General features: G+C 45.3%; 50 protein-coding genes and 1 rRNA gene (2 of these 51 cut by a window edge). 29 read left to right on the forward strand and 22 right to left on the reverse strand.

All coding sequences use genetic code 11. From position 1 onward, the window contains the following. Nucleotides 1-209 carry the 3' end of a glutamate synthase large subunit gene (gene gltB / locus HH682_RS09435; protein ID WP_214237318.1) on the forward strand. 4,258 nt of this gene lie to the left of the window's left edge, so only the last 209 of its 4,467 coding nucleotides appear in the window; its start codon lies beyond the left edge, outside the window; its stop codon occupies nucleotides 207-209. A gap of 9 nt (nucleotides 210-218) precedes the next feature. Next, entirely contained in the window at nucleotides 219-1,637 is a 1,419-nt protein-coding gene (locus tag HH682_RS09440; protein WP_214237319.1) for an FAD-dependent oxidoreductase, read from the forward strand. 120 nt (nucleotides 1,638-1,757) lie between these two features. On the opposite strand, the gene sspB is transcribed toward HH682_RS09440, so the two are convergent. The 5 genes from sspB to zapE form a co-directional block, all read right to left on the reverse strand. Further along, nucleotides 1,758-2,240, reverse strand: a complete 483-nt coding sequence (gene sspB / locus HH682_RS09445) for a ClpXP protease specificity-enhancing factor (RefSeq protein ID WP_214237320.1) — start codon at nucleotides 2,238-2,240, stop codon at nucleotides 1,758-1,760. Between the two features lie 15 nt (nucleotides 2,241-2,255). Then, nucleotides 2,256-2,885 (reverse strand): stringent starvation protein SspA, encoded by a 630-nt coding sequence (gene sspA, locus HH682_RS09450; RefSeq protein ID WP_214237321.1) that lies wholly within the window; start codon nucleotides 2,883-2,885, stop codon nucleotides 2,256-2,258. A gap of 287 nt (nucleotides 2,886-3,172) precedes the next feature. After that, entirely contained in the window at nucleotides 3,173-3,565 is a 393-nt protein-coding gene (gene rpsI / locus HH682_RS09455) for a 30S ribosomal protein S9 (RefSeq protein WP_048911352.1), read from the reverse strand. A gap of 15 nt (nucleotides 3,566-3,580) precedes the next feature. Next, nucleotides 3,581-4,009 carry a 50S ribosomal protein L13 gene (gene rplM, locus HH682_RS09460; protein WP_214237322.1) on the reverse strand — a complete coding sequence of 143 codons (429 nt, stop codon included), beginning with the start codon at nucleotides 4,007-4,009 and terminating at the stop codon, nucleotides 3,581-3,583. 238 nt (nucleotides 4,010-4,247) lie between these two features. Further along, the gene (gene zapE, locus HH682_RS09465) at nucleotides 4,248-5,384 is read right to left on the reverse strand and encodes a cell division protein ZapE (RefSeq protein ID WP_214237323.1); all 1,137 of its coding nucleotides are present in this window, start codon (nucleotides 5,382-5,384) and stop codon (nucleotides 4,248-4,250) included. Between the two features lie 199 nt (nucleotides 5,385-5,583). Between zapE and zapG the strand changes: the two genes are divergently transcribed. The 4 genes from zapG to argR all read left to right on the forward strand — a co-directional run bounded on the left by zapG (nucleotide 5,584) and on the right by argR (nucleotide 9,262). Then, on the forward strand, nucleotides 5,584-5,982 hold the full coding sequence (zapG, locus tag HH682_RS09470; protein WP_214237324.1) for a Z-ring associated protein ZapG: 399 nt from the start codon (nucleotides 5,584-5,586) through the stop codon (nucleotides 5,980-5,982). A 13-nt stretch (nucleotides 5,983-5,995) separates the two neighbouring features. Then, nucleotides 5,996-7,372, forward strand: a complete 1,377-nt coding sequence (locus tag HH682_RS09475; RefSeq protein ID WP_275957710.1) for a Do family serine endopeptidase — start codon at nucleotides 5,996-5,998, stop codon at nucleotides 7,370-7,372. Nucleotides 7,373-7,456: 84 nt separating this feature from the next. After that, the gene (gene degS / locus HH682_RS09480; protein WP_214237368.1) at nucleotides 7,457-8,518 is read left to right on the forward strand and encodes an outer membrane-stress sensor serine endopeptidase DegS; all 1,062 of its coding nucleotides are present in this window, start codon (nucleotides 7,457-7,459) and stop codon (nucleotides 8,516-8,518) included. Between the two features lie 273 nt (nucleotides 8,519-8,791). Continuing rightward, on the forward strand, nucleotides 8,792-9,262 hold the full coding sequence (gene argR, locus HH682_RS09485; protein ID WP_214237325.1) for a transcriptional regulator ArgR: 471 nt from the start codon (nucleotides 8,792-8,794) through the stop codon (nucleotides 9,260-9,262). 59 nt (nucleotides 9,263-9,321) lie between these two features. Here argR and aaeB read toward each other — a convergent pair whose 3' ends face one another. The 3 genes from aaeB to aaeX are packed head-to-tail and all read right to left on the reverse strand — an operon-like array spanning nucleotide 9,322 to nucleotide 12,433. Continuing rightward, complete coding sequence (aaeB, locus tag HH682_RS09490) at nucleotides 9,322-11,277, reverse strand: p-hydroxybenzoic acid efflux pump subunit AaeB (RefSeq protein WP_214237326.1); 1,956 nt, start codon at nucleotides 11,275-11,277, stop codon at nucleotides 9,322-9,324. 12 nt (nucleotides 11,278-11,289) lie between these two features. Next, on the reverse strand, nucleotides 11,290-12,222 hold the full coding sequence (gene aaeA, locus HH682_RS09495) for a p-hydroxybenzoic acid efflux pump subunit AaeA (RefSeq protein ID WP_214237327.1): 933 nt from the start codon (nucleotides 12,220-12,222) through the stop codon (nucleotides 11,290-11,292). Nucleotides 12,223-12,229: 7 nt separating this feature from the next. Beyond that, a complete protein-coding gene (aaeX, locus tag HH682_RS09500; RefSeq protein WP_214237328.1) occupies nucleotides 12,230-12,433 on the reverse strand; it encodes a p-hydroxybenzoic acid efflux pump operon protein AaeX in 204 nt (67 codons plus the stop codon). A 265-nt stretch (nucleotides 12,434-12,698) separates the two neighbouring features. Here aaeX and aaeR point away from each other — a divergent pair, with 265 nt between their 5' ends. Beyond that, nucleotides 12,699-13,619: an HTH-type transcriptional activator AaeR gene (aaeR, locus tag HH682_RS09505; protein WP_214237329.1), complete on the forward strand. Its 921-nt coding sequence runs from the start codon at nucleotides 12,699-12,701 to the stop codon at nucleotides 13,617-13,619. A 22-nt stretch (nucleotides 13,620-13,641) separates the two neighbouring features. Here the strand turns inward: aaeR and tldD are convergent, their stop codons facing one another. From tldD to mreB, 7 genes are all read right to left on the reverse strand, one after another. Next, nucleotides 13,642-15,087: a metalloprotease TldD gene (tldD, locus tag HH682_RS09510; protein WP_214237330.1), complete on the reverse strand. Its 1,446-nt coding sequence runs from the start codon at nucleotides 15,085-15,087 to the stop codon at nucleotides 13,642-13,644. A 60-nt stretch (nucleotides 15,088-15,147) separates the two neighbouring features. Then, the gene (yhdP, locus tag HH682_RS09515; RefSeq protein ID WP_214237331.1) at nucleotides 15,148-18,978 is read right to left on the reverse strand and encodes an AsmA2 domain-containing protein YhdP; all 3,831 of its coding nucleotides are present in this window, start codon (nucleotides 18,976-18,978) and stop codon (nucleotides 15,148-15,150) included. Nucleotides 18,979-19,003: 25 nt separating this feature from the next. After that, nucleotides 19,004-20,473, reverse strand: a complete 1,470-nt coding sequence (gene rng / locus HH682_RS09520; RefSeq protein ID WP_214237332.1) for a ribonuclease G — start codon at nucleotides 20,471-20,473, stop codon at nucleotides 19,004-19,006. A 15-nt stretch (nucleotides 20,474-20,488) separates the two neighbouring features. Beyond that, nucleotides 20,489-21,058: a Maf family protein gene (locus tag HH682_RS09525; protein ID WP_214237333.1), complete on the reverse strand. Its 570-nt coding sequence runs from the start codon at nucleotides 21,056-21,058 to the stop codon at nucleotides 20,489-20,491. A gap of 8 nt (nucleotides 21,059-21,066) precedes the next feature. Then, nucleotides 21,067-21,555, reverse strand: a complete 489-nt coding sequence (gene mreD / locus HH682_RS09530; protein ID WP_214237334.1) for a rod shape-determining protein MreD — start codon at nucleotides 21,553-21,555, stop codon at nucleotides 21,067-21,069. After that, nucleotides 21,552-22,568 carry a rod shape-determining protein MreC gene (gene mreC / locus HH682_RS09535; protein WP_214237335.1) on the reverse strand — a complete coding sequence of 339 codons (1,017 nt, stop codon included), beginning with the start codon at nucleotides 22,566-22,568 and terminating at the stop codon, nucleotides 21,552-21,554. The genes mreD and mreC overlap by 4 nt, the downstream gene beginning before the upstream one ends. 121 nt (nucleotides 22,569-22,689) lie before the next feature. Further along, nucleotides 22,690-23,733, reverse strand: a complete 1,044-nt coding sequence (mreB, locus tag HH682_RS09540) for a rod shape-determining protein MreB (protein WP_214237336.1) — start codon at nucleotides 23,731-23,733, stop codon at nucleotides 22,690-22,692. A 637-nt stretch (nucleotides 23,734-24,370) separates the two neighbouring features. Between mreB and aroQ the strand changes: the two genes are divergently transcribed. From aroQ to HH682_RS09595, 11 genes are all read left to right on the forward strand, one after another. After that, entirely contained in the window at nucleotides 24,371-24,823 is a 453-nt protein-coding gene (gene aroQ / locus HH682_RS09545; RefSeq protein WP_214237337.1) for a type II 3-dehydroquinate dehydratase, read from the forward strand. A gap of 20 nt (nucleotides 24,824-24,843) precedes the next feature. Then, nucleotides 24,844-25,320 (forward strand): acetyl-CoA carboxylase biotin carboxyl carrier protein, encoded by a 477-nt coding sequence (gene accB, locus HH682_RS09550; protein ID WP_214237338.1) that lies wholly within the window; start codon nucleotides 24,844-24,846, stop codon nucleotides 25,318-25,320. A gap of 10 nt (nucleotides 25,321-25,330) precedes the next feature. Continuing rightward, nucleotides 25,331-26,680 carry an acetyl-CoA carboxylase biotin carboxylase subunit gene (gene accC / locus HH682_RS09555; protein WP_214237339.1) on the forward strand — a complete coding sequence of 450 codons (1,350 nt, stop codon included), beginning with the start codon at nucleotides 25,331-25,333 and terminating at the stop codon, nucleotides 26,678-26,680. 68 nt (nucleotides 26,681-26,748) lie between these two features. After that, nucleotides 26,749-26,979, forward strand: coding sequence for a DUF997 family protein (locus HH682_RS09560; protein WP_214237340.1), 231 nt, complete (start codon nucleotides 26,749-26,751; stop codon nucleotides 26,977-26,979). 4 nt (nucleotides 26,980-26,983) lie between these two features. Then, nucleotides 26,984-28,432, forward strand: coding sequence for a sodium/pantothenate symporter (gene panF, locus HH682_RS09565; RefSeq protein ID WP_214237341.1), 1,449 nt, complete (start codon nucleotides 26,984-26,986; stop codon nucleotides 28,430-28,432). 10 nt (nucleotides 28,433-28,442) lie between these two features. Beyond that, nucleotides 28,443-29,333, forward strand: a complete 891-nt coding sequence (prmA, locus tag HH682_RS09570) for a 50S ribosomal protein L11 methyltransferase (protein ID WP_214237342.1) — start codon at nucleotides 28,443-28,445, stop codon at nucleotides 29,331-29,333. A 724-nt stretch (nucleotides 29,334-30,057) separates the two neighbouring features. Continuing rightward, complete coding sequence (gene dusB, locus HH682_RS09575; RefSeq protein WP_092671054.1) at nucleotides 30,058-31,023, forward strand: tRNA dihydrouridine synthase DusB; 966 nt, start codon at nucleotides 30,058-30,060, stop codon at nucleotides 31,021-31,023. 25 nt (nucleotides 31,024-31,048) lie between these two features. Then, a complete protein-coding gene (gene fis / locus HH682_RS09580; protein ID WP_048912826.1) occupies nucleotides 31,049-31,345 on the forward strand; it encodes a DNA-binding transcriptional regulator Fis in 297 nt (98 codons plus the stop codon). A gap of 457 nt (nucleotides 31,346-31,802) precedes the next feature. Beyond that, complete coding sequence (locus HH682_RS09585) at nucleotides 31,803-33,359, forward strand: type I restriction-modification system subunit M (protein ID WP_214237343.1); 1,557 nt, start codon at nucleotides 31,803-31,805, stop codon at nucleotides 33,357-33,359. Further along, a complete protein-coding gene (locus tag HH682_RS09590; RefSeq protein WP_214237344.1) occupies nucleotides 33,356-34,627 on the forward strand; it encodes a restriction endonuclease subunit S in 1,272 nt (423 codons plus the stop codon). Before HH682_RS09585 ends, HH682_RS09590 begins: the two co-directional genes overlap by 4 nt. A gap of 122 nt (nucleotides 34,628-34,749) precedes the next feature. Next, nucleotides 34,750-37,872, forward strand: a complete 3,123-nt coding sequence (locus HH682_RS09595; protein WP_214237345.1) for an HsdR family type I site-specific deoxyribonuclease — start codon at nucleotides 34,750-34,752, stop codon at nucleotides 37,870-37,872. A 65-nt stretch (nucleotides 37,873-37,937) separates the two neighbouring features. On the opposite strand, the gene HH682_RS09600 is transcribed toward HH682_RS09595, so the two are convergent. Both HH682_RS09600 and HH682_RS09605 read right to left on the reverse strand, forming a co-directional pair. Next, nucleotides 37,938-38,621 (reverse strand): hypothetical protein, encoded by a 684-nt coding sequence (locus HH682_RS09600; RefSeq protein WP_214237346.1) that lies wholly within the window; start codon nucleotides 38,619-38,621, stop codon nucleotides 37,938-37,940. A gap of 527 nt (nucleotides 38,622-39,148) precedes the next feature. After that, entirely contained in the window at nucleotides 39,149-39,388 is a 240-nt protein-coding gene (locus HH682_RS09605) for a DUF1471 domain-containing protein (RefSeq protein ID WP_092670971.1), read from the reverse strand. An 862-nt stretch (nucleotides 39,389-40,250) separates the two neighbouring features. Here HH682_RS09605 and HH682_RS09610 point away from each other — a divergent pair. From HH682_RS09610 to HH682_RS09635, 6 genes are all read left to right on the forward strand, one after another. After that, nucleotides 40,251-41,393 (forward strand): porin, encoded by a 1,143-nt coding sequence (locus tag HH682_RS09610; RefSeq protein WP_338049332.1) that lies wholly within the window; start codon nucleotides 40,251-40,253, stop codon nucleotides 41,391-41,393. A 439-nt stretch (nucleotides 41,394-41,832) separates the two neighbouring features. Further along, nucleotides 41,833-43,299 (forward strand): glycine betaine/L-proline transporter ProP, encoded by a 1,467-nt coding sequence (gene proP, locus HH682_RS09615; protein ID WP_214237348.1) that lies wholly within the window; start codon nucleotides 41,833-41,835, stop codon nucleotides 43,297-43,299. A gap of 357 nt (nucleotides 43,300-43,656) precedes the next feature. Beyond that, on the forward strand, nucleotides 43,657-44,184 hold the full coding sequence (locus HH682_RS09620; protein WP_214237349.1) for a fimbrial protein: 528 nt from the start codon (nucleotides 43,657-43,659) through the stop codon (nucleotides 44,182-44,184). A gap of 28 nt (nucleotides 44,185-44,212) precedes the next feature. Further along, on the forward strand, nucleotides 44,213-44,893 hold the full coding sequence (locus HH682_RS09625) for a fimbrial biogenesis chaperone (protein WP_250318645.1): 681 nt from the start codon (nucleotides 44,213-44,215) through the stop codon (nucleotides 44,891-44,893). Nucleotides 44,894-45,006: 113 nt separating this feature from the next. Next, a complete protein-coding gene (locus HH682_RS09630; RefSeq protein ID WP_250318646.1) occupies nucleotides 45,007-47,484 on the forward strand; it encodes a fimbria/pilus outer membrane usher protein in 2,478 nt (825 codons plus the stop codon). 7 nt (nucleotides 47,485-47,491) lie between these two features. After that, nucleotides 47,492-48,598 carry a fimbrial protein gene (locus HH682_RS09635; RefSeq protein ID WP_214237351.1) on the forward strand — a complete coding sequence of 369 codons (1,107 nt, stop codon included), beginning with the start codon at nucleotides 47,492-47,494 and terminating at the stop codon, nucleotides 48,596-48,598. Between the two features lie 32 nt (nucleotides 48,599-48,630). Here HH682_RS09635 and HH682_RS09640 read toward each other — a convergent pair whose 3' ends face one another. Continuing rightward, a complete protein-coding gene (locus HH682_RS09640; RefSeq protein WP_250318647.1) occupies nucleotides 48,631-50,016 on the reverse strand; it encodes a sugar porter family MFS transporter in 1,386 nt (461 codons plus the stop codon). 27 nt (nucleotides 50,017-50,043) lie between these two features. After that, nucleotides 50,044-50,664: a nucleoside/nucleotide kinase family protein gene (locus tag HH682_RS09645; protein ID WP_214237352.1), complete on the reverse strand. Its 621-nt coding sequence runs from the start codon at nucleotides 50,662-50,664 to the stop codon at nucleotides 50,044-50,046. 241 nt (nucleotides 50,665-50,905) lie between these two features. On the opposite strand from HH682_RS09645, the gene HH682_RS09650 reads away from it, so the two are divergent. From HH682_RS09650 to HH682_RS09665, 4 genes are all read left to right on the forward strand, one after another. Then, the gene (locus HH682_RS09650) at nucleotides 50,906-51,565 is read left to right on the forward strand and encodes an HAD family hydrolase (protein ID WP_420826199.1); all 660 of its coding nucleotides are present in this window, start codon (nucleotides 50,906-50,908) and stop codon (nucleotides 51,563-51,565) included. A gap of 81 nt (nucleotides 51,566-51,646) precedes the next feature. Further along, complete coding sequence (locus HH682_RS09655; RefSeq protein ID WP_214237354.1) at nucleotides 51,647-52,399, forward strand: gluconate 2-dehydrogenase subunit 3 family protein; 753 nt, start codon at nucleotides 51,647-51,649, stop codon at nucleotides 52,397-52,399. Continuing rightward, entirely contained in the window at nucleotides 52,396-54,156 is a 1,761-nt protein-coding gene (locus HH682_RS09660) for a GMC family oxidoreductase (protein WP_214237355.1), read from the forward strand. Before HH682_RS09655 ends, HH682_RS09660 begins: the two co-directional genes overlap by 4 nt. Beyond that, the gene (locus HH682_RS09665) at nucleotides 54,153-55,376 is read left to right on the forward strand and encodes a c-type cytochrome (protein WP_214237356.1); all 1,224 of its coding nucleotides are present in this window, start codon (nucleotides 54,153-54,155) and stop codon (nucleotides 55,374-55,376) included. The genes HH682_RS09660 and HH682_RS09665 overlap by 4 nt, the downstream gene beginning before the upstream one ends. A 32-nt stretch (nucleotides 55,377-55,408) precedes the next feature. Here HH682_RS09665 and HH682_RS09670 read toward each other — a convergent pair whose 3' ends face one another. Beyond that, nucleotides 55,409-56,296: a polysaccharide deacetylase family protein gene (locus tag HH682_RS09670; protein WP_250318648.1), complete on the reverse strand. Its 888-nt coding sequence runs from the start codon at nucleotides 56,294-56,296 to the stop codon at nucleotides 55,409-55,411. Between the two features lie 116 nt (nucleotides 56,297-56,412). Here HH682_RS09670 and HH682_RS09675 point away from each other — a divergent pair, with 116 nt between their 5' ends. Beyond that, nucleotides 56,413-56,565, forward strand: coding sequence for a hypothetical protein (locus tag HH682_RS09675; protein ID WP_214237357.1), 153 nt, complete (start codon nucleotides 56,413-56,415; stop codon nucleotides 56,563-56,565). Between the two features lie 64 nt (nucleotides 56,566-56,629). Here the strand turns inward: HH682_RS09675 and rrf are convergent. Both rrf and HH682_RS09690 read right to left on the reverse strand, forming a co-directional pair. Continuing rightward, nucleotides 56,630-56,745, reverse strand: a 5S ribosomal RNA gene (rrf, locus tag HH682_RS09680). A gap of 542 nt (nucleotides 56,746-57,287) precedes the next feature. Further along, a protein-coding gene (locus HH682_RS09690; protein WP_214237358.1) for a fimbrial protein crosses the window boundary here: on the reverse strand, nucleotides 57,288-57,671 show its 3' portion. 144 nt of this gene lie beyond the right edge of the window; the window shows 384 of its 528 coding nt (coding positions 145-528); its start codon lies beyond the right edge, outside the window; the stop codon is at nucleotides 57,288-57,290.

Raw genomic sequence — 57,671 nt, forward strand, 5'->3', positions numbered from 1 at the left:
CCTCACTGCCTATTCATGAGGAGCACCTGCGAGGCTTAATCACCGAGCACGTGCAATATACGCAGTCGAGCCGTGGCGAAGAGATCCTTGCGCATTGGTCGAACTGGGCAGAGAAATTTATGCTGATCAAACCTAAGTCAAGTGATGTGAAGGCACTGCTTGGACACCGCAGCCGGTCGGCGGCAGAATTACGAGTACAGGCGCAGTAAGGAGTGACAATGAGCCAGAATGTGTATCAATTTATTGACTTACAGCGCGTTGATCCTCCAAAGAAACCGCTGCAACTCCGTAAAATAGAATTTGTTGAAATCTACGAGCCCTTCTCTGAAGGGCAAGTTAAGGCGCAAGCCGATCGCTGCTTAGATTGCGGTAACCCCTATTGTGAATGGAAATGTCCCGTACATAACTACATTCCCAACTGGCTGAAGTTAGCCAATGAAGGCCGCATTATTGAAGCTGCAGAGCTCTCTCATCAGACGAATAGCCTGCCTGAGGTCTGTGGCCGCGTCTGCCCACAAGATCGCTTATGTGAAGGCTCCTGTACGCTTAATAATGATTTCGGTGCCGTCACTATTGGAAATATTGAACGTTATATCAATGATAAAGCGATGGAAATGGGCTGGCGTCCCGATATGTCGCATGTTAAGTCGGTCAATAAGCGTGTCGCCGTGATTGGTGCCGGTCCAGCCGGACTTGCCTGCGCCGACGTACTGACGCGAAATGGTGTGAGCGTGACCGTTTTTGATCGTCATCCCGAGATTGGAGGGCTATTAACCTTTGGTATCCCTTCTTTCAAACTTGAAAAAGACGTTATGATTAAACGTCGTGAACTATTTGAAGGGATGGGGATTGAGTTCCGACTAAACGTTGAGGTTGGCCAAGATATCACTATGCAAAGCCTTATCGATGAGTACGACTCAGTATTCCTAGGGGTCGGAACCTACCAATCGATGCGAGGCGGCCTGAGTAATGAAGAGGCTGAAGGCGTTTACGATGCATTACCCTTCCTTATCGCCAACACCCGTAAAACCATGGGCTTTGAAGCCCTAGCTGAACAACCTTATCTCGATATGCAGGGTAAGCGTGTCGTGGTACTTGGCGGGGGCGATACGGCGATGGACTGTGTGAGAACGTCGATTCGTCAAGGTGCGACGAATGTTATCTGTGCGTATCGTCGTGATGAAGCCAATATGCCAGGCTCACGCCGCGAAGTGAAGAATGCGCGGGAAGAAGGGGTCGATTTCCAGTTTAACTTACAACCGCTAGGCGTAGAGATTGATGGCAGTGGAAAAGTGATTGGGGTCAAAATGGTCCGGACCGAAATGGGCCCAGCGGATGCCGCTGGTCGTCAGCAAGCTCAATCTGTAGCAGGGTCAGAGCATGTTATTGCCGCCGATGCAGTGATTCTCGCTTTCGGTTTCCGTCCACACAGTATGCCTTGGCTTGCTGAGTTCAACGTCGAACTTGATGCAACCGGACGAATTGTGGCACCCGAAGCCGCTAATAATGCTTTCCAAACGAGCCACCCAAAAATCTTTGCAGGCGGAGATGCGGTAAGAGGATCTGATCTGGTCGTTACGGCGATTGCCGAAGGCAGAAAAGCCGCTGAAGGTATCCTCGATTACCTTGAGGTATAGAGAGAAAAAATAACGCATGGTTGCGTAATACCGATCAGATAAGGATCGGTTAAACGAAAAAATGCCAGTCAGTGTTAACTGACTGGCATTTTGTATGATTGCGCTCTTTTTTTGCCGATATTATTTAACGACACGTAATGCTGGACGACCGCCTTTAGGTGGAGGAGTATCGTCATCATCGCCATCGGTATGCTCAGTCTCACCATCACCATCAATAACTGACATCTTAGGCTCATGAGCGACCTCAAGGTCTACGTTGGCCTCTACATCATCATATTGCGGTTCAGGTTCAAACATGGTCCCTGCGCCGTTTTCACGGGCATAGAGCGCCATGACGGCAGCCAGAGGGACAAATACTTGACGTGGAACGCCCCCAAAGCGCGCATTGAAACTGACATATTCATTGCCAAGTTCCAAGTTCCCCACTGCACGAGGTGCAATGTTAAGAACGATTTGCCCATCGCGAGCAAATTCCAGAGGCACTTCGACACCGGGAAGATTAATGTCGACCACTAGATGCGGCGTTAGCTCGTTATCTAGCAACCAATCATAGAATGCCCGCAGTAAATACGGACGGCGCGCCGTTAAATTTGTCATATCCATAAGTATAAGCCTCGGTTAGAGACGCATTTCACGCTCAGCTTCTGTAAGAGAAGCGAGGAATGAATCGCGTTCAAAGACACGATTCATATAGCCTTTAAGATCTTTAGAGCCGGCTCCTGATAAGTCGACACCTAATGAAGGTAAACGCCATAGCAGTGGTGCAAGATAGCAATCAACTAAGCTAAACTCTTCGCTTAAGAAATAAGGAGTGCGTGCAAACAGCGGTGCGATCGCCAGTAGCTGTTCACGTAATTGTTTACGTGCTGCATCCGCTTCGTCACTCGAGCCTTGTTCAATTTTGAACAGTAGGCTGTACCAGTCTTGTTCAATACGGTGCATCATCAAGCGACTTTCACCGCGTGCAACAGGGTAGACAGGCATCAATGGTGGGTGCGGGAAACGCTCATCCAAATATTCCATAATAATTTGAGACTGATACAACGTCAGCTCACGATCTACTAAAGTTGGAACGGTGCAATACGGATTAAGATCGATCAGATCTTGTGGAAGATTTGACTTATCCACCTGTTCAATTTCTACACTCACACCTTTCTCAGCCAGCACAATACGTACTTGGTGGCTATAGATATCAGTGGGTCCAGAAAACAGTGTCATTACCGAACGTTTGTTGGCAGCGACAGCCATGAAAACCTCCACATATACTTATAAGAGCTGCGATTAACCATCTAAATTACGGATGGCAGACAATAGACCATAAACTGCGCGATAGTTTACCAGAAATTGAAGCCTTTGTGGGCAACCTTTCGATCTTGCTGCTAACTTCGATAATTTGATGAGGTTTTGTAAGGAAAAAGTGATAATTAACAGTTAACGGGCAATCACTGTTTAGTGTTTTTTCTCGGTTTAACGATAATAAAAAACCCGCCGAAGCGGGTTTTTTCGAAAAGACATCGCTGCAGAGCAGCCATGAATTAACGCTTAGAGAACTGTGGACGACGACGTGCTTTACGCAGACCGACTTTCTTACGTTCAACTTCACGCGCATCACGAGTAACAAAGCCCGCTTTACGTAGTTCAGAACGCAGAGATTCGTCATATTCCATCAGAGCGCGAGTGATACCGTGACGGATCGCTCCTGCCTGACCAGAAATACCACCACCTTTAACAGTGATGTACAGATCTAATTTACCAATCAAATCAACCAGTTCCAGAGGTTGACGCACGACCATGCGTGCAGTCTCACGACCGAAATATTGCTCTAAAGAGCGTTGGTTGATTACGATGTTTCCGCTACCCGGCTTGATAAAGACGCGTGCGGAAGAGCTTTTGCGGCGACCTGTGCCGTAGTTTTGAGTTTCAGCCATTGCCATTGATCCCGATTAAATGTCCAGAACTTGCGGTTGCTGTGCCGCATGGTTGTGCTCGTTGCCCGCGTAAACTTTCAGTTTACGGAACATTGCACGGCCCAGAGGGCCTTTCGGCAGCATGCCTTTTACCGCGGTTTCAATGACACGCTCAGGAGCACGAGCAATCATTTCTTCAAAGGTCGCTTGCTTGATACCACCGATGTGACCAGTGTGGCGATAGTAGATCTTGTCGCTACGTTTGTTACCTGTTACAGCAACTTTGTCAGCGTTAAGAACGATGATGTAATCACCAGTATCTACGTGCGGAGTGAATTCCGCTTTATGTTTACCACGCAGACGACGAGCCAGTTCAGTCGCTAAACGACCTAAGGTTTTGTCAGTTGCGTCAACAACATACCAGTCGCGTTTGACGGTTTCTGGTTTAGCTGTAAAAGTTTTCATCTAAAAGCTTACCCAAATATAAGTTACACGTTGGTGAAATCCCAAACGCTATTAACGGTTGAGGCTCACACGACCATTTTGCCAGTAAGCCTACCCCTTCGGATAGAACTACCGGAACACAAAGGTTTTTGGGAATAAAACCATTTGTTGTAACGTGGGGTCGCAAGATTATAAAGAAGTCGACATCAAAAATCGACTTCTTTTATCATTAATTCGCAACTCCACGCGGTTTTCTGCCTTACGGCAAATGAGGAAGGCGCAAATACTCTTCGCTTTGCATCTCCTGAAGACGAGATAAGCAACGTTGGTATTCAAATTTCAATTGATTACCTTGATAGATATCTTCCAACGCCACTTCCGCAGAAACGACAAGTTTAACATGTCTTTCGTAGAATTCATCTATCATTGCAAGAAATCGACGTGCGTGATCTTCGGTCTGGGGGGTTAATTGCCGTACGTCGAGTAATAAAACGGTATGAAACTGCTGAGAAAGCGCGATGTAGTCGTGTTGACTGCGGTTTTCACCACATAACACGCTAAATCGAATCGCTAGAACACCTTCCGCGACATGCTCGGTCTTCATGGCACGGTGATTAATCTCCAGTACCGGTGAAGGAGCTTGCGCAAACTCACTCCCTGAGAGATTTTTGAATAGCGACCCAATCGCTTCGTGGGTCTCGTCGTTAAGCGGTGATTTCCAGAGATGAGCCGCCGTAAGTGCGCGTAAGCGGTAGTCTACTCCTGCATCAACATTCATGACTTGGCAATGTTTCTTTATCTGCTCAATGGCAGGTAAAAAGCGCGCGCGCTGCAATCCATTTCGATAGAGCTGGTCGGGGGGGATATTCGAGGTAGCCACCAAGGTAATTCCCTGTTGAAACAACGCTTCCATTAAGGTACCAAGCAACATAGCATCAGTAATATCAGAGACAAAAAACTCATCAAAACATAATAGATCCGTCTGCTCGCGAAAGCGCTCGGCAATTATAAGCAAGGGATCACTATGGCCTTGTAGCTGGCTCAATTCCTCATGAACCCGCAGCATAAAGCGATGGAAATGCAACCGTAATTTACGGTCGCCCGGAACGGATTGGTAAAACATATCCATGATCCAGGTTTTACCTCGACCCACTCCTCCCCACATATATAAGCCTTGAACCGGTTGTTCGCTGCTCTCACTACGCTGGAAAAGTTTTGAAAAGCGGCCTAAAAGCCCTTTTTTATCCGTCGATATTGTACCCGTTTGCTGACGGGCGATTAACGCTTTTTGGATACTATCAAGTTCAGTTACCGCGGCTTTTTGTACATCATCGGGCTGGTAGTCGCCCTGCTCAAGTGCTTGTTGGTAACGAGCCAGTGGAGAAATGGTTTGCATAGTGGGTACCGTTAAGAGATTCAAAGACAACAATCACAACGTTGAAAACCGCTATACAGTACGCCAGGTTAACTCAGGATTCCACATCCTGAGCATTAACAGGTATAGTGAGGTAAACTATTTTCGACTAGCATCTTACCTAAAATAGGTAATTGCTTATCGTCGTCCCCTTAGAACAACGGATATTATGGGAGTCATTATGACCTGGGAATATGGGCTTATCGGATTAATTGTCGGCGTAATCGTTGGAGTTGTTATCACACGTTTTGGTAGCCGTAAACTGCGTGATCAGCACGCGTTACAGTACGAATTAGAAAAAACCAAAGATGAACTCAAAGAGTTGAAACAAGAACTAAATGGTCACTTTACTCGTAGTGCTGAACTGCTCGAAAATATGTCACAGAATTACCAAGAGCTTTATCAACATATGTCGAGCACCACTAAAGAATTATTACCAGAGCAAGCGGCACAAAGTAACCCGTTCATTTGGCAGCAGAGTGCAAAAAGCGCTGAATCTGATAATGGATTAGCGGAAATGCCGCGAGATTACTCTGAAAAATCGTCAGGCTTACTAAGAAGTTCTAACACTGATAAATAATCGTTGAGGGTCAATGATGAAAAAAAATCGTACCCCCTTAGCGCTAGCAATAGCGCTGAGTATTAGCTTGGGTATGGCTTACCTACCAGCTTCGTATGCGACTTTACCTGCACAAGTTGGTGATCAGCCCTTACCTTCCCTCGCGCCAATGCTTGCTAAAACGCTGCCTTCTGTCGTCAGTGTTCAAGTCAGTGGTACGACGACGGAAAGTCAAGATCAGCAACTTCCAGAGCCCTTAAAACGTTTTCTTGGCCAAACTCCCCAACCGCAACAGCCAACACCGTTTCAAGGTTTAGGATCAGGTGTCATCATTGACGCTAAAAATGGCTACATTCTTACTAATAATCATGTGATTAACGGCGCGGATAAAATAACCGTTCAGTTAGGTGATGGGAATGAGTACCCTGCGAAACTGGTCGGTCATGATAGCCAGACAGATATTGCCCTTATCCAAGTTAAGAATGCTAAAAATTTAGTGCCAATCAATGTGGCGGATTCCGATGCATTACAGGTCGGCGACTTTGCCGTTGCGATTGGTAACCCTTATGGTTTAGGGCAAACGGCGACCTCTGGGATCATTTCTGCACTGGGACGCAGCGGCTTAAATATTGAAGGCCTAGAGAATTTTATTCAGACCGATGCGGCCATTAACCGCGGGAACTCTGGCGGTGCTTTGGTAAACTTAAAAGGTGAGTTGGTGGGGATCAATACCGCCATTCTGGCAGCCAGTGGAGGGAATATCGGTATTGGCTTTGCCATCCCTTCCAATATGGCCATGAACCTTGCCCACCAACTGATTAAAAACGGTAAAATTACCCGCGGACAACTTGGTCTGAAAGGCACTGAGATGTCTTCTGATATGGCGAAAGCTTTCCATGTTGATGTGCAACGTGGTGCGTTCGTTGCTGAAGTCTTACCTCACTCAGCTGCAGCGAAAGCAGGCATCAAAGCCGGTGACATTATCACTGGCTTAAATGGTAAACCTATCACCAGTTTTGCCGAACTTCGCGTCAAGGTGGGAACCAGCGCTCCAGGCGATAAAGTGACGCTGACTTTACTGCGTGACGGTAAATCGATTAATACCGAAGTGACCTTGGAACAAACTACGTCAGAGGCGACGCCAACCACTATCGATATTCCAGCCTTGCAAGGTGCAGCATTCAGCGATGGGTTGACACAGAGTAAAGCAAAAGGCATCAAAGTCGACAGCGTTACCCCGTCTAGCCCAGCCCAGCAGATCGGTTTACATACTGGAGACGTCATTACGGCAATTAACCGCCAACGTGTTGATTCCCTTGATGCGATGAATAAGATTTTAGCGACCAAACCCCCGGTAATCGCCATGAGTGTCATGCGCGGTACAGATAATCTCTTTTTACTGCTTCGCTAACCCCCAATAAGGATAGGTACAGAGGTGCGTACCTATCCTTCTCATGGTATTCTGCAGCAACCTCTCCTTGGCAATCTAATTAGCATGTTATTTAAATTACTTCGTTCAGCGCTTATCGGCCTCGTTGTCGCCATAATTCTACTTTTCGGTATGCATTTTTTGCGTAACGGTGGCGCACTGTTTTCGAATAATGAGACACCTGCTAATACCCAAGAATCTGTATTTAGTTTCAGCCAGGGTGTACGTCGGGCAGCACCGGCGGTAGTGAATGTCTATAACCGTAATTCTCAGACACAAGGCCGGAGAGACTTCACCACCTTGGGTTCGGGTGTCATCATGAACCAGCGCGGTTATATTCTGACTAATCGTCACGTTATCAGTAATGCCGATCAGATTATCGTGGCATTACAAGATGGTCGCTTTTACGAAGCAACGCTGGTCGGTTCTGATGCCATGACCGATCTGGCCGTACTCAAAATATCTGCACCAAGCTTACCAATTATCCCTATCAACGATAAACGTAATCCCCATATTGGCGATGTCGTCATGGCTATAGGTAATCCTTATAATCTTGGGCAAACTGTTACCCAAGGCATTATTAGCGCCACAGGGCGCGTTGGTTTGAGTTCGTCTGGACGCCAGAATTTTCTACAAACTGATGCCTCAATCAACCAAGGTAACTCGGGAGGGGCGTTAATAAACTCATTGGGTGAGCTTATGGGTATCAATACACTCACCTTTGATAAGAGTAATGATGGCGAAACGCCTGAAGGTATTGGATTCGCGATCCCAACTCCGCTAGCGATTAAGATTATGAATAAACTTATTCGTGATGGCCGCGTTATCCGAGGCTTTATAGGTATCACCGGACGAGAAATTCCCCCGATGCATGAACAAGGAAATAGCTACGAAAATTTACAAGGGATTATTGTTACTAAAGTGACGGGGCCAGCCGAATTGGCGGGAATAAAAGCGAATGATCTTCTGCTTAGTGTGAATAAAAAACCCGCGGTTTCAGCACAAGAAACGATGGATCAAGTTGCAGAGATCCGCCCTGGTTCAGTTATCGATGTACAAATTCTTAGACAAGGGCAGAAAAAAGTACTGCCTGTCACCATTCAAGAATTTCCACAGGATAGTGACTAATCATTTCTCTTAGTAATCGATCAATCAGTTAATGAATAATAAATCGATTTACTCAGGGAGGTATCATAAATGCCTGCCGTATGTCTTGTGGTATCGTGATGTGTAAACGCAGTATTCAACCATTTTTTTATTTATAGATGGGATATAATCCCTTGGTATGATCACTTATTAAGATTAATTCTCTATAAGTTATTTTTCTATTCAGAGAGATTATTGAATAAAAATTCAGCAAGATGCATAATAATCTCACTTCCCCTATTTCAAAGGTTTTTTATGCGAACCCCTTCTAAACAAGATGATCTGGTACGAGCCTTTAAGGCACTTCTTAAAGAAGAAAAATTTAGCTCTCAAAGTGAAATTGTTCATGCACTGCAAGAAGATGGGTTTCAGAATATCAACCAATCAAAAGTGTCGCGAATGCTGACTAAATTTGGCGCGGTCAGAACACGCAATGCCAAAATGGAGATGGTCTATTGTTTACCCGCTGAATTAGGTGTTCCGACCACCAGCAGCCCGCTAAAAAACTTAGTGACGGATATTGACTACAATGACGCGTTAGTCGTTATACGTACCAGTCCTGGTGCAGCTCAACTGATCGCTCGCTTGTTGGATTCGTTAGGTAAGTCAGAGGGGATTCTGGGCACTATTGCGGGCGACGACACAATCTTTATTACGCCCTCTCGCGGGTTTACCGTAAAAAAACTCCATATCGCCGTACTCGCACTCTTTGAACAAGAACTTTAGCCCCGGCTATGGGCAAGTAAACTGGCAGGCAACCTAAAAGTCGACTGCCAGTCTTAAGGTTAGATATTGATCATCGTTGACTGGTAACGCGTTAAAATATCCGTTAACCGGTGTACCGACTCTTGCATTGGAATGGAAGCCTGATGCTCACCAAGTAACTGTTCGTAGACCGTTAACTCTTTAAGTAATCGCGTGTAGTAATACTCTTTCTTTTCTACGCTGTGAGCAGCAATCACCTTATCACCCGTTAAACGCAATTGCTGATGGAAATCAGATAACACGGGATTGGGTGGGATCGCAAAGCTCCGCAGTCGCTGCTGGCTAATAATCAGCGTTAGGGCTAAGCGGTATTTATTGAGATCGCCAGGAAACATATTTAGCAACATGAACAGCTGTTGGTAAAGTGCCGGTAAATGGTTTTCTCTACGACGAGAAGGGTTTGTGGTTAATGAGGCCACTGCCGCATACATTAAACGGTTAAGTATTTTACGTCCCGTCTTGGCTTTTGACTTATCCCTGATCAGTAGTATCACCATCAACGATAAGAAGCACCCAATCATTTGACCCAAAGCGTTATCTAAAAAGGACTCAATCGGAAAAGTAATGGGGTTACTCAACACAATAACGTTTAGCGTGCCGATAAATCCGCCCAACGCCCCGACTTGCCGACGTTGGATCAGTACGCCTGCTATAAAAGTTAAGACACCGATAATGAGACAGAGTAAAAAAATACTCTGTTGCGTATTTGGCATTAAATAGGCGTAATAAAGTAAACCGATAGGGAAAGCTGCGGTCATCCCATAGAGAAAATCTTTTGCCATCATCAGCGGGTTGGGAATTCGCATAGCCAACCCGGTAACCACTGCCAACATAATCATACAGCCACTTCCCGCATTCCAGCCGGAATAGAGCCAGAATAATACCCCAGAAAACGTCGCAACGAAGGTACGAATTCCGTTAATCATCGCATGATGGGTTTCTGCTGACCGTGGCGCAACGATCACTTCACGGCGAAGAATCACCTCTTCTGTGCCATTGATTCTAACGTTGCTACGTATTCCTTTTGATAATAAGAGATATTCTGAAGCCGCACTCACCCAGGTTGAGAGCGCCAAAGGAACGGATGCCGCCGGATATTCATTGAAAAGCTTACGCAATTCACGGACTTTATTACGCAGGTCACTAATAGTGTCGACTTTCTGCTCGATCACTTCAACAAACGCGCTAGAGAGGTATTCAGGATGAGCCTGTAGATTTAAGTAGGTTTCCGTTGAATGGGTAATCATCGTTAAAGAGAGCGTATTTAACATTTTCAAACGACGACTACTGTTTTGCCAATGCGAGGATTCCATTTTCAACTGACTGCGCATGCCGCCAAAGGCACTGCTGCGCGCGACTAAGCTACTCCAGGCTTTATCAATATCTTCTTTCTCACCTCGACCCACGCACAATTGTAGCAATTGATACTGTGCTAACAGGAGTTGGTCTACTTCTTGGTCAATTACGCGTTTGATCGAACGAGGAGATAAAAAGGTGTCCGATAATATCGCACAAATAATACCGATAAAAATCTCGCTGCAGCGTTCAACCGCTAACCGAGGCATCAACTCCATAGAACCCGATGCATTAGAAGAGATAATAATGATTAACGCTGTGTAGCCAGCCAAGCCGAAAGCGTAAGAGTTATCCACTTTGACCAGCGACGAGATCCACACACAAAATCCCGCCCAAAGACAGCTGAGAAACAACATAACCATCGGTGCTCTGATCGTCGTCATCACGATAGCTAACGCCGCGATACAACCAAGAAAGGTACCAATAATACGTAATAATCCACGGTAACGCAGTGCGCCGGAATAAGGATCCCCTCCTGCAGCAAAGGCTTGTCCACCCGCCACAATACCGGCGGTCATCACCGCCCAACGTGGGGTTTCTAAATTAAAATAGAACCCCAGTAACATCGCTAACAAAACAGCAAACGTTAATTTAACTGGGAAGCGTAAGAACTGAATCATACCGCCTCCAGATTATCCAAATTCGCGCAGTCGGTTAGTCAACTTCTCCAGAGGGGAAGGCTCACGATCAAGACGATCTTTTTCGCCTGTAATAATTACTGTCGCAGTCGTTCCCGCCGGGAAGCGATTACTCACTTGTTCATCGAGATGGATACGGACCGGCACACGCTGCGCTAAGCGCACCCATTCCAAGTTAGAATCAACACTGGCCATCCCTTTGCTATCGTTACTGCTACTACTGTTGGTGACCCCTGCTGCAACACTTTCAACCGTGCCACGCAGTGTTAAATTACTGCCCAAAGGCGTAATTTCTGCGCGCAAACCAGGGCGTACTGCGTGCAGCTTAGTCTCTTCAAGATAGGCTGTTACATAGAAGGTGTGCTCTTTCACTAAGGCAACGGCGACGGAACCTCGGCTAATAAATTCGCCACCATAAACATTTAAGTTAGTGATCCAGCCATCTGCCGGTGCTTTAACCGTTGCACGGACAAGATCAAGCTGAGCCAGATCCCTTACTGCAGCTGCTTTCGCGAGTTGATGTTCACTGGTTTGAAGGTCGTTGTTCGCTTGCTCAACCGCTTCGCGTGATAACGCTACGGTACTCAATTGATTGCGCCGTGCGGCTTCACGTCGTTTCTCGGCGACAACGGCTTGGTAATAATCAACGTCGGCTTGTGCTTCATCTAAGGCTTCTTTAAAGCGTGGGCGGTCGATCTCAAACAGTATCTCCCCTTGCTTAACATATTGGTTATCGTGAACATTCACTTGTGTGATCAAACCCGTTACGTCAGGCGCAATAGCGACCACGTCTGCAGAGAATTTTGCGTCACGCGTCCAAGGGGATTCGGTATAATACACCCATGTACGAAAAACAATCACAATGGCGACAATCACTAACACAACGGTAATCGCGTAGCGGGCCACTTTTTTTATTAACGTTTTCACTGAAACCTCAGACTATTAAACTCGAAACGAGATAAAACACACAGCAGTAAAGGGCGGTATTGACTAGGGAGGGGTGCCAAACCAAATCATAGATACCGGTTGGTGTGAGCACTTTTTTGACTAGCCAAAACACAATGAGAGATAAGATAAGCTCAATAAAAATAGGTGGAAATGAGAGCCCAAATATCACCAAAACTGGATGCACACTCATGTAAAATCCTTTAACACAATAGCCAGCGAGCCACTCGGCATGGGTTACTGGAAAGCTTTAAGATCCATAATGGCGACTTATTCGGTTCAAAGGTAATGAAAACCGTGCCATTACCCATCAGGAACCGAACCAAAAAATCACTACAGACAGAGACGACGATGCGAGAATAGAAAAATAAATTTCTATTAATAACGCTATAGTAACTTGTCTCTGCGATAATTTTCTATACTTTGTGAACTAAATCACTTTTAACTCAGAGTTAATAATGGAACGATTAAAACGAATGGCCGTGTTTGCCAAAGTTGTCGAACTGGGTTCATTTACCGCGGTTGCACAGCAGATGCAAGTCAGTGTTTCTTCAATCTCACAGACTATCTCCCGCTTAGAAGGTGAACTTAATATTAAGCTCCTCAATCGCAGTACACGCCGTATCGGCATGACGCAAGCGGGAAAGATCTATTATTTGGGTTGTCAGCGAATGCTCAACGAAGCCAGCCGCGTTCACGAGCAGTTATTTGAATTTAATAATACGCTAGTAGGTACATTGCGTATTGGCTGTAGCACCACGATGGCACAAAATGTTCTCGCACCTATCGCCATGAAATTATTGGCAGATTACCCCGGACTCGAAATCGACCTGATTACCGATAATCCCACCCCCGATTTGATCACACACGGCTTAGATCTAGTGCTGAGGACGGGTCACTTAGAGAATTCAACGCTCTTTTCACGTCAGATTGGCGCTATGCCAATGGTGATTTGCGCCAGCAAAGAGTATCTCAGTCAAATCTCTCTTCCTACTCATCATAGTGAGCTTGCGTCGCTCTCTTGGTTGGAATATACCTTGTCGCCCTATAATGAAATGGAACTCACTGCTCCAGATGGCGAGCTCATTCACCTTTCTCTTCGCGGCCGCTTCGCCACGAATGATCCGCAAACCTTAGTGCATTGGCTCAAATCGGGGGCAGGTATCGCTTATATGCCTATGATGTGGGTGATGGATGAAGTCAAACAGGGGAATATTAGTATTTTACTGCCCGAATATAGCTCGAAGCCGCGGCCAGTGCATGCCCTCTATACAGAAAAGGATAAGCTGCCGCTTAAAGTCCAAATCTGTTTATCTTTACTGACTGAGTATTTCAAAGAAATGGCCACGCGCTACGAACTCTTTTTAAGCAAAAGGTAGCTTTACGCTACCTTTAAATCGCTTAAGCCGTTCCGCCAACGGTCAAGCGGTCGAGTTTCAGCGTTGGTTGTCCCACGCCTACTGGGACACTTTGTCCCTCTTTGCCGCAAACCCCAACACCTTTATCAAGGGCGAGATCGTTGCCGACCATCGAGATTTGCTGCATCGCTTCAATACCAGAGCCAATCAGAGTTGCCCCTTTTACCGGCGAGGTGATCTTACCTTTTTCAATTAGGTACGCTTCCGACGTTGAGAAAACAAATTTTCCTGACGTGATGTCAACTTGACCGCCACCAAAATTGGGGGCGTAAATACCGTAATCAACACTTTCAATGATCTCTTGTGGCGTCGATTGACCCGCCAGCATATAAGTGTTTGTCATCCTAGGCATAGGAAGATGTGCATAAGATTCGCGGCGGCCATTACCCGTTGGAGGAAGCCCCATCAAGCGCGCGTTCAATTTATCTTGGATAAAACCTTTCAGGATACCCTTTTCAATCAATACATTGTATTGGCCAGGAACCCCTTCATCGTCGATAGCGATCGAGCCACGTAGCCCACTTAACGTTCCATCATCCACGACGGTACAAAGTTCCGACGCCACAGGCTGCCCCATTTGTCCACTGAACATCGACGTACCACGGCGGTTAAAGTCACCTTCTAATCCGTGGCCAACTGCTTCATGGAGTAATACGCCGGGCCACCCTGCGCCCAGCACAACCGGTAGCGTGCCAGCCGGGGCCGCGATAGCGGAAAGGTTGACCAACGCCATTCTTACCGCTTCCTTTGCCCAACCATCACAGCGGGTTTCGCCTTGATCATCAAGTAAGAAAAATTCATAGCCAGTGCGTCCACCACCGCCACAAGAACCATGCTCGCGTTTCCCTTTGTCCTCAACTTGTACGCTGATTGATAAGCGAACCAGTGGTCGAATATCTGCCGCAAACGTGCCATCGGTGGCCGCAATAAGAACTTCTTCGTAAACACCGGATAAGTGAGCACTTACCTCTTGAACCCGTGGGTCAGCATCACGCGCAACGCGATTCACGCGGTGCAGCAGCGCAATTTTATCTTCGCGAGTCAAACTATCTAACGGGTTAACCGCAGCGTATAATGCATTGTGCTCAACCGCCGCTAAGGTCCGCACTTTTCCATCACCTTGCTCTTGAACAATACTGCGTGCTGCACCAGCACTCTGTTCGAGGGCCTTTAAAGTCAATTGATCTGCGTAAGCAAAACCGGTTTTCTCGCCACTGATGGCGCGAATACCAACCCCTTGATCAATATGCCAAGACCCTTCTTTGATGATGTTATCCTCAAGTCCCCATGATTCATGCATGCTGGACTGAAAATAGAGATCACCGTAGTCCAATTGACGCTCTGAAAGCTGGCTGAGTACCCGTGAGAGATCATGGTGCGTAATAGTATTTTGAGTTAGTAAATGCTCGCTAACCAGGTTCAGTTTCATAAATTCTCGCTTTTAATTAGCGCCATCGAGATATTCACTCGTTTTGGCTTTTTTCATTCTTCACTTACGCAGGACTTCTTTGACTTCCGGTTTGCCCATCGGTCCAGTGATACTGTAGCGTAATAACGATATTTTACTCCAGATGGGGGACAATACCTTACTTGCCACAACCACTGAAGCGCCAACAATAGGGTTTATAGCAAAGGCCGCGGCAACACCCACTGGTACCGAGATTTCAGGAGCAACAGTTGCCAAGAGGTCAAACTGGCGATTAGTAAAATTCACATCACCATGCATACCAATATCTGCTTCTAAGCCATCGATATTAAGATTTTCAGTATGTAATATCCCTTTATCCATCCACGCTGTTCCAGTGATGCTATCGTAGTAGAAGCCGCTATCAAAGGTTCCTCTAAAATCGAAGCTAACTTTCCGCAGCAGCGCATCAATGCTTAACAAACGCAGGACTTGTCCAGCAGTCCCCGTCTCGACATGTCGGAAAGCCCCCTTTCCGGCATGTAACGTCAGTAACCCACTTAATGTCTGAGCTGAGGGCTGCCAAGGTACATCTTTCCAATGCAGGTCATAACCGAGCTGCAGCGGAGTATCACTAACCGGAACCTCTACACCAAACCAATGGGCTGCATCGGCAAGATTGTCGGTGTGTAAATGCCCTTTGAGTGCAGTGCGCTCTTGGCCAGGAACATTATTCCACTCTCCCATCACTGATAACCGACTGCGGCCAGTATCAATAGTGCCATCGCGCAAGGTTAACGTTTTCTGATTAACGCTAAATTTTCCTTTAATTTGACCAAAATTCTGTCCGGCAAACCAACAGGATGTACAGGTCGCATCAAGCTGTGGCCATTGGCTGAAATCAATCTGATTTGCCTGCATGGGCTGTGCGACCTGTTGTAGCGCACCGGTGGCCGGGAACTGTGGGTTATAGTAGAGGTAGTCGACGTTTAGCAACCAAGGCTGGCCCTGCCTAACCTGTAAGTTACCTCGGGCCTCATCACTGTTCACTGATATATGCGGCTTTGAAAGTAACTGTTGTACCTTAAGGCTTAGGTTACGCCATTGTTGTCCATAAAGGGCTAACGTTGGAGTCGTTGCCTGTAATGTTGCAGGCAGTCCAAAAGGAACATGCGTCTGCCAAGTTTGCGTCGTCGAACGGGGTTGCTCAGTTTTTCTCGATGAGCTGGATGCCATAGAGGGAAGCTTTTCTAATGCCGCAGTAAACTTATCGCCATCTAAGGCGGGTAGACGTATATCCATGACCGACTGCAAAGGTAATGACGGATGCTCATCGGCTTGGCTCGTCCATTGCCCTTTTTCTAGCGCCAATTTAGGCGACAGCTTCCACTGGGTCGTAAACCGTTGTTGATTATCTATCGCCCCCAATACCTGTAGTGTCGATAAATTGCCCGTGGCATCGATATTGATAGGGAAAGATTTTTTTCCTATACCTAATGCTTCCGGTAGTTTACCGCTTACCCTTGTCGCATCACTGACCACCTTAACACGGTAGGATGTCTCACCGTGGTGAGGAAGCGCTATCGTCACGTGGCTACGCCAAGGTAACCTTCCCGAAAACTGCTGATGCAACGTTTTAGGGAGAGCATTAATTTTTTCAAAAGCCCAATTACCGTTCGCCTGAACATCAATTGCAAACTGTTCGGCCTTTTCTTCTGTTGAGAAAGCAACATTAATTGGCTGCCCAAACCACTGTGCCGATATCGGGGTACTCTGCAATCTTCCATTATTGTAAGTAAATCGACCCGTGACACCTTTCATTTGCGTTTGTAACGGCACGATAGTTAATTGATTATTCTGTAAATTAACGTCTCCCTTCGCAACCACCTCTTTTCCATCCAGCGGGATGGTCAACCCTAAGTGTCCATAAACCTCGCCGTTAACCTTGAGTTGGTCTAATGCACGCCCAACACTATTGGTTAAAGGCGTCTGTTTCATATAACGATGAATATCTTCGCCTTGCCCCCGGATATCGCCATCGATCAGTAACTGTTCCCTATGATAATCGGGAATATTGGCCGTTACCTGTGTCACGGGGACATTACCTAAACGGATAGCAGCTGCCTTCATCCATAACCCGTTATTCACGAAGTTCAATTCTATATCGAGAGGGGATAACGCCGGCCATCCAGGCTGAAAAGCAAAAGTCGCCTGTTTTAACGGCACGGTAACCTGAAAAGTCCCCTCATTATGGATAAAGGGAAATTGATGAGGGTTCCCCGCAAAGACTAAGGTGGCATCTTTTGCCTTACCGCCTTGAATAGCGGTACTTAGGTAGTGCACTAAGCCTTTTGGCATGATTTTTATTGGGAAATAACGCCAAGCATCCGCACCATCCGTCGCATTAATCCCAGCTAAAATCTGTAAATTTGGCGGGTGCTTATCCGACTGTTGATACGAAAAGTCCCCACTGGCGGCGACAGATTTCGCGCTAACCTGAATATGTTGCCCAGAGAGGAACAGACTGTTGTCATCTCTTTTCCACAAGAAACCGCCGGAGAAATGTTTGAGTTCGAGCGGTGCCTGTAATTGTCCCTGAGAAGCCAACGTTTGTTGACCTAATTCCAGCTGTGTTTCGCCTTGCTCCATTCCCCCTGTCAACCAGCCAGAAAGCCCTGTTACCGCAGGGAGCTTCTGAAAAGCTTGCCATTTCAGCTCATGCCACTGCGCGGCAATGCGGGTTTGCTTAACATCTTGTAGTGGAATATCGGCTGCAAGGCGTGTAAAACGCCCTTGAGGATTTGCCTGCTGCCAAAGCTTGGCATAGGTAGACTGTAGGGGAGATATCAGTGGCACCAGCGGGGTAAGTCGTGCCAGATCAATATTAGCCGCACGGACTCTGACCACTGAGTTTTCTGCCGGTAGCCAAGGCTGTTCACTATCAGCTTGCCAATTCAATGCTAAGCTTCCTCGCGGCCACCGCGTCTTATCAATGGTGATCCCCGTATCGGGAAGTGATAAAACAAAGCCTTTGCCGACGCGAGATAACTTAGCCGAAAGCTGCGTGAGCTGTAACTGGTGGGCACTTTGATTAGCTTCCTGCCATTCGGCATCACCGTGATTGATGATGACGTCACCAGAGGATAACGTACCCTCTGCGAGGTTAAGCCAAACCATCAAACTAAGATGGGCTTTTTTTAAGTTGGTATTCTTATTGACCCAATTACCTAACCAAGGTTTGGCATCAATATCATCGACTTTAATCCAGATGGTGCCTTTATCGAGTAACTGTTGCTTATCGTGTAAGTTAACCCGTAATTGTGCGGTGCCATGCTGACCCGTAAAACTGCTCAGGTTCACTAATCCTTCTGCCCGATGTAACTTGCCTTCATTAAACCAGGTCAGTGTAGGAATATTCAGCGTTACACGCTGCCCAGAGGGAGAAGGGAAATCGAGAGTACTTTCACGAAGAATAAAGTGGTCGAAGCGCTGTAAAAATAGATTCTTAACTTTATTACTGTCGTAACCAGTATGCGGGGAGGACTCTTTTTGTGAGAATTGCTGCACAGAGAAATGTAACTGCCAAAAAGTCAGATCACGAAATTGTAAGTTTGCGTGGAACAGCGATTGCCATATATCAAGGGCTAAAGTCACTTTCTTTATATGTAGCTTGCCGCCATCGGCCAACTCGGCTGAGAAATTATCGACATCTAGCGTTGGACCAAAGCTTTTCCACTCACCTTGTAGTTTAGCTGCTGAGAAATGAATACCCGTTGCTGCAGAAGCGGCATTAAGAAGTTGCGTGCGATAATGGTCCATGTAAGGCATAGCCAAACGTAATGCCGTCACAAAAAGTGCCGCAATTACGATCAGCGCGGTAATTATCCGTAACATCCATTGCGATAGCCTGCTCACTGTCCCCTCACTCCATCGACTGCTATTACATTAGTACTACGTCAAACTGCTCTGGTGTATAGAGAGGTTCGACTTGTACTTTGACCTGTTTACCTAAAAAGATTTCGACTTCCGCCAATGCATGGGCTTCTTCATTTTTTAACGCCTCACAGACTCTGGGCGACGCATAGACCAAATAGCTGTCAGAGTCGTAGCTATGGTGCACGCGCACAATCTCACGCATGATCTCATAGCAGACGGTATCGGCTGTTTTGACACTGCCTCGCCCTTGGCAGGTCGGGCACTTTCCACATAAAATATGTTCTAAGCTTTCGCGCGTACGCTTACGCGTCATTTCAACCAGTCCTAACGATGAGAAACCGTTAATACTGCTTTTCACCCTGTCCTTACTCATCGCACTTTCTAGCGTATGCAACACTCGCCGACGATGTTCCTCGTTACTCATATCAATGAAATCGATAATGATGATACCGCCTAAATTACGCAACCGTAGTTGTCGCGCAATGACTTGCGTCGCTTCAATATTCGTATTAAAAATCGTTTCTTCAAGATTACGATGACCAACAAATGCCCCGGTATTAATATCAACAGTGGTCATCGCTTCCGTCTGATCAATAATGAGGTAGCCGCCAGACTTCAACGCCACTTTTCGATCCATCGCCCGTTGAATTTCATTCTCTACATCGAAGAGATCGAAGATCGGCTGCTTTTCGCTATAGTGCTCTAGTTTTTCGGTAAGTTCAGGAACATATTCGGCCGTGAATTCTAACAGCTTTTCATATGTCGCCTTCGAATCGACACGAATATGGTCAAGCGGTGCTTCAACGAAATCGCGCAATACGCGTGCCGCCAGGGCAATCTCTCCATAAAGTTTGATCCGCGTCTGATTTCGCTTTTTACGCTTACACACCTTAGCCCATAAGCGCTTTAAAAAGGCCGCATCACGTGCCAGTTCGTTATCACTAATCCCTTCCGCAGCGGTACGGATGATAAAGCCGCCCTGTTCGTCACAATATTGATTAACCGCCTGCTTAAGACGTGCACGTTCCGACTCACTTTCAATTCGCTGAGAAACTCCCACATGGGACGCCCCAGGCATAAAAACAAGATAGCGGGAGGGCAGTGTGATATCGGTGGTGAGCCTCGCCCCTTTGGTCCCAAGAGGATCTTTAACAACTTGCACCACCAAGTCTTGGCCAGGCCGAACTAATTCAGAAATATTTTTAACATGGAACTTTTTCTGCTCCTCCCCCGCTACACATTCAGTGTGCGGCATAATGTCGGAAGCATGGAGAAACGCAGATTTGTCTAAGCCAATATCCACAAAGGCCGCTTGCATACCAGGCAGTACACGGCTCACGCGACCTTTGTAGATATTCCCGACAATCCCTCTTTTCGCTTCTCGCTCGATATGAATTTCTTGCAGAATGCCATTATCGAGGTAAGCAACACGTGTTTCAGAAGGCGTAACATTGATGAGCAGTTCAGCAGCCATTAACACTCCTTATCGCTATCGGTAGGATTGAAAGTCAGTCAGTAGTTCGTAGGTTTCCACCAGCGGCAGGCCTACCACTGCAGAGTAACTGCCCTGAATCTCACGGACAAAATTTCCACCCATCCCTTGGATACCATAAGCACCCGCTTTATCCATTGGTTCTTGTGTCTCGATATACTGATTAATTCGCTCTGGCGTTAAGGAACAAAATGTCACCGTCGTTTGTACACTAAGCGTTTTTATTGTGTGCCGGTCCGCCAGCGTTACGGCTGTTATCACCCGATGAGAGCGGCCTGATAGTTGAGTCAATATGTCAAAGGCATGGCTTGGCGATAACGGTTTTTCTAAAACTTGATCGCCGATAACGACAATGGTATCTGCACCCAGCACCGGTTTATTATCCGGGGCTATCTTGACCCCAGCCAGCGCTTTATCTTGCGACAACCGTGTCACGTATTCGAGCGGTAACTCGTCGACCCTTCGTTGCTCAATGACCTCAGTGATCAAGCGAGTGAACGGCACTCCTAATTGTGTTAACAGTTCGGCACGACGAGGAGAAGCGGAGGCAAGATAAATGGGGGTCATAGACAGCCTTACTGAATCGAAAATTGATAACGTATCTTACGCATCAATAAAAATAGCCAAGGCCACAATAATCCATCGACTAATGCACCCATAAAAATTTCTGGGCGGAAGGTGATGTCTGTCACCATAAACTGTACCCAGAAAACCATGACATCACTGACTAACGAGAACAGCACGACAACGCCGGCTTGCTGCCACAGCGCTAAATTTCGAAATAGCTGAAAACGGTAAACAATCAGGTAGGCGATAATGCTAAAAGTTAAGGCTCGAATACCTAAGGCTGAGCCAGAAACTAAGTCCATCACCATGCCAATGAAAAAACCAGTACCGATATTAACGCGGTGTGGTAGTGCCAGGATCCAATATAAGAGTAGCAGTAACATCCATGACGGCCGGAACATATAATACTGTTCCGGCCATGGCATCACTTGCAATACTAATGCGATGACAAATGAAAGCCAGATAACCCAACCACCTTGTCTACGATAGCGACTCAAGGACGCCCTCCAGACGAAAGGGGTTGCTTGGTGGCCGATGGAGCCCGATCAGCAGGTGTTGTATTCGTAGATGGAGGTGTGATTGGCGCAGGTGTCGTCGCTGCTGGAGTCGGTATTTGCGGCATCATCTGCTGTAAACGCTCATTAGCCACTTGGTTCACCTCTTGAGGGGTTGCCGATACGCCCGATTTATTATCATTGTTCCACAATAATAATAGATAGCGTAAACGTTGCAAGTCCGCCGCAGGCCGTACTTCAATTACTGTCGTCGCTCGCTGTGTATCCGGTGTTACGGAGGCAACAACACCAACCGGATACCCCTCAGGGAAGCGTCCGCCCAAGCCTGACGTCACTAAGTCGTCCCCTACTTTCACATCTGCATTGCCCGTCAAATGTTCAAGCTGTAAATGCTCAGCACACCCATTTCCGGTTGCAATCGCACGTAAATCATTACGCAGAACTTGAACAGGTAAGGCATGCGAACCATCACAGATCAGCAACACACGACTGGAGAATTGGGCGACCGCAATCACCTGCCCAACGACGCCTTTATCGCTAATAACCGGCTGTCCTTCATACACGCCACTGCGGCTGCCTTTATCAATCACAACTTGATGACTATAGGGGTCAGTTGCTTCCGAAATAACTTGGGTCACCATTTTATGTTCATCTTGGCGAAGTGGAGAACCAAGCAGTTCCCTTAAGCGAACATTCTCTTGTCGATATTGCCCTAATAGCAGTAACTGGCTGTTCTTCAGCCGGAGCTCTCGTTGGAGAACCTGGTTTTCTTGCTCGAGGGTTTGACGGGAGGTGAGTGCGTCTGCAGTACTATCGAGAAAACGACGAGGGCCATCAGCCATAAAGTAAAACGGACTGACTGAGGTGTCGAGATAATCACGTATCCCTCGAAAGGAGCTAACATGACTGTCCGTAATGATAACTGCTATAGCCGCCAATACAGCTAACACTAAGCGTATCTGCAGAGAAGAGCCTCTGCTAAAAATCGGCTTCATAAAATCCTGCGCGTTTTTCACATAAAACAAGGGAGCGCGTTTCTATGCACTCCCCAAGGCCGGAAAGGTGATTCTGCTGAATAAAGCGTAGTGCAAGATCTCTTATTCAGCGAATAAACCGCTACTCTTCGCTAAAGAGATCGCCGCCGTGAATATCAATCATCTCAAGTGCTTTACCGCCACCCCGTGCTACACATGTCAGTGGGTCTTCAGCAATGACGACAGGGATACCCGTTTCTTCAATCAATAAACGATCCAGATTACGTAACAGCGCACCCCCACCAGTTAGGACCATACCACGCTCTGAAATATCTGATGCCAGTTCAGGTGGGCACTGCTCTAAAGCGACCATTACCGCACTCACAATACCGGTTAGGGGTTCTTGTAGTGCTTCGAGGATTTCATTAGAGTTCAGGGTAAAGCCACGCGGTACACCTTCAGCAAGGTTACGTCCACGGACTTCAATTTCTAACACTTCGTCACCCGGATAGGCCGATCCGATTTCATGCTTAATCCGCTCAGCAGTCGCTTCACCGATCAGCGCGCCATAGTTACGACGCACGTAGTTGATAATCGCTTCATCAAAACGGTCACCGCCCACACGCACCGATGCAGAATAAACCACACCATTTAGTGAGATAACGGCAACTTCTGTAGTGCCCCCACCAATATCAACCACCATAGAACCTGTTGCTTCCGAAACAGGTAGACCCGCACCAATTGCGGCTGCCATAGGTTCTTCGATGAGGAAGACTTCGCGTGCGCCCGCCCCTAATGCCGACTCACGAATGGCTTTACGTTCAACTTGGGTCGCCCCAACCGGCACACAAACCAGTACACGAGGGCTTGGACGCATAAAGCTGTTGCTGTGAACTTGCTTGATAAAATGCTGAAGCATTTTTTCAGTGACAAAAAAGTCTGCAATCACACCGTCTTTCATTGGACGAATCGCCGCAATGTTGCTGGGCGTACGGCCAAGCATCTGCTTAGCCCCTTGTCCTACCGCAGCGACGCTTTTTTGCGAACCGGCTCGGTCTTGGCGAATTGCCACCACGGAAGGTTCATTCAGAACGATGCCTTGCCCTTTTACATAGATAAGGGTATTGGCAGTACCCAGGTCAATGGACAGGTCATTTGAAAACATGCCACGAAATTTTTTAAACATACTAGGGGGTAATCCTGCAAGCTGGGGGCGGAAATAAAATCCACCTACTCTACCAACCACTCGAAGCAGCGACAAGGCGCAAAATCTGGCGCTTCGGTGAAAACTTTAAGTTAATTGACATTCAGTACTCGTTAATCATCAACGATTGAACAAATACTTTAAAAAACAATTCGTTAACCAAAAATACTGATTCCGCAAAAACGCGTCGAGAAATAAAATCTAACACTTATACTTTATTTCTTCTTCCGCCTACATAGCAGAGAAATTCAACAACGCTTTGCAATGGATAAACGCTGGGGGATTCTACCCTTATTTGGTGATATTTGCCCAACTTTTAGCGTAATTATTCAACATAAAATTACCTCTAAACACTAGACTTCATTTAATTGAAGTACTTTTAGGCATAATCTTTCGGAACATTCTTTACGGGAAAGCTCGCGTCGTAGACAATTAATGGGAAACCCGCCGCTAAAATAGCGTCAATACTTGGCTGTTTTAGAGGCTAAAATCGCCAAAATTGCGCGACTCAATCACTAAATGACGTTAAATTCGGCTTTTTTTTTGTGTAACGGGTGACAAATAGATTCGGGCAGAGTATTTTACGCGGTGCTTAACTATTGCAGGAGATACCCGCAAGATGGCTAATAAATTTCACATTTTGCTCCTTAACGGTCCAAACCTTAACTTATTGGGGACACGGGAGCCAGAAAAATATGGTCATGACACCTTAGAAGATATCGTGTCATCACTGCAGATTCAGGCTCAGGATTTGAATGTGCAATTAAGTCATTACCAATCAAATGCGGAATCTGCGTTGATCGATCAAATTCATCTTGCCCGTGGCAAAGTGGATTACATCATCATCAATCCTGCGGCCTTCACGCACACAAGCGTAGCGATTCGTGATGCGTTTTTAGCGGTCAGCGTTCCCTTCATTGAAGTGCATCTCTCTAATGTGCATGCGCGTGAACCTTTCCGCCACCATTCATATCTTTCAGATATATCATCCGGCGTGATCTGCGGCCTCGGTGCTGACGGATATCGTTGGGCTTTACATACAGCGGTAAAACGCTTGTTAAATTCAAATTAATATAGAGTACGGAACCCACCATGGATATTCGTAAGATTAAAAAACTAATCGAACTGGTTGAAGAATCAGGCATTGCTGAGCTAGAAATTTCAGAAGGTGAAGAGTCAGTACGTATTAGTCGCTCACCCGCACATACCGGTTACCCGATGATGCAACATGCTTATGCGGCTCCAATGCAACCTGCTCCAGCATTAGCTGCTGCAGTAGCCCCTGCCGCAACGGATGCCGCTGTTACGCCAGTCGCTGCTGCGTCTGAAGTAACAGGACACACGGTTCGCTCACCAATGGTCGGTACTTTCTATCGTACACCTAGCCCAGATGCTAAGCCTTACATCGAAGTTGGCCAAAAAGTTAACGTCGGTGATACCCTCTGCATCGTTGAAGCGATGAAGATGATGAACCAAATCGAAGCGGATAAAGCAGGTGTGGTGAAAGCGATCCTAATCGAGAGCGGCCAACCGGTGGAATTCGACGAGCCAATGGTCATCATCGAATAACGAGGTCCCTATGCTGGAAAAAATTGTTATCGCAAACCGCGGTGAAATTGCACTGCGTATTTTACGTGCATGTAAAGAACTCGGTATCAAGACTGTGGCGGTTCACTCCACCGCTGACCGCGAGCTGAAGCACGTACTGATGGCTGACGAGACAGTCTGTATTGGTCCAGCACCATCAGTAAAAAGCTATCTGAATATCCCTGCACTGATTTCTGCAGCTGAGATCACTGGCGCTGATGCTATTCACCCTGGCTATGGATTTTTATCTGAGAACGCCGACTTTGCTGAACAAGTAGAACGTTCAGGTTTTGTGTTTATTGGTCCTAAAGCTGAGACGATTCGCCTGATGGGTGACAAAGTATCAGCGATCAATGCCATGAAAAAAACCGGTGTTCCTTGTGTGCCAGGATCTGATGGCTCACTGGGCGACGATATGGATAAAAATCGCCAAATTGCTAACCGTATTGGCTACCCAATTATCGTTAAAGCCTCAGGCGGCGGCGGCGGACGTGGTATGCGCGTCGTACGTAGCGATAAAGACTTAGAAACGTCCATCAAAATGACCCGTGCGGAAGCCAAAGCGGCTTTTAATAACGACATGGTCTACATGGAAAAATATCTTGAGAACCCTCGTCATATCGAGATCCAAGTTCTTGCCGATGGACAAGGCCAAGCCATCTACCTCGCGGAACGTGACTGTTCAATGCAGCGCCGTCACCAAAAGGTTGTTGAAGAAGCCCCTGCACCAGGGATCACGCCAGAGTTACGTAAGTTTATCGGCGACCGCTGTGCAAAAGCGTGTATCGACATCAACTACCGCGGTGCGGGTACCTTTGAGTTTCTCTTTGAAAACGGCGAGTTCTATTTCATCGAAATGAACACCCGTATTCAGGTAGAGCATCCAGTGACCGAAATGATCACCGGTGTCGATCTGATCAAAGAGCAACTGCGTATTGCGGCAGGGTTGCCTTTGAGCATCAAGCAAGAAGATGTTGAAGTGGTGGGTCATGCCATAGAGTGTCGTATCAATGCCGAAGACGCTAATACCTTTTTACCAAGCCCTGGTAAAATTACCCGTTTCCACTCTCCGGGTGGTTTTGGCGTTCGTTGGGAATCGCATATCTACTCTGGCTATACCGTTCCACCGCACTACGACTCCATGATCGGTAAACTGATCACTTATGGAGAAACACGTGCGGTTGCGATTGCGCGGATGAAGAATGCCCTGGCAGAGTTGATCATCGACGGGATTAAAACCAACGTTGATCTGCAGCTTCGCATTATGAACGATGAGAACTTCGAAGACGGTGGTACCAATATCCACTATTTAGAGAAGAAACTCGGTCTGCAAGAGAAGTAATTGCCTAGCAACCTTTTATTAAGGCCGGTCTGACCGGCCTTTTTCTTTGGTCTACAGTGAGGGCAAAGATGGATCCTCGTTTTGTACAAGCACATAAAGAAGCACGCTGGTCTCTCTTTTTAAGTGTAGGTTGGGTCGTCGTGTGGATCACTACCGCCTACGCTGGCGGCCAGGAATTAGGTATTTTCGGCTTCCCACGCTGGTTTGAATGGTCATGTTTGTTTGCTCCGGCATTATTTATCTTCCTCTGCTGGATGATGGTTCGATATCTCTTTGCAGACCTTCCCTTAGAGGACTAAACCAATGAACACGCATGTGCTCATTCCCTTGATGGTCTATCTACTGCTGGTCGTCATGATTTCTATCGTGGCCATGGTGCAGCAGAAGCGTGCTAAAGGTCCTTTCCTCACGGAATATTTTCTGGGTGGACGGACAATGAGTGGTTTCCTACTCGCCATGACATTAACCACCGCCTATATCAGCGCCAGTTCATTTATTGGTGGCCCTGGAGCCGCCTATCAATATGGGTTAGGTTGGGTAATGATTGCAATGGCTCAAGTACCCACGGTATGGCTTTCTCTGGGCGTTTTAGGGAAGAAATTTGCCATCCTCGCCAGGCGATATCAAGCGATTACACTTAACGACATGTTATATGCCCATTACCGCAGCCAGTGGGTAGTCTGGATAGCCAGTATCACACTATTAGTCGCGTTTATTGCGGTGATGACGGTACAATTTATCGGTGGCGCACGGTTATTGGAAACCGTAGTCGGTATCCCCTATACCCAAGGGCTATTAATCTTTGGGGCGATTATTGCGTTGTACACCTCATTAGGCGGCTTTAGAGCAAGTGTTCTCAATGATGTCTTGCAAGGTGTGGTGATGTTGGTCGGGACTTTTCTGCTGCTTTATGCCGTGATTCATGCTGCAGGCGGTACGGCACAAGCCGTGCACCAACTTAAGCTCATTAATCCACAATTAATTGAATTACGCGGTGCGGGGAATATTATTACGCCCAGTCTTATTATTTCTTTTACTGTATTGGTCTGCTTCGGTGTGCTCGGCTTACCCAATACAGCGATACGTTCTATCTCCTATAAAGATAGCCGCTCACTGCATCGCGGTATCTTGTTAGGGACTGCGCTATTGACCGTCTTAATGCTCGGAATGCATCTCTCCGGCGCACTAGGGCGGGTAATTTTGCCTAATCTCACCGTTCCCGATCAAGTGATCCCCACACTAATGATGAAAGTGCTACCGCCTTTTGCTGCAGGAATCTTTCTCGCCGCACCAATGGCGGCCATGATGTCGAATATCAATGCCCACCTTCTGCAAGCGTCGGCAACTTTGGTAAAGGATCTCTATTTACGACTGCGCCCGGCTGCGGCAACGCAAGAGAAGCATCTGCGTCGCCTCTCCGTTAGCTTTACCTTTGTGTTGGCCGTCGCGGTGATCCTTGCGGCGTGGCATCCACCACAAATGATTATTTGGCTAAACTTACTCGCCTTCGGTGCGTTAGAAGCCGTATTCTTATGGCCGTTGGTGTTAGGACTTTACTGGCGTAATGCTAACGCCTATGGTGCAATAAGTGGCATGTTGGTCGGTGCCGTGCTTTATAGCCTTCTCGCCAGTTTTTCAATACGCCTTGTAGGCTTACACCCCATCGTTCCAGCGTTAATCGCGAGTTTCCTCGCTTTTGTTGTCGGGAACCGTGTGGGACAGCAGGTCATCCCTGCCACCCCTAATCAATAATGGAAATGCTATGCCCTGGATTCAAATTAAGATAAATACCTCTGGAAGCCATGCGGAACAACTCGCGGAGGCCTTGGAGGAGACAGGTGCCGTGTCTGTCACCTTTCAAGATACTCATGATAATCCGGTCTATGAACCTCTACCAGGTGAGACACGCCTCTGGGGAGATACCGACATTATTGGCCTGTTCGATGCTGAAACCAATATGTCAACGGTCGTTAAGATGATGGCAGCCCACCCACTGTTAGGTGAAGATTTCCATCACAAAATAGAACAGATCGAAGATAAAGATTGGGAACGTGAATGGATGGACAACTTCCATCCAATGCGCTTCGGTAAGCGTCTGTGGATTTGCCCAAGCTGGCGCGATGTACCCGATGTAAACGCGGTGAATGTCATGCTTGATCCTGGGCTAGCCTTTGGAACCGGCACTCATCCAACGACCTCACTGTGCTTAACTTGGTTAGATGGATTGGATCTTGAAGGAAAGACAGTGATCGATTTCGGCTGTGGTTCTGGGATCTTAGCGATCGCCGCCCTAAAATTAGGGGCTTCACGTGCTATCGGTATTGATATCGATCCTCAAGCCATTCAAGCAAGCCGTGATAACGCCGAACGCAATGGCGTTGCAGAGAAACTCGAACTCTATTTGCCCCATGAGCAACCAGAAAATCTTCATGCTGATGTGGTCGTCGCCAATATTCTTGCAGGGCCCTTACGCGAACTCGCACCGTTAATCCGAGTGCTACCAGTAGCCGGGGGGGAACTCGGTTTATCCGGTATCTTAGCGAGCCAAGCAGAAAGTGTTTGCGAAGCCTACGCACAACATTTCGTGTTAGACCCGGTCGCCGAGAAAGAAGAGTGGTGTCGTATTACCGGTAAGCGCCGTCATACGCCGTAAGCCTAATGTGCTATAGGGCAACCAGCTTACCTAAAGTTTGCTGATATTATCGCAGCACGCATTATAAGTGCTGCGATAATACAGGCAGAGAGATGAAAAATTTTATCCCGTTATACTCCCTTAAAAGGTCTCTTTTTTACACAGAGAAACTGAGAGTCACTTAGCCGTTTAATCATACTTTTGACATGGACAATAAATAAAAAAGTGTTACTTGAGGTGATTGACCAAGTCCCCAGGGCATAAGTATCAAGCGAAATCATTCAGTCAAACCATAGGTATTACCTGATTATCTTCTACCTCCAAGCGCTGTTATCAATTCAACGGTTCACTCATTACCCCACCCTGTACTGAAAGGGTCTTTGGCGCGTGATAACAGAGAGTGTTAACTTCCCGTGCAACAATTCGCGAGCGTCAACTCACTGCTCAGCATGACCATAATCGCCCTATTAACCGTTGAATAGACGGATGGCACTGCAAATCATGGCGTAATCGGTAAGGGTGGCATAACTTTTTGAACGCCTGTTACCCCCCCTTAGTAGCAATATTTAAATCAAAAATAATAATATAAGCCATTGTTTAATATAACTATTAACCATATTAGCCTAGGGCAGAATAAAACAAAAAAAGGCTTTAAAACAAATTGTTCAAAGTTTGGCCTTTCATCTTCTAGAAAAAATGCGTAATATACGCCGCCTTGCGAACATTTAAGGCCACTTTCTACCCTATGCGCATTGGACAATACCAGCTTCGAAATCGCCTGATTGCCGCGCCGATGGCCGGAATTACTGATCGTCCTTTTCGTACGCTTTGTTATGAAAATGGTGCTGGATTGACCGTGTCAGAGATGTTGTCGTCGAACCCACAGGTGTGGGCAAGTGATAAATCTCGACTACGTATGGTACATAGTGACGAGCCGGGTATCCGCTCGGTACAGATAGCAGGGTGTGATCCTGATGAGATGGCTGCAGCAGCAAGAATCAATGTTGATTCTGGCGCACAAGTTATTGATATCAATATGGGTTGCCCGGCCAAAAAAGTTAATCGTAAGATGGCAGGCTCTGCCTTACTCCAACATCCTGATATTGTAGAATCCATTCTACGTGCCGTGGTGAATGGTGTTGACGTGCCTGTCACGCTAAAAATTCGTACCGGATGGGATACTGATAATCGCAATTGTGTTGAAATTGCCCAATTGGCTGAACGCTGTGGTATTCAAGCATTAACCATTCATGGTCGGACTCGTGCCTGCTTGTTTAATGGGGAAGCGGAATACGACAGTATTCGGACAGTTAAGCAGAATGTTTCTATTCCCGTTATTGCGAATGGAGACATCACTGACCCGCATAAAGCCAGAGCAGTATTGGACTACACTGGAGCTGATGCTCTAATGATAGGCCGTGCTGCTCAGGGAAGACCATGGATCTTCCGGGAAATCCAGCATTACCTGGACACAGGGGAGCTACTTGCACCGAAGCCACTCGTTGAGGTGAAGTCAATGCTAATCGGACATATACGGGAGTTGCACGGCTTTTATGGCCATGCCAAGGGATACCGTATTGCCCGCAAACATGTCTCTTGGTACTTACAAGAACATGCTCCTGATGACCAGTTTCGGCGCTCATTCAACGCTATAGAGGATGCCAGTGAACAACTGGAAGCGTTGGAAGCATACTTCGAAAACCTGGCGTAAACGAAAAAAAAGAGCTCAAAGAACTATGTTCGAACAACGCGTAAATTCTGACGTACTGACCGTTTCAACTGTTAACTCACAAGACCAAGTCACCCAAAAACCATTGCGTGATAATGTAAAACAAGCTTTGAAAAACTACTTTTCACAGTTAAATGGTCAAGATGTTAATGAACTCTATGAACTGGTCCTGGCTGAAGTAGAACAGCCCCTGTTGGACATGGTAATGCAGTACACCCGTGGTAACCAGACTCGTGCAGCACTGATGATGGGCATCAACCGTGGTACCCTGCGCAAGAAATTGAAAAAATACGGCATGAACTAATCTTCATTCGTAACTGATTCAAAAGAAAGGCATTATTCTTAATTGAGTAGTGCCTTTTTTTATGGGGGTGACTTTAGGGTATTTTGTAACGTCCTCACTAACACTCAAACATCCTCTAACCTACTCATTATCTCCTTCCCCTTTGTATTTATCTTCGGTGCTCGATAACGTCCTTAGCGACAAGGACGATCAACGTCAGCAAAGGCAATGCCTAAAGGGTATTGGATAGCACGCTGTAGCTAAGGAGGCAGGTAATTAAGATGATTGAGCGGCATTGTGACAATAATCGTCTTTTAACCTGTAAGTGTTTTATAATAGGTAATTATTATGCAGAATAAGACCATCATGGTTATCCCTTTTTCTCGATAACCCTCGCATTATTTCTTTCTTAGTGTTCCGCTTTTCGCTACTGAACCGCGTGTTCGCTCAGGATTGCCTTTTATATCTAGGACAGTGAATGACAAGTCGACAACAACGTGCTGAGTTACATCGTCAAATTTGGGCCATTGCGAACGACGTTCGTGGGGCCGTCGATGGATGGGATTTCAAACAATACGTACTCGGCGCATTGTTCTACCGCTTTATCAGCGAAAACTTTTCCCATCATATCGAAGGTGGCGACGACAGTATTGACTACGCGACGCTCGATGATTCGGTCATTACCGATGATATTAAAGACGATGCGATTAGAACCAAGGGCTATTTTATCTATCCAAGCCAACTGTTCTGCAATGTGGCGGCGAAAGCCAAAACTAACGAGCGTTTAAACGCCGATTTAAACAGTATTTTTGTGGCAATCGAAAGCTCTGCAATGGGGTATCCCTCTGAGCCCGATATTAAAGGGCTGTTTGCTGATTTCGATACCACCAGCAACCGTTTAGGGAGTACGGTTAAAGATAAGAATAGCCGCTTATCTGCTGTCTTAAAAGGGGTTGAAAAATTAAACCTGGGTAATTTCGATGCGCATCAAATAGACCTGTTTGGCGATGCCTATGAATTTTTGATTTCCAACTATGCAGCCAATGCGGGGAAATCGGGCGGTGAGTTCTTTACTCCTCAACACGTCTCGAAATTAATTGCGCAGCTTGCAATGCACGGTCAGACCGAAGTGAATAAAATCTACGACCCGGCAGCCGGCTCAGGCTCATTGCTGCTGCAAGCGAAAAGACATTTTGATGACCATATCATTCAAGATGGTTTCTGGGGGCAAGAGATTAACCATACGACCTTTAACCTTGCGCGGATGAATATGTTTTTGCATAACATCAACTACGACAAGTTTAACATCACGCTGGGTAATACCCTGACCCACCCAGAATTCAAGGATGATAAGCCGTTTGATGCGATTGTCTCTAACCCACCGTATTCAGTGAAATGGAAGGGTAGCGATGATCCTACGTTAATTAACGATGACCGTTTCGCGCCTGCCGGTGTGCTGGCACCTAAATCAAAGGCTGATTTCGCATTTGTGCTTCATGCCCTCAATTACCTATCCGCCAAAGGCCGTGCCGCCATCGTCTGTTTCCCAGGCATCTTTTATCGTGGTGGGGCTGAGCAGAAAATCCGTCAATACTTAGTCGATAATAACTATGTTGAGACCGTGATTTCTCTGGCCCCGAATCTTTTTTTTGGGACGAGTATTGCCGTTAATATTCTGGTGCTGTCCAAGCATAAAACGGAAACCAGTGTGCAGTTTATCGATGCCAGCGCACTGTTTAAGAAAGAAACCAATAATAATATTCTGACCGATGAACATATTGAGCAGATTATGCAGGTTTTCGAGAGTAAGGCAGATACTGAACACTTTGCTCAATCTGTGCCGATGAATGCCATTGCCGCCAATGACTACAACCTCTCTGTCAGTAGCTATGTGGAAGCGAAAGACACTCGTGAAGTGATTGATATCACTGTACTCAATGCAGAACTGAAAACCACTGTCAGTAAAATTGAGCAGTTACGCAAAGATATCGATGCTATTGTTGCAGAGATTGAAGGTGCTGAGGTGCAGGCATGAGTGAGCTAAGCTATCTGGAAAAACTGCTGGAGGGGGTTGAGGTTGAGTGGTTACCTCTGGGAGATATAGGTAATTTTATTCGAGGCAACGGACTTCAAAAAAAAGACTTTATCGAAATAGGTTTCCCTGCGATACATTACGGTCAGATTTATACAAGGTATGGATTATCAGCAGATAAAACATTTACCTTTGTTTCCTCTGAGCTAGCTAATAAGCTGAGGAAAGCTCAAAAAAATGACTTACTATTAGCTACAACATCTGAAAATGATGTCGATGTCGTAAAGCCCTTAGCATGGCTTGGTGAGGATGCTGCTATTTCCGGTGATATGATGTTATTTCGGCATGAGCAGAATGTTAAATATCTCGCCCACTTTTTCCAGTCCGAAATATTTCAGACGCAAAAAATGAAATATATTACCGGAGCTAAAGTTCGCAGGGTTTCAAGTGGTGACTTAGCTAAAATTGTAGCCCCCATCCCTTGCCCCAATAACCCAGAAAAATCGCTGGCAATCCAATCTGAAATCGTCCGTATTTTAGATAAATTTACTGCCCTTACCGCTGAGCTTACCGCTGAGCTTACCGCTGAGCTTACCGCACGTAAAAAACAGTACAACTACTATCGTGACCAGTTGTTGAGTTTTAAGGAGGGAGAGGTTGCTCACCTTCCGATGGGGCAAAAAGATATCGGCGAATTTGTTCGAGGGGGTAGTCTGCAAAAGAAAGACTTCACTGAATCAGGTGTTGGATGTATCCATTATGGACAGATATTCACGTACTACGGAACATTTGCAGATAAAACAAAAACATTTATATCTGAGTCTCTCGCTAAAAAGTGTCGTAAAGCTCAATCAGGAAATCTAGTTATTGCAACAACCAGTGAAAATGATGATGACGTATGTAAAGCTGTAGCATGGTTAGGAACTAATGATATTGCTATAAGCAGCGACGCTTGTATTTATAAACACACACTGAACCCTAAGTATGTCTCTTATTTTTTCCAGACAGAGCTATTTCAAAACCAAAAACGACAATACATCACTGGTACGAAAGTTAGACGTGTAAACGCTGATAATTTAGCGAAAATATTAATACCAGTTCCATCATCACAAGAACAATCGCGTATAGTTTCGATTCTCGATAAATTCGACACGCTCACTAACTCTATTTCCGAAGGTCTCCCTCGTGAAATCGAGTTGCGCCAGAAGCAATACGAATATTATCGAGACCTGTTATTTAGCTTTTCAAAACCTGAAGCAGTAACCTATTAATCGATCATGATAATGCCCGCATCACTTTTATTGACGGGCGATAATCATTAAACATAATTTGCCGGTAGCTTTGTGTCACATTGTCCTCTACCGGCCACCCCTACAAGCCGATAGGATGTGCTATGACACAGCAAACAAAAACCATCGCAGAGTCCAATAACTTTATCATTCTCGATAAGTATGTCACGCAATCGGAAACCGGTGACCACTACCAAAGTGAATCGGAACTTGAGCATGAACTGCTTCAGGATTTACGTAATCAAGGCTACGAATTTATCCCTACTCTCAACTCGCAGCAGGCGATGCTGGCCAATGTCAGAGATCGACTACAAGCCCTGAATAACGTCACTTTCACGGACAGCGAATGGCGTCGTTTTACGGAAGAATACCTCGATAACCCAAGTGATTCGATTATCGATAAAACCCGCAAAATTCACGATAACTCTATCTACGACTTTATTTTTGATGATGGTCGTTTGGAAAATATTGCCCTGATCGATAAAAAGCATCTGATACGTAACAAAGTCCAAGTGATTCAGCAGTTTGAACAAACCGGTATACACGCCAATCGCTATGACGTGACAATATTGGTTAATGGTTTGCCGTTGGTGCAAGTCGAGCTTAAAAAACGTGGTGTGGCTATCCGTGAAGCGTTTAACCAGATACACCGCTACAGTAAAGAGAGTTTTAATACCGACAACTCGTTATTTAAATTCTTGCAGGTATTTGTTATCTCGAATGGCACCGATACACGTTATTTTGCCAATACCACCAAGCGTGATAAGAATAGCTTCGACTTCACCATGAACTGGGCGCGTTCAGATAACAGCCTGATTAAAGACCTCAAAGACTTCACCGCTACCTTTTTCCAAAAACATACCTTACTCAATGTGCTGTTCAACTACAGCGTCTTCGATGTCAGTGATACCCTTCTGATTATGCGCCCCTATCAGATAGCGGCGACCGAGCGTATTCTTTGGAAGATTAACAGTGCCTATCAAACGAAGAAATGGAGTCAAACCGAGTGTGGCGGTTTTATCTGGCACACAACCGGTTCAGGAAAAACACTGACCAGCTTTAAATCGGCACGTCTCGCCACTGAGCTAGATTTCATTGATAAAGTCTTCTTCGTGGTTGACCGTAAAGACCTCGACTATCAGACCATGAAAGAGTATCAACGCTTCTCCCCTGATAGTGTTAATGGTTCAAACAGCACCACAGGACTGAAACGCAATCTGGATAAAGACGATAACAAAATTATTGTCACCACCATCCAGAAGCTCAATAACCTGATGAAAGGCGAAGCCGATCTGCCGATCTACCAGAAACAAGTGGTGTTTATCTTTGATGAATGTCACCGCAGCCAATTTGGTGAAGCTCAGAAGAACCTGAAGAAAAAATTTAAACGTTTCTTACAATTCGGATTCACTGGTACGCCGATCATTGCCGGTATCAATTCACAGGGTGCTGAAGGGACTGCCCAAGTATTTGGCCATGCTTTACATGAATATGTCATCACCGATGCGATCCGTGATGAGAAAGTCCTAAAGTTCAAGGTCGACTACAACGATGTGCGTCCGCAGTTTAAAGCGTTAGAGATGGAAACTGATGAGAAGAAAATCAGCGCTGCCGAAAATAAACATGCGCTGTTACATCCCATGCGTATCGCTGAAGTCACCCAATACATCTTAAAAAACTTCCGGCAAAAAACGCACCGCGCCTTCACCAGCGCCAAGGGCTTTAATGCCATGTTCGCGGTGAGCAGTGTCGAGGCAGCGAAAGCCTACTACCAAGCCTTTAAAACGATTCAAGATCAATCTTCTGAACAGGATGCCCGTTACAAACCGTTGACCGTTGCCACCATCTTCTCTTTTGCCGCCAATGAAGAGCAGGATGCGATTGGTGATATTAATGATGAAAGCTTTGACGTGTCAGAGATGAGCGAAAGCTCACGAGAGTTTTTGGAGGCGGCGATAGGTGATTACAACGCACGGTTTAAGACCAACTTTAGCACTGAGGGTAATAGCTTCCAGAACTACTATCGCGACCTCGCTAAGCGGGTAAAATCTCAAGAAGTCGATTTGCTCATTGTGGTCGGAATGTTCCTGACCGGTTTCGACGCGCCAGCACTGAATACCTTATTTGTCGATAAACCGCTACGCTATCACGGTTTAATACAAGCCTTCTCCCGTACCAACCGCATCTACAATGCCACCAAGACCTTTGGCAACATCGTGACCTTTCGTGATTTAGAGCAAGCGACCATCGATGCGATTACCCTGTTTGGTAAGAGTAATACCAAAAGCGTCGTGATGGAAAAGAGCTATAGCGAGTACATGAACGGCTTTACCGATGCCATCACGGGTGAAGCTCGACGGGGCTTTATGGATATTGTGAGTGAGCTTGAAACGCGTTTCCCTGACCCCGCTAACATTACCTCAGAGAAAGAGAAGAAAGCCTTTGTTAAGTTATTCGGCGAATACCTGAGAGCCGAGAACGTGCTGCAAAACTACGATGAATTTGCCACCTTAAAAGCCCTACAGTCAATTAATCTGAGTGATTTTGAAACCGTAGAAGCGTTTAAAGCAGAACACTACCTTGACGATGAAAAGTTAGCTGAACTACAGACGATACGCTTACCTGCAGAGCGTAAAGTACAGGACTACCGTTCCAGTTATAACGATATACGTGACTGGCAACGCCGTGAGCGTGAGTCAGAGGCGAAAGATAAGAGTTCGCTGAGCTGGGATGATGTGGTGTTTGAAGTTGACTTGCTGAAGTCTCAGGAAATTAATCTCGATTACATTCTTGAACTGCTCTTCGAGTACAACAAAAAGCACGCTAACAAAACGACGGTCAAAGAAGAAGTGAAACGTCTGATCCGCTCTAATGCCGGAAATCGCGCCAAAGAAGGGTTAATGGTCGATTTTATTGAGAAAATCAATATTAACAACTTACCTAATAAAGAATCCGTGGTTGAAAGTTTCTACACCTTTGCACAGCAAGCATTACAAGTGGAAGTGGATACCCTGATCAAAGAAGAGAACCTCAACGAAGATGCCGTAAGGCGTTATATCACCTCTTCACTTAAACGTGAGTTTGCAACGGACAATGGCACCGCGCTTAATGAAACATTACCTAAACTTAGCCCCTTGAACCCTCTATATAAGACGAAGAAACAAGTCGTTTTTCAGAAGCTTTCAGCATTTGTTGAAAAGTTTAAAGGGGTTGGGGGAAGAGTTTAAAACCATGCAAGGAGGCTTAAGCCTCCTTTTTGGATTATTTGACAGCTTAACCCTCACTCACGACATTATTGAAAACGCCCCTTGGTAATTCGCTTCGTGAGCTTGTTACCACACTGCAAGTTCTGTTCACCCACATCGTACACATCTCTATTTTCCCAGACGCATTGGTAACACTTTATGAATTCAAAAGCAGGAAAAACCCGGTTAAAAAATAAATAAAGAGTTAATACAGACATCCCCAAGCCAATAATACCGACTATCAACTGTATAACTTGCAGGAATGATAAAAAATAGTCTCTATCCAGTATGGAATCTGATAAAATTACGATCGAATTATAGAGTAAAGACCCCGCAGGGTATAGTAAGTAAATACTCATCACAAAGACTACAATACTAATAAAATAAATACCTTTCTGTAATCTAACACTACCATCGTCACCACAAAAAAACATTCCTGGTAACGATAAAAACCCGGAAAACCCCTTGTTGTCAGCACGGATTTCATTCTTATAGGTATAATAAAAAAGATTTCTCATAAACTGTGGGCTATATCTAATTCCATACTTCAATAATTTATTTTTAATAATATAACCATCGTAACAAGCCTTTGCATCTTTATATATTAATAGGATTAATTCATTCTTATCAGTCAAAGGGAGACTTCGGTAGCTTTTGAAGATCTGAAGCTTTGATAAACGTTTTAAGGTATAAATAACAATAGGTATCAAAATTGTTTTTAATATATCCATATAATACTCACTATGCACTATCAATGTCTCCTTGATTAGTTGTGGAGGACTTCACTTCAAAAAATCATTTTATCTCTATCATTATATTAATAGCACCACCTTCTCCTGTGGGTCAGCAATTAACACCAGTCTCTCGGGTAAATATTGACTGCGATTTCAAACAGCCATCACGCTAGGCAAGGTATGCTTAGATGTTGTTCGACCATATGGGGCGATACTGACACAATGTGTGTATAGCCCAATCAGGTAAGCCATCGATATAGGGTTAGTGAGGTGTTTATTACAGGGTAGAAAGGCTAATGAAAGCCGTTATGACTACTGACTGACCAAGAAATATTGATCTGAAGGGTTACATTTTTAGTGTGATCGCCCAGATATAAGGAATGTCTTACAGACTAACGCTTGCTTGACAGAGGAAGGGACTTAGGCCACCACCGAAGCACGCACGCTTCGGTGGTGGTGACTTATTGTGGCCTAATCTTGCGGGTATCAAAGGTCGTTAAGGTCGGAGATGACTAAAGGATGCCTTAGTTTTTCAATCCGTGTGAGGGTGCGCTGTTAATCTCTGCGGTCATACGCACAAAGTTATTTGAACTCGCGCCCGTAATTCTATACTGACTTCCGGTTTGATGTGCCATCGCAGCAATCTGAGACTCTGCACCATCAAGCGTTGAATCGGTGACTGAAACGCTTTGCGCAAAACTACCAAATGAAAGTAAAGATAAGGCTGTAGCAGAGGCTAACGCGAGAGTTTTTAAGGTTTTCATGATCATGTCCTCGATTGTAAAAAGGGTAATTTGTTTAATTGAGATAATAATAACTATGGTTACTATAACTATATTAACTATATGTGCGATCTGAATAATTATTGATCGAGTGTGTAGTAGCTGGCAGCCCTTCACTCCCCCATCAAAAACCTTGCCCATAGCCCCCTACTCATTTCGGATATCTGTGTTTCGACCGGAAAAATGGAGTGAATGATTATCGAAGGAAGTGACTGAACGCTTATCAAACAGGAAACGGGTAGGATAGCTACGATGATAACGGATTAGTTGGGCTAGGTTTTCTTAGTTATGCGGGGAGAATTAGTCAACAACTTGAAAGTGAATATTGTTTAGAAAGGAAATAACGGTGCTTCCACTAACACTTGAGGCAAAAATACCGACAGAATCCAATCCAGTGAATGTGCCACTTCACAATAGGCTTTTTTTACAAGATTAGTCTTGCATCTGCCACTTACGCGGGCGCATACTCACCGAATTAACACCCCCTCATATTGTCTAGATCTAAAAAAAATTCACTCCTCTCGACAAAAAAATCTATCCATACAAAATTCCAATAAAACACTACGTATTCAATGAATAGTGACGAACATCATATATTTATAATAGCTTTACATTTCTTTAAATTAAATACCTATTTAAATCAATTAGATAATATGTAAATGCCACTTTATGTCAAAAAATCTTGTTGCATCATTTACTGTTCTAACGTTATGTTCTTGGGGTAAGTTCTAAACAAATCGGTACAACAACAATAAAACCGAGTCAGTGGCGTATTTTACCTGCTGATAAGCGTGGTTTAACGATTAACTCTATGAATATAGTATCGCTATGGAGACAGGAAGTGGTGAACAAACATAACATTATCGCCTTCGGTGGCAGTTTGATAGCATTGGCAATTGCCGCACCTTCACACGCAGAAATTACTATTTTGGACAAGAATCCACAAAGTAATTCTTTGCTAGCCCCTTTAAGTTTGCAAGTTGGCGGCAGTATCCGTCCTGAGTGGGTTTTTACCAACGGCCCTGATGCAAATAAATCCAACAAACGCGGTCACGATGGTGGCTCACGTGTACGTTTTCGTGCTGACTATAAATTAACTGACCATACCTCCGTTATTGGCTACTACGAGTGGGGATTCAACGTTCCGCACTTCTTAGGTATGAAAGGAAACTACGAGCCTGGCTCCTTACGTGACCGTCAGCGCCAACTTTATGCAGGTTTCAAAGATGATCGCTACGGTACCCTAACTTACGGTCACCAATATGGTATCTACTACTCTGTAGTCGGGATCAAAAGTGACGTATGGGATAACGATGGTCATGCGGGCGCGACAGGTATTGGATTTAATGGTGACTATGATGGCGCGAATAAGCCTAAAAATAGCATCCTGTATAAAAATACTTTTGGACCGGTTACTGTTTCCGCTAACTATCTTCTGCCTGAAGATCAAAAAGACGATGGTAGCGGTACTGGCCGTTCTTACCGCCGTAATCATGGTGCAGGCTTTGGTTTTGACTACGCCATTATGCCGACCTTATCTTGGGCAGCGGCTTACAGCAGCACTGAAGCTAATGTGAAAAATAGCACCACGCAAAAAGGCTATAATCAGCAAGTCTCAGGCACAGCATTAACTTGGCAGCCTGGTAACTGGTATCTGACCTCAACAGCCAGCTACTATAAAGACTTCGTTCCCTCTACTCGTAACCATACTGTCTCGCATTACTTTGCGGGTAGCGGCTATGGTCTGGAAGAGTTCGTTGGTTACACCTTTAACATTGATAAGCCGTTCCTAAAATCAATCCAACCTTATGTTGCGGTTGACTCCTTACGCCTTAAAGGTGACGAGAATTACCACGCTAATCACGTCTACTTAGGTGCAGGGACTGAGTTCGGACATGGCTTAAGCGTCTACCTTGAAAGAACTATCGCGACCACAACCGATAATGAACCAGATAGTACTTGGATTACTGTATTCTATAACTTCTAATTGATGAGCCAGCTTACCGCGAGGTAAGTTGGTTTTTTCCTATCTCATCTCAATAACTTACCTAAAACACGCTTTTTCCCACTTAACCTCTCTCAACGATAATCTTTTTATCATTTTAAATCAGCAATTTATAAAAAATATTGTCCATATCGTCTTACCTATAAAGTACTTAAAATTACTTGTGACGGGTGTCGAACACTAATAATACTGTTAAATATCAATCTATTAGATTTTTTCTCCCACCTATCTACGACCATAAAATAGACATAAAACCCACTTTTCTTGAAATCTAATCAAAAGCATGTTTACAGTATTAAGCTTAAATTGACCTAAACTTAAGAATATGGGGAAGCTATTTATATCTTTCTTTTCCCACTGAGACGGGATGTCTGGCTAAGAAAGCTATACATTGCTCTATCATTCCATCGTGAGGATCACAATGTCTGTAGAACAACCAACACCACAAAAACCCAAAAAACATTTTTGGAATCGAAAAAAAGAAAAAGAACTGACGTTAGATGATATTACTATCGTCGACAACGATATGCTGAAACGTGCCGTGGGTGCTGCGGCACTGGGTAACGCCATGGAATGGTTTGACTTTGGGGTATACAGTTATCTGGCTGTCACTATTGGTAAAGTCTTCTTTCCTGCGGCAAACGGACCCGCACAACTTATCGCGACCTTTGGTGCCTTTGCTGCCGCATTCTTAATTCGGCCAATCGGAGGATTAGTGTTTGGGCCTTTGGGCGATAAGATTGGTCGTCAAAAAGTACTCGCCATTACCATGATTATGATGGCCATTGGTACTTTCTGTATCGGCTTAATTCCCTCTTATCAATCGATAGGTATTGCTGCTCCACTATTACTGCTCGCTGCCCGTCTACTACAAGGCTTCTCCACAGGAGGAGAGTACGGCGGTGCTGCAACCTTTATCGCTGAGTATTCTACAGATAATCGCCGTGGCTTTATGGGGAGTTTCTTAGAATTTGGGACCTTAGGCGGTTATCTTATCGGGGCAACGCTTGTGACCGCGATGACATCTGTCTTCACCCCACAACAAATGCTTGATTGGGGATGGCGTATACCCTTTTTCATCGCTGCACCCTTGGGTATTTTTGGCTTGTATGTACGTTTGAAACTCGAAGAAACCCCCGCTTTCCAGCAACATATGGAGAAGCAGGAAGCCTTAGAACACAGTAAACCACGCTTAGGGTTATTTCAGCTACTGAATAAATACCGTGGACAGATGCTTAAGTGTATTGGCTTGGTATTACTGTTTAACGTTTCTAACTATATGCTAACGTCCTATATGCCTAGCTACCTAACGGGGATTTTAGGGTTAAGTGAACTGAGCAGTCTGCTACTGATTATGGTTGTGATGTTTGTCATGATGCCATTAACGCTAATGTCAGGGCACTGGACAGATAAATTGGGCCGTCGACCTGTCATTGCGGGAGGCGCTATTGGCTTAATCCTCTTTTCAGTTCCCTGCTTACTACTGATCAGTTCTGGGAATATGTGGTTAGTCTTCTTAGGGCTCATTATCTTAGGGCTGATCCATACTTGCTTTAGCGGAACGATGCCCGCAACGCTGCCCGCATTATTTGCGACCGATATTCGTTATAGTGCGCTGGCTATTGGCTTTAATATTTCTGTCTCACTGTTCGGTGGTACAACGCCATTAATTACCGCATGGTTAGTCGATACCTCACACAACCTTTTAATGCCTGCCTATTACTTAATGGGAGCAGGGGTTATTGGCCTAGTGACTGTCTATACCTTGCGTGAAACCGCACGTAAACCACTAGCCGGTTCAGGCCCTGCGGTAGCGAACAAAGCGGAGGCCATGAGCCTGTTGAAAAAGTTGAAGCAGAAGAAGATGAAACAATCTCAACCTAAATAGATCGACAGTTATCGAAAGAGATACCCTTCTTCGCTGCACCCCAAACGCTGAATATTCACTTTGGGGTGTTTTTTTATGATCTAATCCCTGCTCATTCTTATCTCACGAACCGACTTTCCCAATCTATTTTCTCTTGATCCGCATAACCCTCCGTTGACCATCCCGTATCAATCCATAGGAAGAATTTTTTTACCAATGATTAAGCCATAATTAATAGCCAAAACAAATCAAGTAAGATTAATCCTAACGGTAATATTCTTAGCAGGATGTAAGCAAAGCTAATGGGTTCATCAGTTTACTTCTTAAGGTAACCGTCAGGCCCAAACTAACTTCATACTAAAAAATAAGGTCATCGCTATGAAAAAAAAATACCTCCCTTTGATTGCTCTTTCTTTCGTTTCTGCCTCTCAAGTATTCGCTGCTGATGGTACTGTAAACTTCACGGGTACCATTGTTGGTACAGCTTGTACAGTGAATGGTGATAGCGGTAGTACCGCAATTAACGTACCAATGGGGACTTACTCAATAGCCTCTTTAGCATCAACGGGTTCACAAACCCCACCACAAAACTTCAATATCAATTTAACTAAATGCCCAAATAGCGGTGTTAAAATCCGGTTTGATGGTACTCCAGTCAGTGGAAATAGCACATTATTGGCACTCTCTCCAGGACAAGATGCAGCTAAAACAATCGGTATTCAAATCACCGACCTTACCAGTAACGTCGCGTATAATATTTCTGGCCAGACTGATGCCGTTGCATTCCAAACACCAACGTCTGGTAACATAAGTATTCCTTTAGCGGCCCGCTATAAAGCTTATCAAACTGGCGTCGTGCCTAGTACTGCAAATGCATCTATTGCATTCAACCTTGAGTATAAATAATACAGCCTATAAGTGGCTATCAGGATAAATGATGAAAAAATTAAATCTGCTACTTGCCCTATTATTCTTGTCGTACCAAGCATCTGCAGCAGTTCAACTGATGGCCACACGAGTAATTTATAAATCGAGTAATACTTCTGCGGCGCTACCTATTCATAATGAAAGTACCGGTAATTATCTAGTCCAGACTTGGTTAGAGAATGCCAATAAGGGTACAGCGAATATCCCTTTACAGGTCGTGCCGCCAATATTGAAATTAGATGCAGGTAAAGATGCAAGCCTGCGATTTATTTACTCTGGAACCTCGCTTCCAAGTAACCAAGAATCATTATTTTGGATAAATATTCAAGAGATCCCACCTGCCACGAAGGAAGGTAATACATTACAAATAGCGATCCATAATCGTATTAAGCTATTTTTCCGACCAGACGGTCTAAATACAAATTTAGACGAAGAAGCAAAAAAACTAATTTGGTCTAAGTCTGGAAATACAATAACGATTAAGAATAATGGACCGATGTATATTTCACTGAATACTTTGAATATTAGTTCCAGTAATAGCAAAAATTTAGATCTCGATATGATTCCGCCATTTAGTTCTAAAACGGTTACTTTACCGACTGGATACTCAATTACTAACGGCGTATCATATAGCTACATTAATGATTTCGGTGGTATTACGGAGATCAAAAATCACTCAATTAATTAATTGATTAATAAGGTTAACATTTCATGGCAGTGAACAATTTATCTTATTTATTAATATTCACTTCCATATTGTCTGGTCTAGTTTCTACTTCACCCCATGCCGAAGAGTTTAATATGGACTTTGTGCATGGTAATGGAAATATCTCTTCCGTTGTTTCTGTCACGGGAGGTAACAGCATTCAACCGGGTAGCTACCCATTTGACCTATACCTCAACAATAAGAAAATCGATAACTTAAACGTTACGTTTGTCAAGAATAAAACAGGGTCTGCAGTGTATCCCTGTTTCAGTGGCGACCAATTAATCCAGTATGGCGTAAATGTTCCTGAAGCCTTCACACGACAGAAATGTATTAATGTGATGAGTATGTTTACAGACAGTAAAATCGACACTGATATTAATACGCAAAAAATAACATTAATTATCCCTCAGATACACCTTATTAATCTTCCGGCAGGAACGGTTCCCCAACGTCTTTTGGATAATGGGATTAATGCCGGCTTCGTAAATTATAATTTCAACTACAGTAATAATAAATATAAAGGTAACAACGCCTCCACTGATAATTATAGCTATTTGTCTCTTAATAATGGAGTTAATTTAGGAGCCTTTCGATTCCGTCAAAATTCTAACCTCACCCACAGTTCATTGATGGGCACACACTGGACGAATATTGCAAGTTGGGCTGAGACAGATATTATCCCATGGCGAAGTCGTGTATTGGTCGGCCAAGCAGCAACCAGTAGCGAAGTATTTGATAGTTTTCAATTCCGCGGTGCGCAGATGAGCAGTGTGGAAGATATGCTCCCTGATAGTATGCGCAACTATGCACCAGTAGTCCGTGGCGTCGCAAATTCCAATGCAAGGGTAACTATTCGACAAAATGGATATTTAGTCTATTCGACGACTGTTCCTCCAGGCCCATTTGCTATTCACGATGTCTATCCAAATAGAAGCGGAACACTCTATGTCACGGTGAGTGAGTCAGACGGTTCAGAAAAACATTTTGAAGTCCCTTATGCTTCGGTTGCAAATATGCTACGCGAAGGGGTCTGGCACTATCAAATCACTGCTGGCCGTTATAATGATGGTAATCATGGATATTCACCTGATTTTATTCAAAGCTCTTTCTCTAGAGGAACGAGCTATAACGTTACACCCTATGGTGGAGTTCTTATTGCCGAAAATTACCGTGCTAGCGTCGCAGGCATTGGTACAGCACTGGGTTCCCTCGGTGCGGTCTCAATTGACGGTACTTATGCACAAACCAACCTAGCCTCCGGCGATAAGAAACAAGGACAAAGTTACCGTTTACTCTATTCCAAATCCTTAAATAACCTTGGAACAGAATTCCGAGTAGCCGGTTACCGCTACTCAACGTCGGGCTACTACGATCTCAGTGATGCGGTTCAAGAACGTCGTGACTGGAAAAAAGGCTATTATGAGAGTAATTATACCGACCCTAATCAAGTGACTAATGGGACTCCCACTTGGGCACAGGAAAATAATACCTCAGTCACCTCAACGAGTTACGCTAATAAAAAAGAGCGTATGGAAGTGGCCATCAATCAATCTTTGGGTGATTATGGCTCATTTTATGTTAACGCCAGTCAACAACGCTATTGGAATAGTAATGCTGCTAGCCGAACAGTGCAGCTCGGCTATAATGGCCATTGGGATAAAATCAGTTACGGCGTGTACTGGCAGAGTACTAAAACTCGATACAATTATTCGGACAACTCTGTCAACGTGACACTGTCGATACCGTTTAATTTCAGTGACAATACCAATTCGATTATAGCGAATACGCAATTAGCTAATAGCAAGCAGAATGGGAGTAGTTATAACACCGGGGTATCCGGTACCCTGCTCGATGATAGCCGCCTAAGCTATGGTGTAAGTACTGGAAACGGCCATGGAACGAGTCAAAATTCTTCAGCGAACCTCGCTTATCGCAGTAATATCGGTAACTTTTCCTCCTCCTACAGCTATAGCAATGATTATCAACAGGCATCGCTCTCTGCCAGCGGAGGCGTTGTTTTACATTCGGGGGGAATCGCTCTGTCTCAACCTCTAGGCAATACCTTCGCCATCGTGAAAGCAAAAAATGCCAGTGGTACACAGGTCATTAACTCGCCCGGTGTCGTCGTCAATAATTCAGGTTATGCGATTGTGAGCAATGTGACGGCGTACCGCTACAATACAATTAGTTTGAGTACTGATAATCTTAAAGCGGGTTTAGATATCCCCCAATCGTCGTTACAAATTGTGCCGTCACAAGGGGCTATTGTTCGCGCTAACTTTCAAACGTTCTACGGATTGAGCTTGCTCATTCATAGCCACCTGCCCAATGGTGGTGCCCCTCAAATTGGTGCCAATGTTTATTCTGAAAAAGGCGTAAATAATGGAACCGTAGGGACAGACGGTACTGTATTCGTATCAGGCACTAGCCCAGGTGAACAATTAACAGTGAAATGGGGTGATACCACTGCAGAGCAGTGCTATTTAATCGTGCCTGAGGACTTATCCCCCATGAAAGCAGGCCAAGGGTATTTAGAACTCAACGCCACCTGTCAGCGGACTAAAGGATAGTACTATAATGAAGGTATTCAATTTATCTCGACGTATCATTTTTATTCTATTTTTATTAGTCGCGAATATTATCTGCTGCCAGCAAAGTTTCGCGCTGTCATGCCGCCAAGGTAGTAGCGCCTCATCAAACGATCCGACCGGTACAACCTTAGCAAATTTCCCGATCGGTTCGGTTGCTTTTGCTAAATCTGATTTCGTTGCTGGCCGCGTTTTATGGCGTTCGGAAACCTTTACATCAACATTTACTTGCTGGGATGCCGACAGTAACCCGTCCGGTGAAGATGCGTATATCTATTGGAATCCATGGGGTGATTTGAATACTGTCGATCCTTCATTAACTATCGGCGTGACCATCAATGGCCGTGATTACGATTCGATCAATAACCAGTATCGTGTTCAGGCCATTAATTTAGGAAGAGGGACGGGCCCTGGTACATACCGTGTATGTATCCGATCATTCTTGGGACTATGCTACGCATTTAAAACCTATGCCAACTCCAGTACACTCTCTTTTTCATTTTCAATTTATATAAAAGCGAGCGGAACTGCACCTCCGGTAAGTTTCTCCAACATATCCCCTGCACGTGTTTTCCAAGTAGATGGTCTGTATGGAATAAATACCTCCACGCAAAATAGTAACTATGTGGCAAACCTAACTAATTTTAGTAACATCCGGATATTGCAATGTACTCCAACCATTACCATCTCTGGAACCTCAGCGAACGCCGTCAACTTCGGGATATTAGCCTCAACCAATGCTCATGCAGGTAAGGTGGAGAAAAGTATTCCCTTTACGGTCACCGCGAATATTGCTGGCGGTGGGTGCTCGGGAGAAAGTTTAGTCGCCAGTTTTAGTAGCCCTGATGCCAGTGGAAGCGCTCCAACACTATTGGTTCCAAACAACCAACCGGGCGTGGGGATTTTTATTACTCCACAAAGCGACACGAGTTCAAAAGTGGTTTTTGGTCAGATAAGTGACTTTACCAGCACAGCAATTACAAAAGATACGACACAAATATCTAAAACTTATAATGCCAATCTACAATGGCTCACTGATAGGCCTACGATCGGTAAATTTTCAAGTACTGCTACGGTTAACGTTACCTTTAAATAGGGATTATGCGCCACCCTTGGTGGCGCTCAGTGTTATTTATTCTGAAACGCATAAAATTTCTTATTTTTCAGATCTTGCTCAATCTGCTCCAAGCTTTTTCCTTTCGTTTCAGGCACGAGATAAATAATAAAAACAAGCGCACCGATCGAAATTGCCGCATACAACCAGAAGGTGTAAGAGGCACCTAACCAAGTCACTAAGCTTAAGGTCGTCAGCGTGACTAATAGATCGAAAATCCAGTGACTGAACGCGCCTAAACTCGCCCCTTTACCCCGTACGAATAAAGGATAGACTTCTGCATTAATCAGCCATATACACACACCGAATCCGCCACAGTTCAGCATTAGATAAGCAGCCAAGCAGACAACAACCAGAATTTGGCTCACTTGGTTTTGTGGTCCATTACCTAAAAAGAGATAACCCATTACGATTAATGCAACAATCGAACCGGGAATAGTCCAGAGGAGATAACGGCGACGCCCTATTTTATCCACCAAAATACTCCCAATCACCGTCATGACGACGACGAGCAGGGTACTTAGCCCCGTACCAAGAATTGCTGCCTGATTAGAAAAGCCGGCATGGGTAAGGATGGTCGGCGCATAATAGATTAATGCGTTATTACCGGTGATTTGCGAGAACATAGCAATCGCTGCACCCACGACCACTGCAGGACGGATCCACGGTTGAGCAAGGTCACGCCACGACCCTTCCGGTTGGTTGGCAACAGTGTGTATCTCTGCAAGTTCCTGCTGGGCTGAAGATTTAGTGCCACGAACACGCGTTAAAATACGCAGTGCTTCATCGTCTCGTTTACGCATCACTAACCAGCGAGGGCTTTCTGGTAGAAAAACCATACCCGATAATAAAATTAACGCTGGAATAACCCCTAAACCAAACATCCACCGCCAATGATCACCCAGAACAAAGCCACTGGCGTAGGCTACCGTTATTCCAAATACCACCATAAACTGGAACAATACAACCATCTTGCCACGGTGCTTCGGGGGAGCCACTTCGGCAATATAAACGGGAATAATTTGCGTTGAACTCCCAGCAGAAAGGCCGAGAATAAAACGCGAAATTATTAAGATAGTCACATTCGGCGACATGGCAGAGGCGATGGAGCCTATGGCAAAAAGTATCGCCACAAAGATGACCATTTTCCGACGGCCTAAGCGGTCTGAGAAAGGGCCCGTGCCTAGACACCCAAATATGGCACCAAAAATAATGGCCCCAGTGACAAGCTGTTTAACCGTATCGTCCATGGCGAAGACTTTACCCAACCCGAGTAGTGCCACACCAATCACACCGGTATCATATCCAAATAATAGCCCACCCAGCGCCGCAATAACGGCAATCCATACCACGATGGCAGGATTAGGCTTTTCGATCTGCCTCTCTATTGTCTTATCCATAGCGTTCCCCAGAATACTTATTTGTCGTTATTGTTTGATAAAAATTTGTTTATCCGCGCGATAAGCGGTGAGCTGAATAAGCTCTGCATTAGGCTGGTCTGTTGTAGCAATCCATTGTTCAGCCTCTTGTTCACTGCGCCCAAACTCCCTATGCCGTCTCTTAAGCTGAGTTAATCGTTGTGTTTCGTCCACATGAATAAACCAGGTTTGGTCTAAAAAAGAGGGAGTATCTGCCCAGCCGGCCTCTTCAGATAATAAGTAATTCCCCTCGGTAATAATTAAGCGTACATCCGCTGGTATAGCGATTTCCCCAGCAATCGACTCTTCAATTTCGCGGTGAAAACATGGGGCATAAACAGTTTCTCGGTGATAACCCTGTTTAACTCGATGCAGTAAGGCGTGATAGCCCCTTACGTCAAAAGTGTCGGGTGCCCCTTTACGCTGTAAGCGGCCTAATGCCTTAAGTTGATTATTTGCAAGATGGAAACCATCCATGGGGATAACCACTAATTTTTCTGTAAATTGTTCTTTTAACCAATCCGTTAACGTCGATTTACCTGCTCCAGGTAAGCCAATAATACCGAGAACATAGCGGTTATCGCCCTCGATCCATTCGTGGAGTTGTTGTAAAGCACTACTATCAATCATAGAAGGTCTATCCGGGCGGAAAATAGGAAGCTAAAGTACTAGTAACTTAAATAACATTTATAAAACACTCCAATAACAAGGGTGAAATTGTGAGCTGGATCATAATGTTGATGTCGAATATGAAGATCTTACTGAATCGTTTCAAACAAACCGACCATTCATAATTGGGATGCGTGATTCAACCTTAGAGGGGGTTCTGCTATGATCGCCTAATCAACGGACTTTTAGTGGGATGGTATCTATGGCTGGCAAGATATTAGGGAACGCGCCGACGCTCTCTGTTTTCGATTTTGATGGAACGTTAACGCGACACGATAGCTTCATTCCTTTTTTACGTTTCGCATTTGGTCGACGTCGCTTCACACGTAAAATGCTACATTTAGTCTTCCCAACCTTACGTTGCTTACGTCGTAAACTGACGCGAGATGAACTTAAAGAAGTTCTTATCAATACTTTTATGAAAGATATCGATGAGCAGTGGGTAAAAGAGAAAGCGGATGCCTACTGTCGTAAATATTTTACCAAGTTAATGCGTCCCAAAGGATTACTGGCCATTGCGGCGGAATTGAATGCCGGAGCAACAGTAACGCTTTGCTCCGCCTCTCCTGAAATTGTATTACGTCCTTTTGCCGATCAGTTAGGGATTAATTTGATCAGTACGCAGTTAGAAGTGGTTGATGGAAAACTTACCGGTAAGATTTCCGGTAATAACTGCCGTTGCGGTCAAAAAGTCGCACGCCTAGAGCAAGTGTATGGCCCTTTGGAGAACTATCACTTACGCGCCTGGGGAGATACACGGGGTGACTATGAACTCCTTTCTGCTGCCCAAGACCCACATTGGCGTTATTTTCACTCCTCATCGGCGCCTAAAAAATCGCCTCTCGATAGAGTTAAAAAGTAAATAAACAAATAAATAACATTTTGTTTACATGATAGACGATTCAATACCATACTAATGGTAAGTCTATTATGGGAAAGCAGAATGAAACTAAAAAAACCACTCGCCGGTGTCAGTCGACGACAGTTGTTAGTATGGTCAGGGACTGCCTTGGTTAGTTATCAAGCGCATGCTGTGACCATTAAGGGTGTTCCCGCTTGGCAACCTTTTGATGACAGTCCCCCGGAGACTTTCGACCAGGCCGGTTATTTATTTCTTAACACATTAGAAGTCGCGACACTCACTGCCATCGTTGACCAACTGATTCCTGCTGATGAGCTGAGTCCAGCCGGCTCAGAGTGCGGATGCGTCGTCTTTATTGATCGGCAGTTGCACGGTTTTTATGGTAATTTCGAACGTCTTTATCGTGAAGGCCCTTTTGAAAAAGGGACTCCCGAGCAAGGGGACCAGTCGCCCCTGACCCCTCGCCAGCGTTATCGTATCGGCCTTGCTGCATTAGAGGCACACAGTCAGTCTTCCTATAAAAAATCTTTCCACGCTATCACCTCTCAACAACAACTTGATCTACTTAAGAACCTTGAAACAGGGGAAATCAATTTCTCGGAAATAAGCGGGAAAGAGTTTTTCGACCAACTCTTACTTAATACGACAGAAGGTTTCTTTGCCGATCCCCTCTACGGCGGAAATCGTGAAATGGTTTCTTGGAATATGTTGGGGTTCCCTGGTGCACGCTACGATTACCGTGATTATATTCACCAGCACAATAAAGATCTTAATCTCTATCCCGTTAGTATCACCGGTGCGCCAGAGTGGGACCAGCAAGGGAAATCATCATGATAAAAAAGCTTCCTGAAACTGAAGTCGTGGTAATTGGTTTAGGATGGGCCGGTTCAATCATCGCTAAAGAATTGTGCGATGCTGGTCTTTCCGTCGTTGGTCTCGAACGTGGGCCATGGCGCGATACGGCAAGCGATTTTAATGTTGCCACAGCAGCCGACGAATTACGTTATAACCAACGCCAAGAATTGATGCTACGTACTCGTCAAAATACCGTGACTATGCGTAACACCGCTTCTCAAGTAGCGCTGCCCATGCGCAGTTGGGGCTCTTTCCATCCTGGGAATGGGACGGGGGGCGCAGGAGGGCATTGGGCAGGAATTACCTTTCGCTTTCAACCTGAAGAGTTTCGTTTAAAGAGCCATCTGCAAGAGCGCTATGGGGCTATCCCCTCGGAGCTGACCTTACAAGATTGGGGCCTGACTTGGCAGGATATTGAACCGCACTATATGTCATTTGAAAGGGTTGCTGGCACATCAGGAAAAGCCGGTGTCCTTAATGGGGTAAAACAGGCTGGCGGAAACCCGTTCGAAGGCGATCGTTCTGGAGAGTATCCAACCCCACCGTTAGCTCAACCTTATGGTCCAACACTTTTTGCTCAAACTGCACGAGAGCTGGGCTATCAAGCTTTCCCTGTCCCCTCATCCTTAGTGTCCGAAGCCTATACTAACCCCTACGGCCTGACCATGGGGGCCTGTACGTTCTGTGGATTCTGTACAAATTATGGTTGTGCCAACTACTCTAAAGCCAGCAGTTTCTCGACGATTTTGCCCGCCTTGATCAGACAGCCTAACTTCGAAGCACGCACCTTTTGCGAAGTGCTTACCGTCAATACTGATGCATCGGGTAAGCAGGCAACAGGTGTGACCTATGTAGATGCTTCAGGCCAGCAGTGGGAGCAACCTGCTCAGATAGTCATTGTCGCGGCATTTACTTTCGAAAATGTACGACTGATGCTGCTTTCGGGGATTGGTAAGCCTTACGACCCAATAAGTAATACTGGGACAACGGGCCGAAATTATGCGTATCAAACCGCTAATGGTGTCACATTATTCTTTGATGATAAAAAATTTAATCCCTTTATCGGTGGCGGCGCGGTAGGTATGGCTATCGATGAGTTTAATAATGATAATTTTGATCACAGTGGCTTGGGCTTTTTTGGCGGTGGGAGTATCAGGGTTACGCCAATTGGCGCCGCCCCAATCAGTTATCATCCTACTCCACCCAACTCACCAAAATGGGGGAAAGGCTGGAAACAAGCGATGGTGAATAACTACCAAAGTACAATGTCTATCGGTTGCGAAGCCAGCAGCTATACCACCCGCAGCAACTATCTCTCATTAGATCCTAATTATAAGGACCCTCACGGCCGGCCGTTACTGAGAGTCACTTTCGACTTCCCCGATAATGACCTGAAGATGGCCAGTTACTGTACCAATAAGGTCGCAGAACTCGCAAAATCGATGAACCCACGAGAAATCGTTGCGAAGCCGACGCAAGGTCATTGGGACAGTAAACCCTACCAATCCTCCCACGTCGTCGGAGGATTCGTTATGGGTTCATCACCACAGACGAGCTCAGTCAATACTCATCTGCAGGTATGGGGGGTTCCCAACTTATTTGTCGTTGGCGCTTCCGCTTTTCCCCAAAACCCTGGTTATAACCCCACCGGCACCGTGGGAGCGCTTGCCTTTCGGGCCTCCCATTCCATCCTTACACACTATTTAAAACATCCACGGGAGATGATTACAGCATGAAAAAGTTTCTTCACTCCCTTCTTATATTCTCAAGTATCGGCTGGCCATCGCTCACGCTGGCTGCGCAAGCGGATTACGATCTGGTTGAAAAAGGTCGTTATTTAACGGTAGTGGGTGATTGCAGTGCCTGCCATACCGCGCAAGACTCTTTACCTTATGCTGGCGGAGTCCCTATTCATACACCATTCGGGGATATCATTGGGGCGAATATTACACCCGATAACGCGACGGGTATTGGGAAATGGAACTTCGATCAGTTTCAGGCTGCCATGCGTGAAGGACATGGTAGGGAAGGTAAAAAGCTCTACCCTGCAATGCCTTACACCGCTTATACCAAAGTCAGCGATCAAGATCTCTATGCGATATGGAGTTATTTACGCGCACTGCAGCCCATCCATAACCGTGTGGAGAGTAACCAGCTGCCTTTCCCTTTTAATATTCGTAGTAGTCTTCTATTTTGGAACTGGATAAATTTTAAAAGCGGAACTTTTATTGAAAATAGTCAACAGAGCGCACAGTGGAATAGAGGTGCATATCTCGTAGAAGGATTGGGCCATTGTGGGACCTGCCATACGGCTAAAAATCTGCTAGGCGGGGACAAAAGCGGTCAAGCTTTGCAAGGTGCGGTGGTCGATAACTGGTGGGCACCCAATATCACCAATAATAACCATCAAGGGCTAGGTCGCTGGACTATTGACGAGATAAAAGAGTACTTACGAACTGGCGCTAATAAATATGATTTTGCTTCAGGCCCGATGGCAGAAGAGGTCAAAAAATCTTCGCAATACTGGCATGAAGAAGATCTTCACGCGGTTGCCGTTTATCTAAAAACCTTAGATCACCAAACACCGATCCCCACCCCACTCTCCAAGGATCAACCCGCCATGCGAAGAGGGTCTGCGATCTATTTTGATCGCTGCTCAGCCTGCCATTTATCGCAAGGCGAAGGGGCTAAAGCAATCTTTCCGCAACTCGCGAATAATCCCTTAATCAATGCGTCAAACAGTGCCTCTTTGATTAGAGTCGTCTTGGCGGGCAGTCGAGCCGTCGATACCGATGCCTACCCAACAGGCGCAGCAATGCCAGCATTTGCTAAGACGCTCACCGATCAACAAATTGCTGATGTCATCACTTGGATAAGAAATAGTTGGGGAAACAGTGCAGAACCCGTAAAAGGTGACGAAGTGAGAAAAGTAAGAGATACCTTAAGCAAGGAATAATTGAATCGCCGGCATAGCAGCCGGCGACAGCTTTATTCAAATAGCGCAGCAATGTCTCCTGGTGTGGTCAGCCAAAACTCATCGCGTCGCTGCATCAGTTTATGTAGTACCTGCTTTAACCGGTAGAAGCGAAAGGGTTGGCCCACAATATAAGGATGTAAGGCAATACCCATTACTTGTGGGGAATGTTCACTGCGTGCCAATAACTCTTCAAATTGATACTCAATCATCTGACAGAAAGTATCAATTGACGCGCCATTCGGGATTATGGTGGGAATATCGTTAATTTCTTGAGGGTATGGTACGGAAAGCAATGGCCCATTCTCTGTGGAAAACGGCGTTGGCATCTCATCATGTGCCCAGTTTAAGGTATAGCTAAACTGATGTTTGGCGAGTAACTCAGGAGTATGGAAGCTTTCCGAGATCCAGGGTGATAACCAGCCTTTTACCTTTTTGTTTTGATAATTTTTTAACCGTTCCTGACAGGTTGCGATCAGGGTATCCTCCTCGGCCAATGCTAACTCCCCTTGGCGCTGAGAATTAGTATGTCCATGACCAATCAACTCGCTTCCCGGTATTGCTAACCAACGATCAAGTAACTCAGGGCAATAGTCTAGGATTGAAGTATTAGCGATGACCGCGGGAGGAATGCTCAATGCCGTAAACAGCTCCGCTAAATGCCATCCGCCTACTCTGTTACCATAATCCCGCCAGCTGTAGTTCAGCACATCTGGGTAATTTGCATTGGCCGAAAGCTTCGCCCCTTCTTGAGAATCGAATGAAAAATGTTCGAGATTCATCGCAACATAGAGCGCTAAGCCCTTCCCATTCGGCCACCGCTTCGGGTTGATTAACGTTCCAGCCGCATTAGGATAGCGCTGAGGAGTGATAGGGGACTGTAGTTGCACTTTCTTCGACATTTTTGACTCGCGTTAGGTTAACGGTATCGAGTCAGTATAGTCATTTTTATGGTAATTCGGAGAGATAAGGGATATTGCATGCTAAAATAGCGGAGATATCGATAAGGAATGAGATAATGAAAAAGATAATTTTTTTATTAAGTGTACTTTTATTGATCAGTTGTGCGGCAAAGAAAGAAAAGACCGCTGACCAGCCAGTATTGCACAATGGAAAATGTGCGAATGCAGGTAAGGCCATCAATTGCACTTGGAATGATGTTTCAATTTAAAGGTTTTTTAAAATTCCAATGCAAAAAGGCCATCCGTAAGGATGGCCTTTTTGTCTTATTGGATGCCTGGCAGTTCCCTACTCTCGCATGGGGAGACCCCACACTACCATCGGCGCTACGGCGTTTCACTTCTGAGTTCGGCATGGGGTCAGAAGGGACCACCGCGTGAGTGCCGTCAGGCAAATTATGTACAGCGTCTGATTTGTTGGGCCACAAGGCTGAATCCTCTGGGTTATCGCCGAACTGTTCCAACGGAGAGCTTCTTGATAGGTTTATTCATGTAATCCTGCCTACTCTCGCTTCGCCGCCTAGCAGTAATACTCTCTCAGTAAAAACTAATAACGTAGCTTTACATGACCTCTCACGAAAGGTTGTCACAAAATTGGGTGGGACTAGTATCACTGATTATGAAGCAATGAGCCGCAGCATCGATATTTGGACAGATATTACAGGTCTTTTTACCACGGACCCTAGAATTGTCCCTAATGCTCAAAAAATTGAAGAGACGAGAGTGCTATCTTTACGTCGTTATCAAACCTTACTTTGACTGTATAGTTTGAATATCCTACATGAATGTAGTTTTCTAGCTGAAGTATTTGCTATTTTGGCGAAACATCATATTTACGTCGATTCAATTACAACAGCTGAAGTAAGCATTACCTTAACCTTAGATAGAAAGGCCAGTACTGACATAGTACAACCCCCCATAGAGCAGAGAACAATTAATCATAAGTCAGCGTAAAAATGCTATCAGCATTAGCTGTACCGGCTGTAACAACGCCTGTGTTGGTGATATATCGAGCAGAAAAACCAAATACCGCATTACCGTCCTTATCAACCGCTGTGCGTTTAGACATCGTATTGATTGCTAAACGATTATGGGATTCATCAAGCAATTCGATTGCAATACCCGTTGCAGTGCTATCGGAACTTAACGCCAATAAACTGGCATCATTCTTATCACCTTTGCCCGAAAAATTTACCTTTACTCCATTACCTGAACAATCAGTAAGACGAATACTCCAATCTATAGATGATGACTTCGCCCCGGGATGATTCAATTGACGAGTCGGCCAGTGACCCAAATCAATTGTTTTCTCGAGATC

This window comes from Rosenbergiella gaditana (genome assembly GCF_018494065.1).
GTDB classification, from domain to species: Bacteria; Pseudomonadota; Gammaproteobacteria; order Enterobacterales; family Enterobacteriaceae; genus Rosenbergiella; species Rosenbergiella gaditana.

Coding starts and splice junctions, on each gene's coding strand:
- HH682_RS09440 (WP_214237319.1), top strand. CDS start 219: ATGAGCCAGAATGTGTATCAATTTATTGACTTACAGCGCGTTGATCCT.
- sspB (WP_214237320.1), bottom strand. CDS start 2,240: ATGGATATGACAAATTTAACGGCGCGCCGTCCGTATTTACTGCGGGCA.
- sspA (WP_214237321.1), bottom strand. CDS start 2,885: ATGGCTGTCGCTGCCAACAAACGTTCGGTAATGACACTGTTTTCTGGA.
- rpsI (WP_048911352.1), bottom strand. CDS start 3,565: ATGGCTGAAACTCAAAACTACGGCACAGGTCGCCGCAAAAGCTCTTCC.
- rplM (WP_214237322.1), bottom strand. CDS start 4,009: ATGAAAACTTTTACAGCTAAACCAGAAACCGTCAAACGCGACTGGTAT.
- zapE (WP_214237323.1), bottom strand. CDS start 5,384: ATGCAAACCATTTCTCCACTGGCTCGTTACCAACAAGCACTTGAGCAG.
- zapG (WP_214237324.1), top strand. CDS start 5,584: ATGACCTGGGAATATGGGCTTATCGGATTAATTGTCGGCGTAATCGTT.
- HH682_RS09475 (WP_275957710.1), top strand. CDS start 5,996: ATGATGAAAAAAAATCGTACCCCCTTAGCGCTAGCAATAGCGCTGAGT.
- degS (WP_214237368.1), top strand. CDS start 7,457: ATGTTATTTAAATTACTTCGTTCAGCGCTTATCGGCCTCGTTGTCGCC.
- argR (WP_214237325.1), top strand. CDS start 8,792: ATGCGAACCCCTTCTAAACAAGATGATCTGGTACGAGCCTTTAAGGCA.
- aaeB (WP_214237326.1), bottom strand. CDS start 11,277: ATGATTCAGTTCTTACGCTTCCCAGTTAAATTAACGTTTGCTGTTTTG.
- aaeX (WP_214237328.1), bottom strand. CDS start 12,433: ATGAGTGTGCATCCAGTTTTGGTGATATTTGGGCTCTCATTTCCACCT.
- aaeR (WP_214237329.1), top strand. CDS start 12,699: ATGGAACGATTAAAACGAATGGCCGTGTTTGCCAAAGTTGTCGAACTG.
- tldD (WP_214237330.1), bottom strand. CDS start 15,087: ATGAAACTGAACCTGGTTAGCGAGCATTTACTAACTCAAAATACTATT.
- rng (WP_214237332.1), bottom strand. CDS start 20,473: ATGGCTGCTGAACTGCTCATCAATGTTACGCCTTCTGAAACACGTGTT.
- HH682_RS09525 (WP_214237333.1), bottom strand. CDS start 21,058: ATGACCCCCATTTATCTTGCCTCCGCTTCTCCTCGTCGTGCCGAACTG.
- mreC (WP_214237335.1), bottom strand. CDS start 22,568: ATGAAGCCGATTTTTAGCAGAGGCTCTTCTCTGCAGATACGCTTAGTG.
- mreB (WP_214237336.1), bottom strand. CDS start 23,733: ATGTTTAAAAAATTTCGTGGCATGTTTTCAAATGACCTGTCCATTGAC.
- aroQ (WP_214237337.1), top strand. CDS start 24,371: ATGGCTAATAAATTTCACATTTTGCTCCTTAACGGTCCAAACCTTAAC.
- accB (WP_214237338.1), top strand. CDS start 24,844: ATGGATATTCGTAAGATTAAAAAACTAATCGAACTGGTTGAAGAATCA.
- accC (WP_214237339.1), top strand. CDS start 25,331: ATGCTGGAAAAAATTGTTATCGCAAACCGCGGTGAAATTGCACTGCGT.
- HH682_RS09560 (WP_214237340.1), top strand. CDS start 26,749: ATGGATCCTCGTTTTGTACAAGCACATAAAGAAGCACGCTGGTCTCTC.
- panF (WP_214237341.1), top strand. CDS start 26,984: ATGAACACGCATGTGCTCATTCCCTTGATGGTCTATCTACTGCTGGTC.
- prmA (WP_214237342.1), top strand. CDS start 28,443: ATGCCCTGGATTCAAATTAAGATAAATACCTCTGGAAGCCATGCGGAA.
- dusB (WP_092671054.1), top strand. CDS start 30,058: ATGCGCATTGGACAATACCAGCTTCGAAATCGCCTGATTGCCGCGCCG.
- fis (WP_048912826.1), top strand. CDS start 31,049: ATGTTCGAACAACGCGTAAATTCTGACGTACTGACCGTTTCAACTGTT.
- HH682_RS09585 (WP_214237343.1), top strand. CDS start 31,803: ATGACAAGTCGACAACAACGTGCTGAGTTACATCGTCAAATTTGGGCC.
- HH682_RS09590 (WP_214237344.1), top strand. CDS start 33,356: ATGAGTGAGCTAAGCTATCTGGAAAAACTGCTGGAGGGGGTTGAGGTT.
- HH682_RS09595 (WP_214237345.1), top strand. CDS start 34,750: ATGACACAGCAAACAAAAACCATCGCAGAGTCCAATAACTTTATCATT.
- HH682_RS09600 (WP_214237346.1), bottom strand. CDS start 38,621: ATGGATATATTAAAAACAATTTTGATACCTATTGTTATTTATACCTTA.
- HH682_RS09605 (WP_092670971.1), bottom strand. CDS start 39,388: ATGAAAACCTTAAAAACTCTCGCGTTAGCCTCTGCTACAGCCTTATCT.
- proP (WP_214237348.1), top strand. CDS start 41,833: ATGTCTGTAGAACAACCAACACCACAAAAACCCAAAAAACATTTTTGG.
- HH682_RS09620 (WP_214237349.1), top strand. CDS start 43,657: ATGAAAAAAAAATACCTCCCTTTGATTGCTCTTTCTTTCGTTTCTGCC.
- HH682_RS09625 (WP_250318645.1), top strand. CDS start 44,213: ATGATGAAAAAATTAAATCTGCTACTTGCCCTATTATTCTTGTCGTAC.
- HH682_RS09630 (WP_250318646.1), top strand. CDS start 45,007: ATGGACTTTGTGCATGGTAATGGAAATATCTCTTCCGTTGTTTCTGTC.
- HH682_RS09635 (WP_214237351.1), top strand. CDS start 47,492: ATGAAGGTATTCAATTTATCTCGACGTATCATTTTTATTCTATTTTTA.
- HH682_RS09640 (WP_250318647.1), bottom strand. CDS start 50,016: ATGGATAAGACAATAGAGAGGCAGATCGAAAAGCCTAATCCTGCCATC.
- HH682_RS09645 (WP_214237352.1), bottom strand. CDS start 50,664: ATGATTGATAGTAGTGCTTTACAACAACTCCACGAATGGATCGAGGGC.
- HH682_RS09650 (WP_420826199.1), top strand. CDS start 50,906: ATGGCTGGCAAGATATTAGGGAACGCGCCGACGCTCTCTGTTTTCGAT.
- HH682_RS09655 (WP_214237354.1), top strand. CDS start 51,647: ATGAAACTAAAAAAACCACTCGCCGGTGTCAGTCGACGACAGTTGTTA.
- HH682_RS09660 (WP_214237355.1), top strand. CDS start 52,396: ATGATAAAAAAGCTTCCTGAAACTGAAGTCGTGGTAATTGGTTTAGGA.
- HH682_RS09665 (WP_214237356.1), top strand. CDS start 54,153: ATGAAAAAGTTTCTTCACTCCCTTCTTATATTCTCAAGTATCGGCTGG.
- HH682_RS09670 (WP_250318648.1), bottom strand. CDS start 56,296: ATGTCGAAGAAAGTGCAACTACAGTCCCCTATCACTCCTCAGCGCTAT.
- HH682_RS09675 (WP_214237357.1), top strand. CDS start 56,413: ATGAAAAAGATAATTTTTTTATTAAGTGTACTTTTATTGATCAGTTGT.